This is a genomic window from Tahibacter soli (genome assembly GCF_025717065.2).
Lineage (GTDB): Bacteria > Pseudomonadota > Gammaproteobacteria > Xanthomonadales > Rhodanobacteraceae > Tahibacter > Tahibacter soli.
The window spans coordinates 1-56,585 of sequence record NZ_JAOVZO020000001.1; the positions used below are offsets into that span (position 1 = coordinate 1).

Annotated in this window: 55 protein-coding genes, 1 tRNA gene and 1 pseudogene; 34 read left to right on the forward strand and 23 right to left on the reverse strand. The window is 65.4% G+C overall.

Translation table 11 applies throughout. The annotated features are described in order from the left end of the window. Window positions 1–61: 61 nt before the first annotated feature. From nagA to OD750_RS00015, 3 genes are read right to left on the reverse strand one after another with little or no spacing between them, the layout of a single operon-like run. Window positions 62–1,201: an N-acetylglucosamine-6-phosphate deacetylase gene (nagA, locus tag OD750_RS00005; RefSeq protein WP_263544812.1), complete on the reverse strand. Its 1,140-nt coding sequence runs from the start codon at window positions 1,199–1,201 to the stop codon at window positions 62–64. Beyond that, a complete protein-coding gene (locus OD750_RS00010) occupies window positions 1,201–2,247 on the reverse strand; it encodes an SIS domain-containing protein (RefSeq protein ID WP_263544813.1) in 1,047 nt (348 codons plus the stop codon). Before OD750_RS00010 ends, nagA begins: the two co-directional genes overlap by 1 nt. A gap of 4 nt (window positions 2,248–2,251) precedes the next feature. After that, window positions 2,252–3,010 (reverse strand): GntR family transcriptional regulator, encoded by a 759-nt coding sequence (locus OD750_RS00015; protein WP_263544814.1) that lies wholly within the window; start codon window positions 3,008–3,010, stop codon window positions 2,252–2,254. Between the two features lie 151 nt (window positions 3,011–3,161). Here OD750_RS00015 and zwf point away from each other — a divergent pair, with 151 nt between their 5' ends. The 4 genes from zwf to eda are packed head-to-tail and all read left to right on the forward strand — an operon-like array spanning window position 3,162 to window position 7,866. Beyond that, window positions 3,162–4,640: a glucose-6-phosphate dehydrogenase gene (zwf, locus tag OD750_RS00020; protein WP_425508198.1), complete on the forward strand. Its 1,479-nt coding sequence runs from the start codon at window positions 3,162–3,164 to the stop codon at window positions 4,638–4,640. Continuing rightward, complete coding sequence (pgl, locus tag OD750_RS00025; protein ID WP_263544816.1) at window positions 4,624–5,367, forward strand: 6-phosphogluconolactonase; 744 nt, start codon at window positions 4,624–4,626, stop codon at window positions 5,365–5,367. Before zwf ends, pgl begins: the two co-directional genes overlap by 17 nt. Before the next feature lie 31 nt (window positions 5,368–5,398). Then, window positions 5,399–7,222 (forward strand): phosphogluconate dehydratase, encoded by a 1,824-nt coding sequence (edd, locus tag OD750_RS00030; RefSeq protein ID WP_263544817.1) that lies wholly within the window; start codon window positions 5,399–5,401, stop codon window positions 7,220–7,222. Then, window positions 7,219–7,866, forward strand: a complete 648-nt coding sequence (eda, locus tag OD750_RS00035) for a bifunctional 4-hydroxy-2-oxoglutarate aldolase/2-dehydro-3-deoxy-phosphogluconate aldolase (RefSeq protein ID WP_263544818.1) — start codon at window positions 7,219–7,221, stop codon at window positions 7,864–7,866. Before edd ends, eda begins: the two co-directional genes overlap by 4 nt. Here eda and OD750_RS00040 read toward each other — a convergent pair. Both OD750_RS00040 and OD750_RS00045 read right to left on the reverse strand, forming a co-directional pair. Beyond that, window positions 7,863–8,135 carry a BrnA antitoxin family protein gene (locus OD750_RS00040; RefSeq protein WP_263544819.1) on the reverse strand — a complete coding sequence of 91 codons (273 nt, stop codon included), beginning with the start codon at window positions 8,133–8,135 and terminating at the stop codon, window positions 7,863–7,865. The two genes, eda and OD750_RS00040, sit on opposite strands and share 4 nt — an antisense overlap. Continuing rightward, window positions 8,125–8,388 carry a BrnT family toxin gene (locus OD750_RS00045; protein ID WP_263544820.1) on the reverse strand — a complete coding sequence of 88 codons (264 nt, stop codon included), beginning with the start codon at window positions 8,386–8,388 and terminating at the stop codon, window positions 8,125–8,127. The genes OD750_RS00040 and OD750_RS00045 overlap by 11 nt, the downstream gene beginning before the upstream one ends. A gap of 173 nt (window positions 8,389–8,561) precedes the next feature. On the opposite strand from OD750_RS00045, the gene OD750_RS00050 reads away from it, so the two are divergent. Then, window positions 8,562–9,545 carry an OmpA family protein gene (locus OD750_RS00050; RefSeq protein WP_263544821.1) on the forward strand — a complete coding sequence of 328 codons (984 nt, stop codon included), beginning with the start codon at window positions 8,562–8,564 and terminating at the stop codon, window positions 9,543–9,545. 17 nt (window positions 9,546–9,562) lie between these two features. On the opposite strand, the gene OD750_RS00055 is transcribed toward OD750_RS00050, so the two are convergent. The 3 genes from OD750_RS00055 to OD750_RS00065 form a co-directional block, all read right to left on the reverse strand. Continuing rightward, on the reverse strand, window positions 9,563–10,225 hold the full coding sequence (locus OD750_RS00055) for a GNAT family N-acetyltransferase (RefSeq protein ID WP_263544822.1): 663 nt from the start codon (window positions 10,223–10,225) through the stop codon (window positions 9,563–9,565). Between the two features lie 202 nt (window positions 10,226–10,427). Beyond that, window positions 10,428–12,056, reverse strand: coding sequence for an ankyrin repeat domain-containing protein (locus OD750_RS00060; protein WP_263544823.1), 1,629 nt, complete (start codon window positions 12,054–12,056; stop codon window positions 10,428–10,430). 240 nt (window positions 12,057–12,296) lie between these two features. After that, window positions 12,297–12,455: a hypothetical protein gene (locus tag OD750_RS00065; protein WP_263544824.1), complete on the reverse strand. Its 159-nt coding sequence runs from the start codon at window positions 12,453–12,455 to the stop codon at window positions 12,297–12,299. A gap of 1 nt (window position 12,456) precedes the next feature. Between OD750_RS00065 and OD750_RS00070 the strand changes: the two genes are divergently transcribed. The 4 genes from OD750_RS00070 (at window position 12,457) to OD750_RS00085 (ending at window position 15,511) form a co-directional block, all read left to right on the forward strand. Continuing rightward, window positions 12,457–12,735: a hypothetical protein gene (locus tag OD750_RS00070; protein WP_263544825.1), complete on the forward strand. Its 279-nt coding sequence runs from the start codon at window positions 12,457–12,459 to the stop codon at window positions 12,733–12,735. A gap of 20 nt (window positions 12,736–12,755) precedes the next feature. Then, window positions 12,756–13,025 (forward strand): hypothetical protein, encoded by a 270-nt coding sequence (locus OD750_RS00075; RefSeq protein ID WP_263544826.1) that lies wholly within the window; start codon window positions 12,756–12,758, stop codon window positions 13,023–13,025. 132 nt (window positions 13,026–13,157) lie between these two features. Beyond that, window positions 13,158–13,736, forward strand: coding sequence for an anthranilate synthase component II (locus OD750_RS00080; RefSeq protein ID WP_263544827.1), 579 nt, complete (start codon window positions 13,158–13,160; stop codon window positions 13,734–13,736). After that, window positions 13,733–15,511, forward strand: coding sequence for a tetratricopeptide repeat protein (locus OD750_RS00085; RefSeq protein WP_263544828.1), 1,779 nt, complete (start codon window positions 13,733–13,735; stop codon window positions 15,509–15,511). The genes OD750_RS00080 and OD750_RS00085 overlap by 4 nt, the downstream gene beginning before the upstream one ends. A 4-nt stretch (window positions 15,512–15,515) precedes the next feature. Here OD750_RS00085 and OD750_RS00090 read toward each other — a convergent pair whose 3' ends face one another. Beyond that, complete coding sequence (locus OD750_RS00090) at window positions 15,516–16,028, reverse strand: hypothetical protein (protein ID WP_263544829.1); 513 nt, start codon at window positions 16,026–16,028, stop codon at window positions 15,516–15,518. Window positions 16,029–16,369: 341 nt separating this feature from the next. On the opposite strand from OD750_RS00090, the gene OD750_RS00095 reads away from it, so the two are divergent. The 4 genes and pseudogenes from OD750_RS00095 to OD750_RS00110 all read left to right on the forward strand — a co-directional run bounded on the left by OD750_RS00095 (window position 16,370) and on the right by OD750_RS00110 (window position 19,553). Next, complete coding sequence (locus tag OD750_RS00095) at window positions 16,370–16,792, forward strand: hypothetical protein (RefSeq protein ID WP_263544830.1); 423 nt, start codon at window positions 16,370–16,372, stop codon at window positions 16,790–16,792. 107 nt (window positions 16,793–16,899) lie between these two features. Continuing rightward, on the forward strand, window positions 16,900–17,949 hold the full coding sequence (gene trpD, locus OD750_RS00100) for an anthranilate phosphoribosyltransferase (protein WP_263544831.1): 1,050 nt from the start codon (window positions 16,900–16,902) through the stop codon (window positions 17,947–17,949). Beyond that, window positions 17,946–18,733, forward strand: a pseudogene (gene trpC / locus OD750_RS00105) (indole-3-glycerol phosphate synthase TrpC). The gene trpD and the pseudogene trpC overlap by 4 nt, the downstream one beginning before the upstream one ends. Window positions 18,734–18,899: 166 nt before the next feature. Beyond that, on the forward strand, window positions 18,900–19,553 hold the full coding sequence (locus tag OD750_RS00110; RefSeq protein WP_263544832.1) for a haloacid dehalogenase-like hydrolase: 654 nt from the start codon (window positions 18,900–18,902) through the stop codon (window positions 19,551–19,553). 54 nt (window positions 19,554–19,607) lie between these two features. Here OD750_RS00110 and crp read toward each other — a convergent pair whose 3' ends face one another. Next, complete coding sequence (crp, locus tag OD750_RS00115) at window positions 19,608–20,312, reverse strand: cAMP-activated global transcriptional regulator CRP (RefSeq protein ID WP_425508199.1); 705 nt, start codon at window positions 20,310–20,312, stop codon at window positions 19,608–19,610. Window positions 20,313–20,594: 282 nt separating this feature from the next. Between crp and speD the strand changes: the two genes are divergently transcribed. Both speD and OD750_RS00125 read left to right on the forward strand, forming a co-directional pair. After that, complete coding sequence (gene speD, locus OD750_RS00120) at window positions 20,595–21,386, forward strand: adenosylmethionine decarboxylase (RefSeq protein ID WP_263544833.1); 792 nt, start codon at window positions 20,595–20,597, stop codon at window positions 21,384–21,386. 165 nt (window positions 21,387–21,551) lie between these two features. Further along, window positions 21,552–24,062: a S8 family serine peptidase gene (locus OD750_RS00125; protein WP_263544834.1), complete on the forward strand. Its 2,511-nt coding sequence runs from the start codon at window positions 21,552–21,554 to the stop codon at window positions 24,060–24,062. 4 nt (window positions 24,063–24,066) lie between these two features. On the opposite strand, the gene coq7 is transcribed toward OD750_RS00125, so the two are convergent. After that, entirely contained in the window at window positions 24,067–24,717 is a 651-nt protein-coding gene (coq7, locus tag OD750_RS00130; protein WP_263544835.1) for a 2-polyprenyl-3-methyl-6-methoxy-1,4-benzoquinone monooxygenase, read from the reverse strand. A gap of 51 nt (window positions 24,718–24,768) precedes the next feature. Further along, window positions 24,769–25,956, reverse strand: coding sequence for a (Fe-S)-binding protein (locus tag OD750_RS00135; protein WP_263544836.1), 1,188 nt, complete (start codon window positions 25,954–25,956; stop codon window positions 24,769–24,771). Between the two features lie 140 nt (window positions 25,957–26,096). Between OD750_RS00135 and rplM the strand changes: the two genes are divergently transcribed. From rplM to OD750_RS00165, 6 genes are all read left to right on the forward strand, one after another. Beyond that, window positions 26,097–26,525, forward strand: a complete 429-nt coding sequence (gene rplM, locus OD750_RS00140; RefSeq protein WP_263544837.1) for a 50S ribosomal protein L13 — start codon at window positions 26,097–26,099, stop codon at window positions 26,523–26,525. 20 nt (window positions 26,526–26,545) lie between these two features. Next, on the forward strand, window positions 26,546–26,938 hold the full coding sequence (gene rpsI / locus OD750_RS00145) for a 30S ribosomal protein S9 (RefSeq protein ID WP_263544838.1): 393 nt from the start codon (window positions 26,546–26,548) through the stop codon (window positions 26,936–26,938). Window positions 26,939–26,992: 54 nt separating this feature from the next. Next, a tRNA-Gln gene (locus tag OD750_RS00150) sits at window positions 26,993–27,066 on the forward strand. 84 nt (window positions 27,067–27,150) lie between these two features. Beyond that, entirely contained in the window at window positions 27,151–28,623 is a 1,473-nt protein-coding gene (locus OD750_RS00155; RefSeq protein WP_263544839.1) for a site-specific integrase, read from the forward strand. 169 nt (window positions 28,624–28,792) lie between these two features. Continuing rightward, on the forward strand, window positions 28,793–29,497 hold the full coding sequence (locus tag OD750_RS00160; RefSeq protein ID WP_263544840.1) for an HNH endonuclease: 705 nt from the start codon (window positions 28,793–28,795) through the stop codon (window positions 29,495–29,497). A gap of 598 nt (window positions 29,498–30,095) precedes the next feature. Beyond that, the gene (locus tag OD750_RS00165; RefSeq protein WP_263544841.1) at window positions 30,096–31,271 is read left to right on the forward strand and encodes a hypothetical protein; all 1,176 of its coding nucleotides are present in this window, start codon (window positions 30,096–30,098) and stop codon (window positions 31,269–31,271) included. A 26-nt stretch (window positions 31,272–31,297) separates the two neighbouring features. Here the strand turns inward: OD750_RS00165 and traD are convergent, their stop codons facing one another. From traD to OD750_RS00190, 5 genes are all read right to left on the reverse strand, one after another. Beyond that, window positions 31,298–31,639 (reverse strand): conjugal transfer protein TraD, encoded by a 342-nt coding sequence (gene traD, locus OD750_RS00170; RefSeq protein ID WP_263544842.1) that lies wholly within the window; start codon window positions 31,637–31,639, stop codon window positions 31,298–31,300. After that, window positions 31,636–32,160 (reverse strand): hypothetical protein, encoded by a 525-nt coding sequence (locus OD750_RS00175; protein WP_263544843.1) that lies wholly within the window; start codon window positions 32,158–32,160, stop codon window positions 31,636–31,638. Before OD750_RS00175 ends, traD begins: the two co-directional genes overlap by 4 nt. Before the next feature lie 274 nt (window positions 32,161–32,434). Then, complete coding sequence (locus OD750_RS00180; protein WP_263544844.1) at window positions 32,435–33,550, reverse strand: beta family protein; 1,116 nt, start codon at window positions 33,548–33,550, stop codon at window positions 32,435–32,437. Continuing rightward, window positions 33,547–34,815 (reverse strand): ImmA/IrrE family metallo-endopeptidase, encoded by a 1,269-nt coding sequence (locus tag OD750_RS00185; protein WP_263544845.1) that lies wholly within the window; start codon window positions 34,813–34,815, stop codon window positions 33,547–33,549. Before OD750_RS00185 ends, OD750_RS00180 begins: the two co-directional genes overlap by 4 nt. 2 nt (window positions 34,816–34,817) lie before the next feature. Next, window positions 34,818–35,000, reverse strand: a complete 183-nt coding sequence (locus OD750_RS00190; RefSeq protein WP_263544846.1) for a hypothetical protein — start codon at window positions 34,998–35,000, stop codon at window positions 34,818–34,820. 256 nt (window positions 35,001–35,256) lie between these two features. On the opposite strand from OD750_RS00190, the gene mobQ reads away from it, so the two are divergent. The 4 genes from mobQ (at window position 35,257) to OD750_RS00210 (ending at window position 40,264) form a co-directional block, all read left to right on the forward strand. Then, window positions 35,257–36,861, forward strand: a complete 1,605-nt coding sequence (gene mobQ / locus OD750_RS00195; protein WP_263544847.1) for a MobQ family relaxase — start codon at window positions 35,257–35,259, stop codon at window positions 36,859–36,861. Window positions 36,862–37,452: 591 nt separating this feature from the next. Further along, on the forward strand, window positions 37,453–39,006 hold the full coding sequence (istA, locus tag OD750_RS00200) for an IS21 family transposase (protein ID WP_263544848.1): 1,554 nt from the start codon (window positions 37,453–37,455) through the stop codon (window positions 39,004–39,006). Window positions 39,007–39,068: 62 nt separating this feature from the next. Next, complete coding sequence (locus OD750_RS00205) at window positions 39,069–39,926, forward strand: ATP-binding protein (protein ID WP_263544849.1); 858 nt, start codon at window positions 39,069–39,071, stop codon at window positions 39,924–39,926. Next, a complete protein-coding gene (locus OD750_RS00210) occupies window positions 39,923–40,264 on the forward strand; it encodes a type II toxin-antitoxin system RelE/ParE family toxin (protein ID WP_263544850.1) in 342 nt (113 codons plus the stop codon). Before OD750_RS00205 ends, OD750_RS00210 begins: the two co-directional genes overlap by 4 nt. A 106-nt stretch (window positions 40,265–40,370) precedes the next feature. Here OD750_RS00210 and OD750_RS00215 read toward each other — a convergent pair whose 3' ends face one another. From OD750_RS00215 to OD750_RS00235, 5 genes are all read right to left on the reverse strand, one after another. Further along, on the reverse strand, window positions 40,371–40,625 hold the full coding sequence (locus OD750_RS00215) for a DUF1488 domain-containing protein (protein WP_263544851.1): 255 nt from the start codon (window positions 40,623–40,625) through the stop codon (window positions 40,371–40,373). A gap of 260 nt (window positions 40,626–40,885) precedes the next feature. After that, the gene (locus OD750_RS00220) at window positions 40,886–41,476 is read right to left on the reverse strand and encodes a primase 1D-like protein (protein WP_272841712.1); all 591 of its coding nucleotides are present in this window, start codon (window positions 41,474–41,476) and stop codon (window positions 40,886–40,888) included. Continuing rightward, on the reverse strand, window positions 41,473–42,882 hold the full coding sequence (gene dgt / locus OD750_RS00225; protein WP_263544853.1) for a dGTPase: 1,410 nt from the start codon (window positions 42,880–42,882) through the stop codon (window positions 41,473–41,475). Before dgt ends, OD750_RS00220 begins: the two co-directional genes overlap by 4 nt. A 211-nt stretch (window positions 42,883–43,093) precedes the next feature. Further along, window positions 43,094–43,735 carry an energy transducer TonB gene (locus OD750_RS00230; protein WP_263544854.1) on the reverse strand — a complete coding sequence of 214 codons (642 nt, stop codon included), beginning with the start codon at window positions 43,733–43,735 and terminating at the stop codon, window positions 43,094–43,096. Window positions 43,736–43,908: 173 nt separating this feature from the next. Further along, window positions 43,909–44,985, reverse strand: a complete 1,077-nt coding sequence (locus tag OD750_RS00235) for a helix-turn-helix transcriptional regulator (RefSeq protein ID WP_263544855.1) — start codon at window positions 44,983–44,985, stop codon at window positions 43,909–43,911. Between the two features lie 116 nt (window positions 44,986–45,101). Between OD750_RS00235 and OD750_RS00240 the strand changes: the two genes are divergently transcribed. The 9 genes from OD750_RS00240 (at window position 45,102) to OD750_RS00280 (ending at window position 55,459) form a co-directional block, all read left to right on the forward strand. Next, the gene (locus OD750_RS00240; protein ID WP_263544856.1) at window positions 45,102–45,428 is read left to right on the forward strand and encodes a BON domain-containing protein; all 327 of its coding nucleotides are present in this window, start codon (window positions 45,102–45,104) and stop codon (window positions 45,426–45,428) included. A gap of 460 nt (window positions 45,429–45,888) precedes the next feature. Then, window positions 45,889–46,191 (forward strand): helix-turn-helix domain-containing protein, encoded by a 303-nt coding sequence (locus OD750_RS00245; RefSeq protein ID WP_263544857.1) that lies wholly within the window; start codon window positions 45,889–45,891, stop codon window positions 46,189–46,191. A 202-nt stretch (window positions 46,192–46,393) separates the two neighbouring features. Then, entirely contained in the window at window positions 46,394–48,181 is a 1,788-nt protein-coding gene (locus OD750_RS00250) for an RHS repeat domain-containing protein (protein ID WP_263544858.1), read from the forward strand. Beyond that, a complete protein-coding gene (locus tag OD750_RS00255) occupies window positions 48,178–48,621 on the forward strand; it encodes a hypothetical protein (protein WP_263544859.1) in 444 nt (147 codons plus the stop codon). The genes OD750_RS00250 and OD750_RS00255 overlap by 4 nt, the downstream gene beginning before the upstream one ends. A 133-nt stretch (window positions 48,622–48,754) precedes the next feature. Next, window positions 48,755–50,803, forward strand: a complete 2,049-nt coding sequence (locus tag OD750_RS00260) for an ATP-dependent nuclease (RefSeq protein ID WP_272841713.1) — start codon at window positions 48,755–48,757, stop codon at window positions 50,801–50,803. Beyond that, the gene (locus OD750_RS00265) at window positions 50,800–52,599 is read left to right on the forward strand and encodes a UvrD-helicase domain-containing protein (protein WP_272841714.1); all 1,800 of its coding nucleotides are present in this window, start codon (window positions 50,800–50,802) and stop codon (window positions 52,597–52,599) included. Before OD750_RS00260 ends, OD750_RS00265 begins: the two co-directional genes overlap by 4 nt. Before the next feature lie 169 nt (window positions 52,600–52,768). After that, window positions 52,769–52,996 carry a hypothetical protein gene (locus OD750_RS00270; protein WP_263544395.1) on the forward strand — a complete coding sequence of 76 codons (228 nt, stop codon included), beginning with the start codon at window positions 52,769–52,771 and terminating at the stop codon, window positions 52,994–52,996. A 110-nt stretch (window positions 52,997–53,106) separates the two neighbouring features. Next, window positions 53,107–53,382, forward strand: coding sequence for a hypothetical protein (locus OD750_RS00275; protein ID WP_263544396.1), 276 nt, complete (start codon window positions 53,107–53,109; stop codon window positions 53,380–53,382). 511 nt (window positions 53,383–53,893) lie between these two features. Continuing rightward, window positions 53,894–55,459 (forward strand): hypothetical protein, encoded by a 1,566-nt coding sequence (locus tag OD750_RS00280; RefSeq protein ID WP_263544397.1) that lies wholly within the window; start codon window positions 53,894–53,896, stop codon window positions 55,457–55,459. 261 nt (window positions 55,460–55,720) lie between these two features. On the opposite strand, the gene OD750_RS00285 is transcribed toward OD750_RS00280, so the two are convergent. Continuing rightward, window positions 55,721–56,242, reverse strand: a complete 522-nt coding sequence (locus tag OD750_RS00285) for a hypothetical protein (RefSeq protein ID WP_263544398.1) — start codon at window positions 56,240–56,242, stop codon at window positions 55,721–55,723. Window positions 56,243–56,585 lie beyond the last annotated feature (343 nt).

Genomic DNA, 56,585 nt, shown 5'->3' on the forward strand with positions numbered 1-56,585 from the left:
AGCTTGCGCTGGGATGACGAGCAACGGAGACGAGCAAAGAACGAGGAACCGCAGCGGACCGCTAGTTGCCCTGCCCGCCAATCCACGTTGCACGAATCGTCAATTCGTCATCGAGCGCGACGAAATCGGCCGCGTAGCCGGCCGCGATGCGCCCGTGGCTGGCGCCAAGACCCAGGAATTGCGCGGGATACGTCGACGCCATGCGCGCGGCTTCCGCGAGCGGCAGCCCGACGTGCCGCACCGTGTTGCGGACCGCCGCGAGCATGTCGAGCGCCGAACCGGCAAGTACGCCGTCGGGATTGAGCAGCGCGCCGTCGACGAGCTCGACGCGGCGGCCGTCGAGTTCGAACCAGGGCCGGTCCGAGCCGACCGGCGGCATCGCATCGGTGACGAGAAACATCCGGCCGCGCGGTTTCGCCGCGATCGCGATGCGCAGCGTCGCCCAGTGCACATGGTGACCGTCGACGATCAGGCCGCACCAGCTGTCGGCGTGATCGAGCGCCGCGCCGACGACGCCGGGCTCGCGGCTCGTCAGCGGCGTCATCGCGTTGAAAAGATGCGTCACGCCGCGCACGCCGGCGTCGAGCGCGCGCCGCGCGGTTGCGTAGTCGGCGGCGGTGTGGCCGGCCGCGACGATCACGCCGCGCGCGATCAACGACGCGAGCTCTGCATCGCCCACGCGTTCGGGCGCGAGCGTCACGAGCGTCACGCCGCGCCGGCCCGAGGCGACCAGCGCCACGTCCTCGTCATCGGGACGCAGAAACTTCGTCGCGTCGTGCGTGCCCTTGCGCTCCGGCGCGAGATAGGGGCCTTCCAGATGCACGCCGAGCACGCCCGGCACGCCGGCGTCGATCGCGGCGTCGGTCGCGTCGATGGCCGCGCGCATCACGTCGCGGTCGTCCGAGATCAGCGTCGGCAGAAAACCCGTGGTGCCGTAGCGCCGATGCGCCGCGCCGATCGCGCGGATGCCTTCGACGGTCGGCTCGTCGTTGAACAGCACGCCGCCGCCGCCGTTGACCTGGCAGTCGATGAAACCCGGCACGAGATACGCGCCTTCAAGATCGACGACGCTCGCCGCGGCCGCGCGCGGATCGTCGCGCGATACGACGGCGGCGATGCGCGCGCCGTCGACGAGTACGGCGAGCCCGGTCGCGAAGCCGTCGTCGGTCAGCACGCGGGCGTTGAGCAGCGCCTGTGTCATCAGACGGTTTCCGTCACTTTGTTCAGATGCGGCGGCACGTCGGGATTGTGCCCGCGCCGCACTGCGAGCGCATTCACGGCGCGATAGAACTGGCGCACCGCGACGAGCGGCGCGCAGACCGGGTGCATGGGCGCGCCGAGCGGCAGGTTCGCGCCGACCGGATCGCCGGGCGCCGCGACCCACACGTGCGCGCCGCGCTTGCGGAATTCGTCGGCCACCGCGAGCGTGCCGGCGAGCGTGCCGTCGTCCTGGCCGAACGCGAGCACCGGAAAATCCGGGCCGACGAGTGCCATCGGACCGTGCTTCACCTCGGCCGAGCTGAAGCCTTCGGCGTGCAGGCCGCTCGTTTCCTTGAACTTGAGCGCGGCCTCCTGCGCGGCGCCCAGGCCCAGGCCGCGGCCGAGTACGAACAAGTTGCGCGCGTTCGCGAGACCGTCGACGAGCGACGCCCAGTCGTGGCGCCACGCGGCGCGCATCGCGTCGGGTACGCCCGCGAGCGCCGCGCGCAGCGTCGCGTCGCCTTTCCACTCTGCCGCAATGTGCACGATGGCCGACAGCGAACACAGATAGCTCTTCGTCGCGGCCACCGACAGCTCGGGGCCGGCATGCAGCGCGATCACGTCGTGCGCGGCCGCCGCGAGCGGCGAGTCGGCGACGTTGACGAGCGCGACGACGTGCGCGCCGGCGTCGCGCGCGCGTTCGGCGTTGCGCACGAGATCGGGGCTCTTGCCCGATTGCGAGATCGCGACGAACAGCGCGCCTTCCAGGCGCAGCGGCGAGGCGTAGACCGAACTGACCGACGGCGACGCCGACGCGGTGGGGAAGCCCAGTTCGGTCTCGAACACGTATTTGGCGAACGTCGCGGCGTGATCGGAACTGCCGCGCGCGCAGGTCACGACGAAGCGCGGCGGCGTCTCGCGCAGGCGGCGCGCGAGCGCGCCGACGGCTTGCGCGTTCGCCGCGAGCTGCGCGGCGATGCGGTCGGCGGCCTCTTCGGCTTCGCGGTACATGTGCGTGGATTGCGGATCGAGGGTCATGAGAGACATCCGGTCAGGTCGCGTCGCCCGTCAGTTCGGCGACGAAGTCGTAGGCGTCGCCGCGATACCACGAGCATGTGAACTCGACGGCGCGGCCGTCGTCGAGAAAACTGCGGCGTTCGATCAGGAGGCCCGCGGCGCCCGCGGGCACGTTGAGCTGTGCGGCCTGGTCCGCGTCGAAATTCACCGCGCGCAGGCGCTGCAGCGCGCGTTGCGGACGGCAGCCGTATTTGTCGAGGGTTTCGTACAGCGAACTCGTCACGAGCTGCGGATCGGGCAGAAACGACTGCGGCACCGCGGTGCGTTCGATCGCCAGCGGCTGCTCGCCGGCATAGCGCAGGCGAAAGATGCGCGCGACGCGCGTACCCGGCGACAGCGACAGCGCCATCGCCTCGTCCGGCGTCACCTCGCCGAGGCTGCGCTCGAGAAACACCGAGCGCGGCTTCATGCCGCGCGCGCGCAGGTCGTCGGAAAAACTCGTCAGACGCGAAAACGACTTGACGATGCGCCCGGCCACGAACGTGCCGGCGCCGTGACGCTGAATCAGCACGCCGTCGTCGACGAGCCCGGCGATGGCCTTGCGCACCGTGACGCGCGACAGGTCGAGCAGGGTCGCCAGGTCGCGCTCGCTCGGCAGCGCCGAACCCGGCACGAGATCGCCGTCGCCGATCGCGCGCTCGATCAGGCGGCGCACGCGCAGCCACGCCAGATCGCGCTCGCCGGCCGTTTCGCGGCCGATGCGGTGCCAGGTTTCGAGGAGGGCGGTCGACATGTCCAGAACAATACCAGTACATAACCAGTGCCGTAAAGCCGACCGATAGCAACGCTACCGTCTGTCGATAGGTATCGGTGTCAACGACGGGGTAGCGAGGCGTGGTATTTCAGTGGTATGTTCGTCGGCAATGCGGCGGCGAGGCGTATCCGTGACTACCCAGGCACCACCGGTCGAGGCGTTCGACCTCGTGATCTTCGGCGGCACCGGCGATCTCGCCGTGCGCAAGCTGCTGCCGGGGCTGTTTCATCGCTATACCGACGGGCAGATCCGGCCCGGCAGCCGCATCATCGGCGTGGCGCGCGACGCGCTCGGCGAATCGGAGTACCGCGAACGCGTGCGCGCCGCCGTCGAGAAGGGCGCCGGCGACGAGGCGAAGAATGGCGACGCCGTCGCGACCTTTCTCGAACTCGTCGACTATGTGGCGCTCGACGCGCGTAAGGACGCCGGCTGGGCGCAGTTCGCGCAGAAGCTCGCGCTGACGCCCGAGCGGGTCTGCGTGTTTTATCTCGCGACCAGCCCCGAAATCTTCGTCGAGATCTGCGAGCGCCTGCGCGAGCACGGCCTCAACACGGGGCAGGTGCGCGTGGTCGTGGAAAAGCCGATCGGGCGCGATCTCGCCTCCGCCGCGGCGATCAACGACGCGGTCGGCCGCAGCTTCGGCGAGCACCAGACGTTTCGCATTGACCACTACCTCGGCAAGGAAACGGTGCAGAACCTCATCGCGCTGCGCTTCGGCAACGCGCTGTTCGAGCCGTTGTGGAACGCCGAACATATCGACAACGTGCAGATCACCGTCGCCGAATCGATCGGCGTGGAGATACGCGGCGCGTTCTACGACGGCGCCGGCGCGCTGCGCGACATGGTGCAGAACCATCTCCTGCAGCTGTTGTGCATGGTCGCGATGGAGCCGCCCGCATCGCTCGCGCCCGATGCGATCCGCGACGAAAAGCTCAAGGTGCTGCGCGCGTTGAAGCCGATCGACGAATCGAACGCGGCGCAGCTCTCGGTGCGCGGGCAGTATCGCGCCGGCGCGTCGAACGGCGGTGCGGTACCGGGCTATCTCGAGGAAATCGGCAAGCGCGAATCGCGCACCGAAACGTTCGTCGCGCTCAAGGCCGAAGTGCGCAACTGGCGCTGGGCCGGCGTGCCGTTCTACCTGCGCACCGGCAAGCGCATGCCCGAGCGCGTGTCGGAAATCGTCATCACGTTCCGCGCGATCCCGCATTCGATCTTCACCGAGCAGGCCGGGCCGATCTTCGCGAACAAGCTCGTCATCCGCCTGCAGCCCGACGAGGGCGTCAAGCTCATGGTGATGAACAAGTATCCGGGCCCCGGCGGCCTGCGTCTGCGCGAGGTGGCGCTCGACATGAGCTTCGCCGAGACGTTCGGCGTGCGCTATCCGGAAGCGTACGAGCGCCTGCTGATGGACGTCGTGCGCGGCAACCCCACGCTGTTCATGCGCCGCGACGAAGTGGAGGCGGCATGGGCGTGGGCCGATCCGATTCTCAAGGCGTGGGAAGGCATGCAGGACGGACCGAAGCCGTACACCGCGGGCACCTGGGGACCGAGCGCGGCGGTCGCCCTGATCGAACGCGACGGACGCAACTGGCATGAAGACGGCTACTGACGGCGACTGCGCGCGCGATCTCGCCGCGAACATTCGCGAAGTGCGGCACGGCGGCCGCGAACCGCTCGCGCAGGCGCTCGCCGCGGCCGTCGCGGACGATCTGCGCGCCGGCATCGCGCAGCGTGGCGTCGCGTCGCTCGCGGTATCGGGCGGCAGCACGCCGCGGCTGTTCTTCGATCATCTGGCACAGGAAGATCTCGACTGGTCGCGCGTCGTCGTGACGCTCGTCGACGAGCGCTGGGTGCCCGAAACCGACGCGCGCTCGAACGCCGCGATGGCGCGCAAGGCGCTGTTGTCGAACGGGTCGGGCCGCGCGCGCTTCGTACCGCTGTACGACGACGCGCCCGATCCCGAAAGTGCGCTCGACGTCGTCGACGCGCGCCTCGACGACGTGCCGCTGCCGTTCGACGCGGTCGTGCTCGGCATGGGGCTCGACGGCCACACCGCCTCGTTCTTTCCGCACGGCGACCGTCTGGCCGCGGCGCTCGATCCGCGCGGCGAAGCGCGCGTGATCTCGATGCGCGCCGAAGCCGCGGGCGAGCCGCGCATCACGCTGACGCTGCCGACCCTGCTTGCGACGCAGGCGCTGTATCTCCACATCGAAGGCGACACGAAGGCGCAAGTGCTGGCGCAGGCGCTGGCCGCCGATGCGACGGCCGAAGAGTTTCCGATCCGCGCCGTCGTGCGCTACGCCGGAGAGCCCGTGCGGCTCTACTGGTGTCCGTAACCCCCTTGCGCGCCACCCGCCGGAGAGCGCCATGCCGCTGAATGCCATTGTAGAAAAAGTCACCAACGACATCGACGCGCGCAGCCGCGACACGCGCGAGCGGTATCTGTCGCGCATCGACGCGGCGCGCATCGACGGCTCGCGCCGCAATCGCCTGTCGTGCGGCAACCTCGCGCACGGATTCGCCGGCTGCGCGCCCGCCGACAAGGCGCGGCTGCGCGACGGGGTCGCGCCGAATCTCGGCATCGTCACCGCATACAACGACATGCTCTCGGCGCACCAGCCGTACGAGCGCTTTCCGGCGCTGATGCGCGAACACGCGTACGCGATCGGCGCGACGGCCGAAGTCGCCGGCGGCGTGCCGGCGATGTGCGACGGCGTGACGCAGGGCCGCATCGGCATGGAACTGTCGCTGTTCTCGCGCGACGTGATCGCGCTGGCGACCGGCATCGCGCTGTCGCACGACATGTTCGACGCGGCGCTGTACCTCGGCATCTGCGACAAGATCGTGCCGGGCCTGCTCGTCGGCGCGCTGCGCTTCGGCCATCTGCCGGCGGTGTTCGTGCCCTCGGGTCCGATGCCGAGCGGCGCGTCGAACGACGAGAAGGCGAAGGTGCGCCAGCGCTACGCCGAGGGCAAGGCCGACCGCGCCGAACTGCTCGACGTCGAGGCGCGCTCGTACCACGCGCCGGGCACGTGCACGTTCTACGGCACGGCCAATTCCAACCAGATGCTGATGGAGATCATGGGCCTGCAGCTGCCCGGATCGAGCTTCGTGCCGCCGAACAACGAACTGCGCGACGCGCTGACGCGCGCGGCGGTCGAACGCGCGGCGGCGCTGACGTCGCTCGGCGACGACTATCGGCCGGTCGGCCGCCAGATCGACGCGCGCGCGCTCGTCAACGGCGTGGTCGGCCTGCACGCCACCGGCGGATCGACGAATCACCTGCTGCATCTCGTCGCGATCGCGCGGGCCGCGGCGTTCGACCTGCGCCTCGAAGACTTCGACGCGCTCGCGTCGGTCGTGCCGCTGCTCGCGCGCATCTACCCGAACGGCAGCGCCGACGTGAACCATTTCCACGTCGCGGGCGGCATGGGTTTCCTGATCGCGCAGCTGCTCGACGTGGGCCTGCTGCACGACATCCCGACCGTCGCCGGCGGCAGCCTCGATGCGTACCGGCAGACGCCGTTTCTGGACAAGGATAAAAAGCTCGGCTGGGGCATCACGACGCCGGCGACGCTCGATGCGTCCGTGCTGCGGCCGGTCGCCGAACCGTTCCGCGCCGACGGCGGGCTGCGCCTGCTCGAAGGCAACCTCGGCCGCGCGGTGATCAAGGTGTCGTCGGTACCGGAAGACCGCTACGTGATCGAAGCGCCGGCGCGCGTGTTCGAAGAACAGGAAGACGTCGAGCGCGCGTTCAAGGCCGGCGAGCTCGATCGCGACGTCGTCGCGGTCGTGCGCCATCAGGGGCCGCGCGCGAACGGCATGCCGGAGCTGCACAAGCTGACGCCGGCGCTCGGCGTGCTGCAGGCGCGCGGGCATCGCGTCGCGCTCGTGACCGACGGGCGTATGTCCGGCGCGTCCGGCAAGATTCCCGCGGCGATTCATCTCACGCCCGAAGCGTCGACCGGCGGCCCGATCGGCAAGCTGCGCGACGGCGACGTGATCCGTCTCGACGCGCGCGCCGGCACGCTCGAGGTGAAGGTCGATCCGGCCGAATGGGCCGCGCGCGTGCCGCACGGCCGCGACCTGTCGTCGCATCACCACGGGCTCGGCCGCGAGATGTTCGCGATCTTCCGCCAGGCGGTCGGTCCGGCCGACCGCGGCGCCAGCATTTTTGGAGAAATGGAATGAGCGACGCGATCGCGGGCAAGCAGGCATCCGTCGAGCGCGTGCTGCGGCTCGGTCCGGTCGTAGCGGTCGTCGTCGTGCGCGAGCTGGCGCACGCCGTGCCGCTCGCGCGCGCGCTCGTCGCCGGCGGCGTGAAGGCGGTCGAAGTGACGCTGCGCACGCCGGTCGCGCTCGACGCGATCCGCGCGATCGCGGCCGAAGTCGAAGGCGTCGCGCTCGGCGCCGGCACCTTGCTCGCGCCGCGCGATTTCGACGCGGCGCTCGCGGCCGGCGCGACGTTCGCGGTGTCGCCGGGATCGTCGCCGCTGCTGCTCGACGCGGCCGACGACAGCGCGCTGCCGTATCTGCCGGGCGCGGCGACCGCGACCGAGGCGATGACGCTCGCCGAGCGCGGCTACCGCTGGCAGAAATTCTTTCCGGCGGTGCCGGCCGGCGGCGTCGAATACCTCAAATCGCTCGCGAGCCCGCTGCCGGGCATCGGCTTCTGCGCGACGGGCGGCGTCAGCGCGAGCGCGACGCCGGCGTGGCTCGCGCTGCCGAACGTCGTCGCGGTCGGCGGCTCGTGGCTGACGCCGCACGATCTCGTCGCCGCCGGCAACTGGCCGGCGATCGCGGCGCTGGCGCGCGAGGCCGCCGCATTGCGCTAAACCGCCTGCAGTTCCTCGCGCAACACCTGGCGCAGCCGCTCTTCGGTCAGCGGCACCTCGTGCGGCTTGAGGTACTCGCGCAGCGCACGGTTGATCTCGGTCTGGTAGCCGGTACCCGCGGCGGCCGCGCGTCGGCGGTATTCCTCGATCACGTCGCTGTCGAGCATGATCGTGATGCGGGTTTTCGGCCCGGCCTGTTCGCGCAGCTTGGTCAGATGCGGAACGTTCTTGGCGCGTTTGGCTTTGGAAAAGTCGTTGTCAGTTTTCATAGGCCCCGGTCTCATTCTTCGTTGCCTTGCGGGCGGAGATCAGTCGTACGGTTTCCTCGCGTAGCGTGTAAACCACGACCAACAATCGCCCTCGGGCGCTCATGCCGAGCACGATCCAGCGGTGCTCGCCCTCACAGTCGTCCTCCATCGCCAGCGCGTTTTCGTCGAGCAACGAGGATGCTGCCTCCTCGAAACTGACGCCGTGCTTGTGTTCGTTCGCGGCGGCTTTGAAAGGGACGAATGCGATCTGCATGAGCAAACTATGCATATAAAATATGTATTGCGCAAGCGGCCACCAACGGTTCGTTCAGCCACCGTCTTGCAACGCGCGTCATGGAAACGCGCGCCGCGAACGGTCGAGAATCGGCGGATGTTCGCGGCGTCGCCGATGCTGCGGTTCGTACAAATCCGGAAGGGAACTCTGCCATGAGCAAGAATTTTTACCGTTTGTCGGCGCTGGCCGTTCTTGTCGCGGGCACCACGCACGCGCAGACCATGCCGCCCGACGCGCCCGGCGCGCAGGACCACGCCGCGATCAGCCGCTACGCCGGCTCGTGGCTCGTCGCGCAGGAAACGCGTCCGTTCGACCAGGTGAAGCTGCCGTCGGGCAACGACGTCGCGACGGTCGAAGGCCGCGTGACGCGACTGTTCTACGTCGGTCCTGCCGGCAAGTCGGTGCTCGAAGTGCAGCGCAACTACGAGCAGGCGCTCGAAGCCGCCGGCGGCACGCGCCGCGACGGCTGCGCCGACGACGCGTGCGGACGCCGGCCGTTCAAGCCGCTGCGCGATCTGTTCGCCGATCCCAAGCTGCCGAAGGCGCAGCTCGAAGGCTGGAGTCCGATCACGCTGCTGCAGCAGTGGCAGGAGGCCGGCACCGAGCGCTACTGGTACGGCACGGTGAACACGCCGAACGGCGCGCTGCACGTCGCGGTGCTGACGGCAAAGCCCGGCACGATCGCGCTGTCGAGCAAGTACGCCGCGACCGTCATCGAAATCGTCGAGCCGAAGGCGATGGACGCGGGGAAAGTGACGGTCGATGCCGGTGCGCTGACGAAGGGGCTCGAAGCCGAGGGCAAGGTCGCGCTGTACGGCCTGACGTTCGACACCGGCAAGGCGACGATCAAGCCCGAGTCGGCCGCGCAGCTCGAACAGATGGCGCGCGTGCTGCAGGGCAACGCGTCGCTCAAGGTGCACATCGTCGGACACACCGACAACCAGGGCGCGCTCGACACGAACCTCGCGCTGTCGAAGGCGCGCGCGCAGGCCGTGGTCGACGCATTGGCGACGACGTACAAGGTCGACGCGCGGCGTCTTTCGGCCGCGGGCCTCGCGAGCTACGCGCCGGTCGCGAGCAACGCGAACGATGCGGGCCGCGCGCGCAATCGCCGCGTCGAAATGGTGGTGCAGTAACCGGTCGCGGCGGCCGGTTACGCCGGCCGCTGCGTGCGCCAGAACGGCAGCGTCGCGTCGACGACGAAGCCGAGTCGGCGATACAACGCCACCGCGCGCGTATTCGACGCACTGACGTGCAGAAACGCGCGGTCGCCGCGCGCCTGCGCGCCGGCCGCGACGTGCAGTGTCAATCGCGCCGCGTAGCCGCGGCCGAGATGATCCGGATGCGTGCAGATCGCGCTGATCTCCTGCGCGTCGTGCGTCGCCATGCGTTCGCCGGCCATCGCGACGAGGCGTCCGTCGACGCGGATGCCGACGTAGCGGCCGAGCAGCCGCGTGCGCGGACGGAAGAAAAACGGATACGCGATGCCGGTGAGTTCGAGCATGTCGGGCACGTCGACGTCGCGCAGTTCGAGCACGGGTTCGTCCGGCGCCGCGACGGGCGTCGGCAGCCGCATCTGCAGGATGTCGCCGACGGGTTCGGCGACGAGGCCGTCGGGCAGCACGTCGACGACGAAGCCGGCTTCGCCGGGCGCCATCAGTGCGACGACGTCGGCCGCCGCGACCGAGGCGTCGGCCACCGCGAAAAACGGCGCGACATCGCCGGGATAGCGCCGCGCACGCGCGTCGCCGATCGCGAGCGGCGCATGGCGCGTGGTCAGCGCCTGCCAGACGGGGTTGCGGATGATGGCGCTCATGTCTCGAATCCGGTCGATATCAGTGCCTGTACTGTCGGGATCGGCCAACGCGGAGACAAGACCCGACGCGGAACTTCGCTCGATTCATCCGCTCGACTCGCCACCGGCGTACCTCGAGCCCGCGGCAGCAGGGCTGCGAGAACGCCAGTCGGCGCGCGTCGAGCGGCGCAATCCGGTTCGCGAGCAACGACGATTGAGCGAGTCACTGCTTGTGTTCGTCGAGCCATGCCACGACACGCGACCAATGCCTGGAAGTGGCGTACTCGCGAAAACTCGATTCGTGGTCGGAGAGCTTGGACAAATCCGATCCCGCGTCCAGCAGCAGCATCGCGACGTCTTCGTTTGCTGCGCCGCCGAGCGCGGGCAAACCGTATTTGCCGGGCGTCGATGCGTCCGCGCCTTCTTCAAGCAGGTAACGCACGAACGCGACGTCGCCGGCGCCGGCTGCTCGATGCAACAGCGTGTCGCCGTTCGCCGCGGCCGCGTGCAGGTCGCATCCCTGCGCCGCCAACCACTGCGCGATCTTCAGACCCTCCCATTTCGCCGCGCCGTAGGGCTTTTCCAACAGCAGCGTTACCGGGACGCGTTTCGCGGTTTGTTTCCCGCTCTCGTCTTCGTCGTCGAATTCGAGCGACGGCGTTGCGGCGTTTGCGGCAGACCAGACGCGCTGAACCGATGCCAGCCTTGCGCCTTTTATGGCGGCGCGAAATGCGGCGTCGACTTTCGCGCGATCTATCTGGCCGCGGGTTTCAAGCGCGCCGTTCGCGATCAGAGCATCGGCAGTCTCGGCTTTGCCGTTTTCCAGCGCGATATCCAGCAGAGTGCCGGTACGCTGGCGCCATGCACCTTGCGACGGCTTGCCATCGTCACGCGCGCCGCGTTGCAGCAGGCGCAGCACGGCCTTGTCGCTGTCGCCCTCGCGTTCCGCCACCGATCGCCAGAGCAGGGCGGTGCCTTCGGGCGATGCGAAGTCGAATCCTTCCTGATCGAGCAGGTCGACGGTTTCCACGGAGAGGCGTATCCAGCGATCGGTCTTTGCCGCCGCATCGATCTCGCGCTCGAATTCGCTGATCGCCACCGGCATGCCGACCATTTCGCCGACATAATCATGGATGCGATGCGAACGTTCGCCCGCCTTGATCGTGACGGTTTGGCTCGGATTGTCGGTGATCGGCGCGATGTATTCGGTTTTCGACGACCAGATGTTCTTCGTGTGCATGCTTTCGACCAGTCGCGCGACCTCGGCGGTCGGGATTCGATAGCGGTGTTCGCCTTCGACGTCCACGAACGCCCTGCCTTTGTACGTCACACTGCCGTCGCCGCGAATTTCGACCGTATAGCTCGGGCACGAGCCGAAACAGGCGGTGCGTTCGAGCCCGATCACGAACTGGTCGAGCGGCACGTCCACCGGCGACGCGGTCGATTCGACGCGTTCGACCTCGCGGACGTTCTCGGTAACGATCGCCGCCGCCGATCGACCGTCGGCGAACGGTCGATAGCGCACGTCGGCGAGCTTTTCCAGCCAATTGCGCCGCTGCCTGTTCAGTGGCGCCTTCTTGCCGAAGTCGTTGACCAGTCGATAGCAATCCACGTTGCCGTTCGCGTTGATCCGCAAGGCCATCTCGAATCCCCAGAGATGCCCCGGACCGTCGCCACGGTCATATTCGACCGGCGGGATCGATCCCTCGCGATGTGACGCGACCTCGTCGTCGGACGGCACGTATCCGAGCAACTGGTCGGGCCGGCATTCCGGGATCGGCGGAGTCTCGGGCGCTGCAGTGATCGCGACGGCCCAAAGCATCGTGGTGGTGATTTCAAGAATCGATAGCATGGATGCGTGGCCCCGGTCGTCTGCCGCGTTGTCGATGCACGTCGTCGTAGCGCGAGTGCGCGAAATGCGCAAGTCGGACAGCTGAGCGCGCGTGTTCGTTCACGAGAGGCATCGAGGATCGGCTCGGGCGTTCGTGCCGGAATACGAAAATGCGCGTAGTGCCAAGGTATACCGCGATCGGCGCGACGCCGTCGGCGCCCGGAGTCTGCGCGTTGCGATGCTGCTGAAGTTTTTGGTGCGCTACTCTTTCACTTGGCCGGCGATGCGATCCAGATTCGCGTTCACGCGCGACAGCAGCGCGAACAGCTGATCACGTTCCTTCTCGCTGAAACCCGCCAGCGCCTTGAGGCTGGTCGACCGTTCGCATCCGACGCTGTCGCGACTGGTCGGGCGCGGCAAGATGAGCGCGGAGGGCGACGGCAAGGCGCTCATTGCGCAGCGCAACGGCAACGCCCACATTCACGGCTACGCCATCTTCCGCGTGCCGGCCGACTGGATCGGCAAACGGTTCGACTTCGCGTCGCCGACGGCAATGCGGCAGGCGCTCCTGCAAGAGTTCCACGGCTACGCCGACGAGATACGCGATCTGTTCCGCGCGGCGAACGACTCGTTCGCGGAGCGGCCGATCTACGCGCTGCCGAGGGTCACTGCTGGACGAACCGGCGCGGCCTCACCTTGATCGGCAATGCGGCGCACGTCATGTCGCCATTCGGCGGCGACGGCGTCAACAATGCGATGCTCGATGCCGCAGAGCTTGCGCGCCTGTTGAGCGAAAGGGCGGATTGGCTCGAAGCCGTCGCCGAATACGAACGCCTGATGTTCGTGCGCGTCGCGGAATCGGCAGAAGGCGCTGCCGACGCGGCGGCGACGTTGTTGTCGCAAGACGGGCAGGCGCTGACGCTCGCGACGTACCGCAGCCATGCCGCAACCGGGCAGCCGACCGCGTGCAGGGCGGTTCGCCGCGCATGATCGCTTCGCATCCGTACCGGCGCGGGCGCTTTCGCATATCCATTGCGACCCGCCCCGCGCTCATGCGACGCTGAACCCTTCGCCGTGCCGCGACGTCCGCGGCGCGGCGCCCTCTGCGACGCGGTGAATCCCTTGCTTTTGATGATCGACAACTACGACAGCTTCACCTGGAACCTCGTGCAGTACTTCGGCGAGCTGGGGCAGGACGTCACCGTCGTGCGCAACGACGAGTGGACCGTCGACGCGATCGCCGCGTCCGGCGCGAGCCGCGTCGTCATTTCGCCCGGGCCGTGCACGCCGAACGAGGCCGGCGTGTCGCTCGAACTCCTCGCGCGGCTGTCCGGCACGCTGCCGATCTTCGGCGTGTGCCTGGGCCATCAGGCCATCGGTCAGGCGTTCGGCGGCAAGGTCGTGCGCGCGCGGCAGATCATGCACGGCAAGACCTCGATGATTCATCACGCCGGCCGCGGCGTGTTCCGCGACCTGCCGAACCCGTTCGAGGCCACGCGGTACCATTCTCTCGTCGTGGAAAAAGAATCCTTGCCCGACTGCCTGGAAGTCACCGCGTGGACGCAGCGCGACGACGGCGCTATCGACGAGATCATGGGCCTCAAGCACAAGACGCTCGCCGTCGAAGGCGTGCAGTTCCACCCCGAATCGATCCTGACGCAGCACGGCCGCGAACTGCTCGGCAACTTTCTCGCCGCATGATTGCCGCCGCCGCGTGGTGGCTGGGCCTCGCGCTCGCCGCGTCCGACCCCGCGCCCGTCGAGCGCTGCCGCGCGCTGCAGCAGCGCGAACCGCGCGAGGCGATTGCCGCATGCGACGCGGCGTTCGCGTCGCTCGACGTGAAAACCAACGCCGAGCTCGCCGAGGAAATGCTGTTTCGCCGCAGCGACGCGCAGGCCGCGACCGGCGACTTTGCCGCGGCATCGGCGACGCTCGATCGCGCCGCCGCGATGCCGCCGGACCCCGCGCGCTGGATGCACGATTTCCGGCTCGAGCGCCGCCGCGGCATTCTCGAATACCGGCAGGGCCGCTACGCCGCCGCGCTGCCGCTGTTTCGCGCCGCGCGCGAGCGCGCCGCGGCGCACGACGACGCCACCGCGCTCGGCCAGAGCGACAACGATATCGGCAACGCGCTGCGCCGCATCGGCAGCTATCGCGAAGCGCTCGCGGCGTATCTGTCGAGCCTCGAGAACAAACGCCGCGCCGGCGACAAGCACCTCGGCGCGCTGCTGACGAACCTCGGCGATCTCTACCGCGACCTCGGCGACATTCCGGCGTCGCGCACGCGCTACGAAGAAGCGCTCGTCGACTACGAACGCGACGGCCGCACGCTCGATCGCGCGCATACGCTCGACGCGCTCGGCACGCTGATGCTCGACGCGAAGGACCACGACGCCGCCGCGCGGTATCTCGGCGACGCGCAGGCCGCGTTCGCGCAGCTCGGCGCGCGTTCGGACGAGATGCGCATCTGCGCGCGGCTCGCGCGCCTCGCGCTCGATCGCGGCGATGCGCGTGCGGCCGACGCGGCGCTCGCGCGCGGCACGGCGCTCGCGACGGAACTGAACCTGCCGCCGTCGCCCGACCTGTCGCTGCAGGCCGCGCGCGCGAAACGCGCCGCCGGCGACATGCGGGGTGCCGAAACGCTGCTCGCGGCGGCCCTCGGCCGGCTCGCGGCCGACGCGCCCGAGCGCGTCGCGCTGCTCCAGGCGCGCGCGGAAACCGCCGCGGCGGCCGGCGATACGGCCGGTGCCTATCGCACCTACGTCGAGTTTCATGCGGCCGACGCCGCGCACCGCGATGCCGAACACGATCGCGAACTGACCGAACTGCGCGTGCGCTTCGACGTCGCCGAAAAGGAGCGCGCGCTGCAGCGCCTCGCCGACGAGAACGCGCTCGCGGCGCTGTCGCTGCGCTATCGCACGAGCCAGCTCGCGCTGGTCGGCGCGCTCGCGCTCGCGGGTTTCGCGGTGTTCGCCGCGCTGTTCTACCGCGTGCGGCAGCGCGCGCGGGCGCAGGCCGCGGCGCTCGAAGCCGAACGCGACGGCTATCGCCGCGCGCTCGAAGCGCTCGGCGGCGACGAACCGGCGGCGGCCGGCGACGCGGACAGCGAACCCGAAGCCGTCGCGGACGCCGCGCCCGTACCGTCCGGCGACGACGACACGTTCCGCCGCGATCTCGTCGAGCTCATGCTCGCGACGGTCGAGGCGTGGGAGCGCGCGACCGGCACGACGCGCATCGAACTCGCCGAAAAGAGCCGCGTCTGGCGCGTGACGATCGACGAGGGCCGGCTGCGCGTGCGCGCGATGGAGCGCTATCTGTCGCTGGCCAAGCTGCCGCGCCAGCCGCGCTGGCGCGAGGTGCTGCGGTCGGCGTATTTCGTCTTGTCCGAATGCGCGCTCGAGGCCGATGCGCGCGCCGATCTGCGCCGGCGCGCCGACGCCGTGCAGGCCGTCGTGCGCCGGCGCGCGTTGCGCTGAGCCGTCAGCTTTCCGGCGAGTTCCCCACCGGTATCGCCGGCGAGCATTTCGCGCAGACGCCCTGCACGCCGGCCGACTTTTTGTAGCGCGCGTGGTGAAGGGTCGACAGGAAAAACTGCGGACCGTAGACGATCGGTGCGACGCTGCCGAATTCTTGGCCGGGGCTGGACGTCGCAGGGCGTCCGGCGACGGACGTCGTACCCGGAACCGGTTCGGCGTACTGGTCGCAATGCGCGACGACCATCAGCGCCGCCTTGCCGTAGTCGTCGTCGAAATTGCCGCACGATTTGAGGCTGTTGCAGGTCGGTGTCGGCGTCGTCTGCGCGTGCGGGCGCGGGTCGGGACAGTTGCCGGCCTCGACGCACGCGACCCAGGCGTTGATATCGGCCTCGGCGAACGCGAAAGACGCGACGTTCGTCGCCAGGCCGTTCTGGCACCAGTTCGCGCTCGGCAACGGATCGTGCGCCCAGGCCGACGTCGCGAACAGCGCGACCAGGCCGCTTGCCAGGTACTTCATCGTTTCTCCCCTTGGAATGGTGCCCCGCGCCGCCCGCCGCGGCGCGAGGTGGCGCAAGCGTCCGGCGTGTCGCGCCGGACACGCAAGCGCCGGAGCGGGTCAACGCGGGAACGAACTCGCGCAAGCCGTTGTTTTTGTGGGAAGTCGGCGGGCGCGAGTCGCGAGAGACGTTAGCGCATGGAATCCCAGCGCGAAACAGCCGCTTGCGCGGCGAAACCGCCGCCGGCGTCCCGGCGCGTCCCGCTTCGACCCGGTTTTTCGCTCGCGGCGTGCCGCGCAGCCGGTCGAGCATGGATCACCGCGGCGCGGTCGCGTCGCCGGCTACCCACAGGAGATCGTTCATGCGTTCCATGCTTCGCCTCGCCGCCGCCGCGGCGCTCGTGCTGTCGATCGGTACCGCCCACGCCGACCAGGCGCCGAATTCGCCGTGGTACTACGCCGGCGGCGCCGACCTGATCGAGCCGGGCCATACGGTTTGGACCAACGCCGGCATCACCGTTCAGAGCAACACGTACGCCGGTTGCGTCGCGCAGCTCAACTACGATCTCGACTACCGCCTCGACAACGGCTGGACGCTGCACCAGCTCCATCCGTGCCACATCGTGCGTCCGGGCTTCGGGGTCGGCGTGCCGGCCGACCGCGTGCTCACGCGCGACGACCTCGCGGACATCGTCGAGGGCACGACGGTGCTGCGCGAGCGCTATCGCATCGACCAGTTCGAAACCGAGATCAACAAGCTGCTGGGCCTGCAGCCGCAGCGCTGATCCGCGGCGCGCCCGGCGGATGCCCGCCGGGCGCTTATGCCGTCGCCGCCGCTGACCTTTGCGGCGGGACTCCTTATCATGCCGCTTCGTTCCGACGGAGCCGGCCGGTGCCGATCACCCCGCAACAGGCGCTGCAGCGCACTATCGAACACCGCGAGATCTTCCATGACGAGATGGTCGATCTGATGCGCCAGATCATGCGCGGCGAGGTGTCGCCGACGATGGTCGCGGCGATCACGACCGGGCTGCGCGTCAAGAAGGAAACCGTCGGCGAAATCGCCGCGGCGGCGCAGGTGATGCGCGAAATGTCGCTCAAGGTCGACGCGCCCGCGTATCCGTATTTCGTCGACATCGTCGGCACCGGCGGCGACAGCGCCAATACGTTCAATATCTCGACGTGCTCGATGTTCGTCGTGGCCGCGGCCGGCGTGAACGTCGCCAAGCACGGCAATCGCAGCGTGTCGTCGAAATCCGGCAGCGCCGACGTGCTCGAAGCGCTCGGCGCGCGCATCGACCTCGACCCCGCGGCCGTCGCCGCGTGCCTCGCCGACACGCGCATCGGCTTCATGTTCGCGCCGAACCATCATCCCGCGATGAAGGTGGTCGCGCCGGTGCGCAAGGAAATGGGCGTGCGCACGCTGTTCAACATCCTGGGCCCGCTGACGAATCCGGCGGGCGCGCCGAACATGCTGATGGGCGTGTTCCATCCCGATCTCGTCGGCATCCAGGTGCGGGTGCTGCAGAAGCTCGGCGTGCGTCATGCGCTGGTGGTGCACGGCAAGGACGGCCTCGACGAAATCTCGCTCGGCGCGTCGACGCTCGTCGGCGAGCTGCGCGACGGGCAGGTGAGCGAATACGAAATCCATCCCGAAGAACTCGGCTTCGCGATGGCGTCGTCGCGCCAGCTCGCGGTGGCCGACGCCGACGAATCGCGCCGGCGCGTGATCGAAGTGCTCGACAACCAGCCCGGCGTCGCACGCGACATCGTCGCGCTGAACGCCGGCGCCGCGCTGTACGCGGCCGATCTCGCGGCGTCCATCGCCGAAGGCGTCGCGCTTGCCGACGAGGCCATCGCGACCGGCGAGGCGCGCGCGAAACTCGACCAGTTCGTCGTCGCCACGCGACGGCTGGCACCGGCAATCAAGGACGATCGATGAGCGACATTCTGAAGAAGATCCTCGCGCGCAAGGCCGAGGAAATCCGGGCGCGCAGCGAAAAGTCTCGCTGCGCGAGCTGTCGGCACGCGCGGCCGACGCGCCGCCGGTACGCGGTTTCGTCGACGCGCTGCAGGCGAAAGTGGCGGCCGGGCAGGCCGCGGTGATCGCCGAGGTCAAGAAGGCGAGCCCGAGCAAGGGCGTGATCCGGCCCGACTTCGATCCGGCCGCGATCGCGAAGAGCTACGAAGCGGGCGGCGCGGCGTGCCTGTCGGTGCTGACCGACGTCGACTTTTTTCAGGGCAGCGACGCGTACCTGCAATCGGCGCGCGCGGCGTGCGCGCTGCCGGCACTGCGCAAGGATTTCACGATCGACGCGTACCAGGTGTACGAGGCGCGCGTGCTCGGCGCCGACTGCATCCTCTTGATCGTGGCCGCGCTCGGCGACGCGGCGCTGGCGGAGCTGTCGACGCTCGCGCTGGAACTCGGCATGGACGTGCTGGTGGAAGTGCACGACGCCGAAGAACTCGACCGCGCGCTCGCGGTGCCGGCGCCGCTCGTGGGCATCAACAACCGCAACCTGCGCACGTTCGACGTGACGTTGGAGACGACGCTGGCGCTGCGCGACCGCGTACCGGCGGATCGGCTGCTGGTGACGGAGAGCGGCATCGTTACGCCGGACGACGTGGCGTTGATGCGGGCGAACGACGTGCAGGCGTTTCTGGTGGGCGAGGCCTTCATGCGGGCGGCGGAGCCGGGTGAGGAATTGCGGCGGTTGTTTGCATGACTCGTGCGCCGACGGTGCGGCGCGAATACTCCCTCTCCCCCGACGCCGTCGGGGGAGAGGGGCGGGGTGAGGGGGCGGCGCCGGAGTCTGCGTCGATCTCGACGAAGTGCGAAGCGTCGCCCCCTCTCCCAGCCTCTCCCCCAAGCGAGCTTGGGGGAGAGGGGTCGTGACTCCCCGCACCATCCTCTTCGACTTCGACGGCGTCCTCGTCCGCAAGGACAGCTTCGGCAGCTGGCTGCGCGACCGTCTGCGCCGCGAGCGCTGGCGCATCCTGCCGCTGCTGCCGATCGTGCCTTTCATGCCGCTGTTCTTCGCCACCGTGCGCGGCACCGGGTGGATGGCGCGCGTCGCCGTGCGGCTCGCCACCGCCGGACTGACCGAGGCCGAATTCCTCGCCGACATCCGTACCTTCGGCCGCCGCTTCGTCGCGCGGCCCGGCATGCGCGTCGACGGTGCCGTCGCGCGCGTGCGCGAGCACGTCGCGGCCGGCGACCGCGTGCTCGTCGTCAGCGCCTGCGCGCAGCCGCTGCTCGATACGATCCTCGCCGAACTGGGTCTGGCCGACGTCGAGGCGATCGGCTCGGACGTCGCGATCGGGCGCTTCGGCGTGCGCGCCGCGTTTCACAACTACGGCGCGAACAAGCTCGTGGCGCTCGCGAAACGCGGCGTCGCCGCCCCGTGGGACGTCGCCTACAGCGATTCGCGCGCCGATCTGCCGATGCTGCGGCACGCGCAACAGGCGGTGCTGGTGAACCCGTCGGCGCGCGACGAGCGCGCGGTGCGCGCCGTGCTCGGCGGCGTCGCCGTCGAGCGTCTGTAGGCCTTGCGGGGGACGGAAAGCGGCGTGCGCCGCTTTCCGGCGTAAAGCGATGCCTCAGCGCGTACCGAGCACCACGATCGTCTTGCCGGAGACCGTGATCATGCCGCTCTCCTCGAGCTGCTTGAGCACGCGGCCGACCATTTCGCGCGAGCAGCCGACGATGCGGCTGATTTCCTGGCGCGAGATGCGGATCTGGCTGCCTTTCGGGTGCGTCATCGCGTCGGGTTCTTCCGTCAGGTCGATCAGCGTCTTGGCGACGCGGCTCGTGACGTCCATGAACGCGAGGCGGCTGACCTTGCGCGAGGTGTGCAGGAGACGGTTGGACAGCTGCGAACCGATCGCGAACAGGATCTTCGGGCACTCGGCGGCGAGCGTGGTCTCGAACAGCTGGAACAGGCGTTCGTAGCTGATTTCGGCGAGCTCCACCGGCGTGCGCGAGCGCACCATCACCTCGCGGCGCGGGGTTTCGACGAACAGGCCCATCTCGCCGATGAACTCGCCGCGGTTGATGTAGGCGAGGATCAGCTCGCGGCCTTCCTCGTCTTCGGTGAGGACGGTGAGCGAACCGTCGATGATGTAATAGAGGATGTTGGCCGAGTCGCCCGGCCGGATGATGGCCGTCTTGCTCGGATAGCGCCGGCGGTGGCATTGGCCGAGAAAGCGCTCCATCGCCGGGCGATCGGGCACCAGCATCGGCGGCGCCTGAACCTTGTTGACGGCTTGCTGCAGGTTGTAGCGGAAATCGGCCACTTTCAACATCCCCAAAGTTCCCCGGGTCGGCATCGTGCGAACGCGGCCTGCGGCCGCGAGTGGCGGGGGCCGGCGGCCGCCCGCGCGACGGACCGCCCCCCGGCAGGGTCCGACGCAAGCTGGCATCTTATTCGATAGCGAGCCGGCGCACGAGGCGCAGATTGCGTGCCGTATGGGCTACCTTGGTCGCTGTATGAACGGGCTTGACGACAAAGCATGTAAACCGTAACCCAATTGGTCCATAATCCGCGCCCTTTCCTGCCACCCCCGGCCTGAGCGAGGAAATCCGCCGTGGTCAAACCGCTTCCGCGACTGAAGCTTCAGGGTTTCAACAACCTGACGAAAGCGCTCAGTTTCAACATCTACGATATCTGCTATGCGGTGACGCCGGAGCAGCGCGACCGCTACATCGAGTACATCGACGAGCAGTACGACGCGGACCGCCTGACGCAGATCCTGACGGACGTCGCCGAGATCATCGGCGCGAACATCCTGAACATCGCGCGCCAGGACTACGACCCGCAGGGCGCGTCGGTCACGATCCTGATTTCCGAGCAGCCGGTCATCGACAAGAAGGCCGCCGGCAAGGACGTCATTTCCGACGCCGTGGTCGCGCACCTGGACAAGAGCCACATCACCGTCCACACGTATCCGGAAACGCATCCGCACAACGGCATCGCGACCTTCCGCGCGGACATCGACGTGGCCACCTGCGGCGTCATCTCGCCGCTCAAGGCGCTCAACTACCTGATCGAAAGCTTCGAGTCCGACATCGTCACGATGGACTACCGCGTGCGCGGCTTCACGCGCGACGTGAAGGGCCGCAAGCACTACATCGACCACAAGATCAATTCGATCCAGGACTATCTGGCCAAGGGCATTCGCCAGAAGTACGAAATGTTCGATGTGAACGTGTATCAGGAAAACATTTTCCACACGAAGATGCACGTCAAGGAGTTCGACCTCGACACGTACCTGTTCGAAGCCAACGCGTCGGACCTGTCGTTCAAGGAGCGCCTGCGCATCGAGCAGCGCCTGAAACTCGAGATCGAAGAACTGTTTCACGGCCGCAACCTGACGTGATCTGAACGATCCTCGCAAGAACCGAAACGAACCCCGCGCATCGCCGCGGGGTTCGTCGTTTCGGCAACCGGCGATACGCATTCGTGTCGAGTTTCATCGACGATTCGACATTCGCGCAACGCGAACGGACTAAGATTTCGCGTCAGCCCCGCACCGGACCGCGCCATGCAAAACCCGCTCGTTCGCGCCGCGCTCGCGGCCGTGCTCTTCGTCGCCGCGCACGCCGCATCCGCCGTCGACGCGCCGCTCATGCCGACGCCGGACAAATCCGGCGTCGACGCCGTCGCCGCCAAGATCCACGCGCAGCTGCGCGACGCGGCGTCGCCGCGCGGCGTGTCGCTGCCGCGCGCGATCGCCGGCGACGGCGCGCTGCTCGTCGAAGTGCGGTTCGCCGACGCCAAACGCGCGCGCGACGTGCTCGCCGCGAGCGGCGCCGACGTGCGCAACGCACTCGGCGCGGCGACGTTCGAAGCGTCGATCGCGCCCGACCGCCTGCGCGACCTCGCCGGCGACGCCGACGTCGTGACGATCGCGCCGGCGCGCCTCGTGCGGCACCTCACCGGTTCGCGCAACAGCGAAGGCGTTGCGGCGTCGCGCGGCGACCGCTGGATTACCGGCGGCTACGACGGCGCGGGCGTGGGTATCGCCGTGATCGACGGCTTCAACGGCAACGGCGCGATTTCGCTGCAGAACGCGAACGACTGGCCGCCGAGCAATCGCATCACCAAACTCGACTACAAGACCTTCGGCGGCACGCCGCCAGCGGGCTGCAACCCGACGTCGTTCGGCTGCCTCGGCGTGCCGCACGGCAACGCCGTGCTCGAAATCGTCTACGACCTCGCGCCCGCCGCGACGTACCGCGCGTACGACACGGTCACCGTCGGCGACTGGCGCCGCGCGATCCTCGACGCGGCCAATCTGTCCAACACCGGCGGCTCGCTCGGCGCGGTGCGCGCGAACATCATCACCGCGTCGCTCGGCGCGCCGCTCGACGGCAAGGGCGACGGCAGCGCGCTGCCGGGCTCGATCGCCGAAGCCGCCGGCTGGGCGCGCAATCGCGGCGTGTTCGTGATCAACGCGGCCGGCAACGAACGCGAAAACCACTGGGGCGGCGAGTTCCGCCTCGCGTCGGGCGGCGGCAACTTCCATACGTGGAACGGGTCGACCACACAGGTCAACGACTTCGTGTTCGGCAACGGCAACGACAACCTGCCGTGCCTGCCGGCCGGCGAAACGATCAGCGTCGATCTGTACTGGTCGAGCTGGCAGACGCCCGGCAGCACGCACGACTACGACCTGTTCCTGTATCGCCGGGTCAACAGTTCGACCTGGGAAGGCACGCCGGTCGCGCAGTCGACGTTCACGCAGAACGGCGGTTCGGGCCAGACGCCGCAGGAACAGGTGCAGTACGTCACGACGAGCAGCGGTACCACGGCCGGCTGCCCGGCCGGCCAGGCGCGCTACGGCATCGCCGTGACGCGCGTGAACTCGACGTTCAATCAGGACAATTTGCAGGTTTTCTCCAATTTCCCTTTGCGCTATCGCGTCGCCGAACGCAGCCTCGGGTTTCCGGCCGACTCGCCGGAAGTGTTCACCGTGGCCGCGATCGACGTGACCAACGGCACCACGACGCCGCAGGAGTGGTTCAGCTCGCAAGGCCCCGTGCTCGGCGCCGGCGGCGTGCTGCCGTCGAACCCGAATCCGCAGAGCGACACGAACCTCAAGCCCGACGTCGCGAGCTACGACAACGTCACCACCGTCAGCTACGGCAACGGCGGCACGAGTCCGCCGCAGCCGACGGCGTTTCTCGGCACGTCGGCCGCGACGCCGCACGTCGCCGGCATGGCCGCGGCGTACATGCAGCGCGTGGGCATACCGGCGACGGAATCGGCGCTCGACACGACGATCGTCACGCCGCTGCGCACGCTCGCCGCGCTCGGCACGAACGACCTCGGCACGTTCGGCAAGGACTACCAGTACGGCTACGGGCGCCTGCGCTTCCAGCGCGAAACGTCGCTCGCCTGGCAGCAGCAGCCGGGCAACGTCAGCGTCAACGCGGCGATTTCGCCGGCCGTGCAACTGCGCGTGCTCGACGACGAAAGCCAGCTCGTGCCCGTGGGCATACTCGGCAATGCGACCCTCGTGCTTGGCAACGATCCGACCGGCGTCGCCGTGCTGACCGGCGGCGGCAGCAAGCCGCTCGTGCAGGGCGTGGCGACGTGGAACGCGCTGTCGATCAACGTCGCCGGGAGCGGCTTCACGCTGCGCGCGAACGCGACCGGATTGCCGCAGACGACGAGTTCGGCGTTCAACGTGCTCGGCGGCAGCGCCGCGCGCCTGCGTTTCGTCGCCAGCCCCGGATCGGCGCTCGCCGGCGCCGCGATCGCGCCGGCGCTGCAGGTGCGCGTGGAAGACAACGGCGGCAACCTCGTGACCGGCGACAACACCACGACGATCAACCTCTACAGCGCGCTGTGCAACGGCACGCCGGTGAAGGGCGGCACGGCGACGGCCGTCGGCGGTATCGCGACGTTTCCGAACGTGCGGCTGTACCGCACCGGCGTCGCGCAACTGCAGGCGACGTCCGGCGCGCTCAATCCCGCCACCACGCAGACGTTCGCGGTGACGACGAATCCCGAGCTGATCTTCGCCGACGTGTTCGAATGCCTGCCCTGAAGCACTAGATGCGGTAAGCGACCTTCTTCATCGCCGTCGCCGCGAACCGCATCAGCGCGGGGATCGGCGACGGCAGCAACTTGGCGCCGGCCGCGAGCGCGTTGTCGGCGTGGCGCGCTTCGTCGTCCTTCATCACCGCGACGATCGCGCGGCTGCGGCGATCGTCGGTAGGCAGGCCGTCGTCGGCGAGATGCTCGTCGAGATGCGCTTCGACCTGACGCTCGGTCTCGACGACGAACCCGAGATTCCAGCCGTCGCCGCGCAGACCGGCGACGAGGCCGATCGCGTACGAACCGGCGTACCACAGCGGGTTCAGCAGGCTCGGACGGCTGTCGAGCTCGTCCAGGCGCTCGTGGCACCACGCGAGGTGATCGGTTTCTTCCTGCGCCGCGTGCAGCAGCTGCTCGCGCGTATCCGCGTCGCGCGCGACGGCCGCCTGGCCCTGGTACAGCGCCTGTGCGCACACCTCGCCGGTGTGGTTGATGCGCATGAGGCCGGCGGCGTGGCGGCGCTGCGTGTCGTCGAGCGCGGCCTGCGGCAAGTCGGCGGCCGGGTTCGCGCGCTCGGCATGCGGACGCGCGCCGAGCGCGGTGGCGAGCGCGTGGTCGATTTCGGCGAAAACGCGATCGAGCGTCGAGTAGTGGCGGCTGAACATGGGGGTTCCGGCGAGGCGTATGGGTTCGAATTCGGGGCTGGGTCGCGCGATTCAATCGTCGAGCTGTTCGGCGAGCACCGTCGCCGCGTGCACGACGCGAATCGTGCGCGGGCCGCGGCGCAGCGCATTGTCGAGAAACGCGCGGCAGCCGATATTGGCCGTGATCAAGAGATCGGGCGCAAGCGCTTCGACCTCGGTCACACGCTCGGCGCGCAACACGTCGGCGACGCGCGGGTGTTCCAGAAAGTAACTGCCGGCAGCGCCGCAGCAGCGCGGCTGATCGGCGAGCGGCGCGAGCGCCAGAGAAGGAATGCGGCGCAGCAGCGCGGTCATGGCCTTTGCCGACTTCGACACGTTCGCGACGCTGCACGGCACGTGTACCGCCGCGCGGCGCGTCAGCGGCCGAAAGCGCAAGGTATCGAGCGCCGCGTCGGCCGCGAGGAATTCGCCGATCTCGCGCACGCGCGACCCCGCGAGCGCGTGATCGCGCAGGCTGCCGAAACAGCCCGAAGCGGTGACGACGACGGTATCGACACCCGCGAACGCCGCGCGCGTGGGCGCCGAATCGCACAGCGCCTGCGCAAGGTCACCCGCGTGACGCGAAAGCGCCCCGCAGCAATGCGGCGCATCGGGCACGACGACGTCGTAGCCGAGCGCGACGAGCAGGCGCCGCGCCGCCGCGTGCGTATCGCGATCGAACGCCGAGGCGATGCAGCCGAGAAACAGGCCGATGCGGCCGCGCGACGCGGCGGGCTTCGTCGCGGCATTGAAGCGTGGCACCGCCGGCACGCGAGGCAACTCCGCCGCGAGCCGGCCGAGCGACGAATCGCGCCCGACCACGCGCGGCAGCCAGCGCGGCGCTCCGATCGCGGCGCCGAGGCGCGCCAGCGAGCGCAACAGCCGCGGCCGGCGCGACAGCCAGGCGACGGCCGGCAGGCGGCGCGCCGGCGGATGGGCGGCGCGGGCGGCCACGATGATCTCGCCGTATTGCACTTTGGAAGGACACACCGCCTCGCAGCTCAGGCACGATAGGCACTGGTCCAGATGCGCCTGGGCGGCCGGCGAGGGCGCCAGGGTGCCGGTGGCGAGCGCCTTGGCCAGCGCGATGCGGCCGCGCGGCGACTCGGCCTCGACCGCTTCGACGCGGTAGGTAGGGCAATGAGGCAGGCAAAGGCCGCACATCACGCATTGATCGGCCAGCGCGGCGAGGTCGGGCGGGGCGGGGGAGTGGACAGGCATCCGGATCATGCTAGCATTCGCGCCCCCGGCCGCTCGGCCTGGGCGAATGTGTGGGATCAGCGCCCCGGGGCTTGCACGCACCGGTATCAGCCGCTATCATCCCGCGCCTTTCCCTGCCCCTTTTGGCACAAGGTTTTGTCATGAAAACGATCAGCGCGAAGCCTGAGAGCGTTAAGCGCGACTGGTACGTCGTCGACGCCAGCAACAAGACTCTCGGCCGTCTGTGTACTGAAATTGCGCTGCGTCTTCGTGGCAAGCACAAGACGATCTTCACCCCGCACGTGGACACCGGCGACTACATCGTCGTGGTCAACGCGGAAAAGATCCATGTCACCGGCGCGAAGCTGGACGACAAGAACTACCACCGCTTCACCGGCTACATCGGCAACCTCAAGACGACGTCGCTACGTGACATGCTGGCGACGCATCCGGAGCGCGTGATCGAAATCGGCGTGAAGGGCATGCTGCCGAAGAATCCGCTGGGCCGCGCGATGTTCAAGAAGCTCAAGGTTTACGCCGGCACCGAGCACCCGCACACCGCCCAGCAGCCGAAGGCGCTGGACATCTGATTCCCGCAGGAATAGATCACATGGCACTGCAACAGAACTACGGCACCGGCCGCCGCAAGACTTCCGCGGCTCGCGTTTTCCTGCGCCCGGGCACCGGCAACATCGTGGTGAACGGCAAGACGCTGGACACCTTCTTCGGCCGCGAAACGGCGCGCATGATCGTGCGTCAGCCGCTCGAGCTCACGAACTTCACCGAGAAGTTCGACGTGCTGGTGACGGTGGAAGGCGGCGGCACGACCGGCCAGGCCGGTGCGATCCGCCTCGGCATTTCGCGCGCGCTGGTCGAATACGACGAGTCGCTGAAGTCGCCGCTGCGCAAAGCCGGTTTCATGACGCGTGATGCGCGCGAAGTGGAACGCAAGAAGGTCGGCCTGCACAAAGCCCGCCGCGCGACGCAGTTCTCGAAGCGCTAATCGCGCTTCGGGTTTCAGTGCACGAAGGTCAGAGCGCACTGAAGCTCCCGGTTTTGGGAGATCGTCTAACGGTAGGACAACGGACTCTGACTCCGTTTATCTAGGTTCGAATCCTAGTCTCCCAGCCATAAAAAAGCCCTTGAGAAATCAAGGGCTTTTTCGTTTCTAGCCTTTGAGGTGGTCGCACAACCGGCTCGCACAAATGGAGCCCCATGCGCCTCGCTCACCATCTCATCCGCGTCCCCAGCGGCGTCTACTACTTCCGCCAGTGGATCCCACTGGATTTGCAGCCCGTCATGGGCCGGCGGTTCGTCCAAACCAGCCTGCGGACCCGAGACACGCGCGCGGCCAAGGTCTACGCCCAGACGCTGTCGCTGCGCTACGCTCAAGTCTTCGCGGAGCTGAGGGGGACTGCGATGCCAAAGCCGCCCCGAGTGGACGACATCGTGGCTGGAGCCCAGCAAGGTGCGTTGCGCCCGTACGAGATGGACGTGGACCCCACCACGCTTATCCCCACCCGAATCCGCACCGACGGCACGCCGCAGGACAACCAGGCCGTGCTCGACGCATTGCAGGCGCTTGGAAACCTTCGGGTCGTGCTGGCGCAGCCGTTGCCCGACTTGCCCTCAGTATTGCCAGCGGCGGCGAGCAAGCCGGCGTCCGGCCTGACGCTCGCCGGCGCGATCAAGCTCTACGAAGAAGCCGAAGCCGCCACCCTGAAGCCCAACACCTGGTCGCAGAGGAAGCGCGCTTTCGAATCGCTGAAGGCGGTCATCGGTGGCACAACGCCCGTCGCCCACATCACGCGCGAAAAAGCTGGCGATTGGGCGCACGGGTTGATGACCCAGCCGTCCAGCAAGCTCAAAGACGCGCCGATGACCAAGCGATCGGCCGGCAACGCGGTGTCCCACGCCGCCCAGCTCTTCGTCTTCCTGGCCCAACGTGGCAAGTGGGCGGGGCCGAACCCGGTCAAGGGCGTGGTCGTCATGACCAAGAAGGAGAAAGCTCGGCGGAAGGCCGATGGCTTCCAGTGGGAAGCCCTGGACGTCCCGGCGCTCAAGCGCGCCTTCGACCCTTCCAACCTCGCCGGCATCCGCACCCTGCACACGAAGTGGGCGGCGTGCATTGGCCTGTTCACCGGCGCGCGGGTCGGTGAAGTTGCACAGCTCTACCTCTCAGACTTCGTCGAGGAAGACGGTATCCCCTGCATCCGAATTGCCACGGATTCCGATGGCCAGTCGCTCAAGACCGAAGCGTCGCGGCGCCTCGTTCCCATCCATCCGGCACTGGTCGAACTAGGCCTGCTGGAGCGCGTGAAGGAACTGCGCCAGCGGGGTGAGGAGCGCCTGTTCCACGACATGCGCATCGATGGGCGCGCGGGAGCCGGAAACGCCATTTCGAAAGGCTTTGGCTACTACCTCGACAAGCTCGGCATCAAACCGCGCCGGGCCAACGGCATCGTCGGTTTCCATAGCTTAAGGAAGACGGTGATCCAGGAGTTGCAAGGCAGCCGGCTGCCTGCCGAACGGCGGCGGGCGTTCGTGGGGCACGAGCCGGGGGACGATGTGCACGAGTCGGTCTACATGCGGCCGTGGACCGCGGCCGAACTCGCAGAGTTGTTCCCTGGGTTGGGCTGGGGGAACTGGTTGGAATTCGACCGTCTGAAGACGTTGTTGCGAGGTTGAGCGCATGGACCAACAACAAGCCAAGAGGTTAGCAGTGTGGCTGAACCGGCTCCCTCGAAGCGGCAAACCTTACTCGGTTGCCGAGCACCTACCGGCGGGAAGACTCCAGGGCTTCCACCATTGGGCTCAGGGACCCTGTGAAGGAGCGTGGTTGGTTTCCGGACCAAACGTGTCGCTCTGGTTGTTGGTGATTCTGTGGGGGAACGAAGATCGACAGCGGTACTACCTGGTTGCGTTTCCAGAGAATCGGAGCGGACCCAAGGCCGAAATCCACGAAGTGCACCCTTCGACGTCAGGGCTGTTGCTCGGCTGGCGGTATGCGCCACGCAAGGGAGACGGCCGAAATCCTGAGCGCGTCGCCCTGTTCGAAAAGACAATGGGCTCTGCAGTTGCCTATTTCGATGCGACCCTCAAAAGGAAGGATCTCACGGCGTTTCTGGACGACGTGTTCTTTGCAATTCGGTCCCGGTTGCTTGCGGACGACCTGCAGGCCGGCCGTCCGAAGCGCCGCGGCCAGCCTGGAAAAAGCGAGGGCTTTCCGGAAGGGCGCGTGATTGAGCGCTGGCACCATGCCCGGGAACGCGCGTCGAAAGCTGTTGCTCAAGCCAAGCGGCGGGCGCTGGCCGAGCACGGGCGCCTCGCGTGTGCGTGTTGTGCGTTCGATTTCCAAGAAACCTATGGCGAGGTCGGGGTGGGCTTCATTGAAGCCCACCATGCTGTTCCTCTGAGCACACTCGGGCCAGAAGGTGCTACGACCAGACCCGAGGACTTAGTGCTGGTGTGTTCGAACTGCCACCGCATGCTGCACCGGCGAAGGCCGTGGCTTACGGCGGGCACCATCCAAAAGCTGGTACGTAGGAAAAAACATCTGTAGCTGTTCGGTTGCCACTATTGCGGTGATGAAACGGCCGGCATCGAGTCCTTTGAGTAGTCATTCATCAAAAAAAATGTAGTATAATTACATTATTACTAAATAGTAATAGTCAAGGAAAATTTATATGAAATTAAAAGACATAGTTGAGGTAGGGGGCTTGGTTAAGGGGAGTGTTCTGCAGGGTTATATGGCATACAGCGTTGGCCGTTCTCTAAAGTCGAATGAATTGCATCTCTTTGAAGGCCGGTTCAGCGACGGCGGCTGCAGCACGAGCGACACCTCCGTATGCGGGAAAGTCGACAAGACGGACTGCAGCATGCAACCGGGGTGCCTGACTCTCGAAGAGGCGAGAGTACTCTGGGCAAAACTGGGAGAGCCGGCTTGTGGAGGCGGGTGCGCCGGGCACCAGTACGCTACGAAGGGGAATTAGATCTAAGTCAGGTATTTGTGTTGTCAGAGCAGTAGCCGGGTGGGGGATGCCCCCCACGGCTGCTTTTTCTCGCTGTTTTAGGGACATGCGACGATGATGCCCGGTAAGGAAATACAGCGGGAGCAACCCCCTGCGTTGACGCTGCGAGAGCACGACATTGAACGATGCATGAGCGGTTTCCGCACGTTCCTCGGGCAAGCAAATCTCGATGATGCGCGGCAGAAACTGACCACTCAGGACGCAGACGGCAACCTGTTTCGCCAATTGCTTCGCGGCGAGCAGATGCCATGGGTCAACGCCTTCGATGAGGTGGACCGCCTTACGCTGCGTGGCACACGCCGTCTATCTTGGCGGCGCTTGTCGGCAGAGGGCTGGAATGCGGCGTTGGCTGGGCGTGCTCTTCAGGAGGTGTTGCCCACACTGCCGGTTGCACTTCAGGAACGAATGCGCAACAACTTACTCGACACCACCGGCCGCGTGTGGCCCGTGCTCATGGAATGGGACGTCGCCCTATTCTACCTCCGCCGAGGGTTTCGGCTGAATTGGTTGGACGCCCAGCAACGCGGTTCTGAATTTCAATGCGAGCGGGACGGGCTAGTTTTCCGGGTTGAGTGCAAACGGATTACCGAGGCTGCGAAAGAAAAACTCAGCAGGCGTCATGCGGCCATGTTGGGGCACGGTGTCATTCGGGCGCTGGCCGCAGCGGGGCTTTGCGGTGATGTAGTTCTGGACACCCCACACGAGAATGCACCCGAAGAAGACGAGGTGGTCCGCCTGGTCTCTGCGGCGCTGCCGGAGGTTCTTGCAAGTGGGGGAGTACTGGATGTTCAGGTCGCTGGAGTCGGGCACCTGACGGGAGCGGTGCAGCGCATCCCTGCGCAGCCGTCAGCGGGCATTCGTGAACACATTCTGCGAAGAATCAAGGCGAAGCCGCACGACCACCGTGGGTTTGGAGCCGGCGTGCCGCTGAGAAGCAATGCCCCCGCGGGTGCCATTGTTCTATGGGTGCGTGGTCCGCGCTATTCCCCCGAGCAGCATGCTTCCCTCATCTACAGGCGTGTTATTGAAGCCGCCGACCAACTGGCGGCTGATGTCCCCGGAGTAATCTTTGTAGACATTGAGGGAATTAGAGACGTAAGTCTCTTTGCGGAGACCTCGTTCTTCGGCGACGCAGGCACCAACGCTTTCGGGGCTCATCCGTCGTTAGCCGCAATAGTATGGCGGACGGAGCAATCCGTCGCTCTGGAAGCGACGGGCTTCAGCATCGGCCGTGAGGCTTTCGGTGATCGAAACACGGCGTGCGCTTTTCCCGCAACGAACGAAATACCGCTGATGGACGGATAGATGACCCAGCGGTTCGTACCGCGGCGCTACGATTCACCGGTCGGTTGTATACGCTTCTGCCGCTGGCTGGTTCGACGTGAGAGGTGCAGTTCCCCGCGTTGTTTCATGCCCAGTCTTTGGGTTGGCGAATCACCGATGCGCTCGACCCCATCGAGCAGCAATCCAACGATTTCCGGCACGAGCCAATCGCCGCATCCGGCGGCGACGACCGCGCCCCCGAGTTCGAACCGCCGACGCAGTTCGAGCCGGCGGGCTTTTGTTTTTGCGCGTGCGCCGCGCGTCAGGTCCTTGAACAACCGCCGTGCTTCGAGTTGGCCGAGGTCCCGCGCGGCGCTTGCAATGCGTTCCTCCAGCGTGCGTCTGGTCATGGCCGCCGTTTCCTGACCGAGTGCCGTTCCACAACGATGGGGTTTTCGGCGTGCGGCCAGGCCATCGCGCGGCGCGCACGGATGCGTTCGCCCAATCCATCCGATGCCTTAGGGGCTACTTCATCGAAGCGGCCACCGTCGTCGGTCAGCAATTCTTGCTGTGGTCCGGCCTCTTCCTTTTCGGTCGAATCCGGCGAGTCTTCGAACGGGCTGGGTCCGTCGAACGGGTCGGAAGCATCCGCCGGTGGTGGGGCGGAAGCCGCCGCGCGGTTCGACGCGGGTTGAGGCCGCGGACGAGGTGCATGCGGCTTGCCGGTGCCGCGGAAATCGGGCAGCAGGATGGCCTTGCCTTCTTCGGCGGCCCATTCGCAGAAGGTGGCGAATTCGACGAGGGTGGCTTGGTGCGGACTCGGCTGCATATGCGGGAGCGAGCAACGGTAAACGTGCACGAGGTGTTCGACGAGTCCGAGCGCTTCGAGGAGGACGGGTTGAGGGTAGAACGCGACGTGTTGCGGCTTCATGCGGCGGTGCTCCGTGGGAGGTTCACTCCAGAGGTAGCAGAGCCGAGGGCGCGCACAAGTTGGCAAGAACATCAGATTTGATGCGGGTTCGCAGGCATCGCCGAAGCGGCGCCGTCGAGGCAAAACACGTTGGGGCGAGGGGCGTCGGAGTGGAGCAAGAGCGCACTTACCCAAACCGTGTCCGGTTTGGGGCCGGCCGTTTGGCCGGCGAGCGCTGGGGCGTTGCCCCAGGCCCCGCCGCTGACGCGGCGCAAAAGAGCCAGCGTGGAGCCGCTTAGAAGCGTTCGGCGAAGGCGTCCACCAACTCGTCCGACGCGCGTTCGCGCTCGCCGAGTGCAAGGACGGCCTCGACTTGCTGCGCCACGTAGGTCAGGTGGTGGTTCATGTCGAGCCGAACCCACCGGCCGGTACTGCCCGTGTTGTCGCGCCCTTGAGCCACGGACCAGAAGAAATCGTCGGCGTTGCTGTACCCGGGCTTCTTGTAGACGTCCGATGCCACCAAGCGCCGGACGATATCGGGGTACTGGTCTTTCAGGGAAATGTGGTCTTTTCGGCAGCCGCGGAAGTAGTGAATGCTTCCGCCGGCCGTGTACCGAACTTTTCCGTTGGTGTATTTGCTGCGGACGTTGTCCATGTGTTCCGGGCGGACGATGCCGTAGTCCGAGAACTGCAACCGACGGCCCCAACCGTAAGCGCGGATGAGGCGGGTCCAGATGGAAAACTCATCCCGACGCACAGACCCTGTCGTGTGCTCTTCCGCTGCGGCCTCGCTGACGAAATCCACCACGGTGGAACCCGCGAAGATGACGTTGCGGAAGGAAAGACCGTAGCCATCGACGAGACCCAGAAAGCGCAAGACGGCGATGACCGCCGGGTCTCGCAGGTACCGGAGTTTCGCAAAGTCGATGAGCAGGTCCGCGTCGCGAGCAAGGATTCCGATTTGGCCCACACGAGCGGAAAGGTCTTTGATCGCTTTTTCGGGGGCGAGGGCAACGTCCTCTCCGTCCAATCGAAGGCAAATGCCTTGGCGGTGTTTCTCGGCGGCGCCCACCAGAACGTCCAGCGATGAGGCGTCCGCATGCATCGAAAGAACGGGAATGACGCGTTTTTGCTTGCTGAAAATCGAGTCATAACCCCAATCGGCGGGGTGCCTTTCGAAGACAGTTGTTTTTGGCAGAAAACGGTCCAAATCTACGATGGGCGTCGCCCCATCTCCATACAGGTCGAAGGCGCCGAGCGTCTTGGCCAGATGTTTTTCGGCGTCTCCGTCGTCCGGCATCCGCAGCATTTCGAAGATGGGGGACACCGTCCGGCGCAGCGGGGCCTTCAACAAGTTGAACGCCTGCACGTCGTTCTGTTTGAGTTTTGCTATGGGTCGGTACGCGCTCATGAAAACTTGCCTTTGGCAGCCTCTGGAAACAACGTCCTCACACGTCCTTGTCCCAACAATTCTCCGAAGCGGTCGTACCGCTTGCTTTCGAAGCGAACTCTTCCCGCAACTATAGCGGGGTGGATGTTAAGGTTTTTGGCGAACGCCAAGATTCCGGTTTTCGTGGGATTGCTGGAAACACTGCTCGCCCGCCAGTAGGCCCGGGGAATCAAGGTGTCCCGGGCAATCAGGTCCGCTTCGCTTTCAACGGGGTCGTGGCCGTCTTCGTCGTCGGTTCGGTCGATGAAGGCTTCTTCCGATTCACTCAAATGGTGCTCGACGTGGGCCAATTCGTGGAAAAGCGTGAACCAGAAACTGTCGACGCGATCAAAACGCAGCGTCAATCCAATTACGGGGTGCCCGGCCTTGGACAGTAAGGCCGCACCGTCCACCAGTGTGCCAGGCAGGCCCGGCTCGACCAGCAGAACAATGCCGAGGTCCTTCAAAAATCCTTGCGCCAACCACGGGCCGTTGTCCTTCGTACTCAGTTCCGCCAAGTTTCGGAGCGCGGACGCGCTCAGCGCAGTCCGGTCGAAGGCCGGATAGGTCCGTTCCAGCGTTTTGGCCCGGATGAGCAAGCGGCTCGTCCACGCAATCAGCGAATACCGGGACGCACCCGTCGAACCGGGGCCGCGGAATGTGCGGCGGAACAGGGCGGGATGCAGGTTCGATTTTTCGCCCACCTGTTCTAAGAATTTCCGAACCAGGGTTTGCGGGTTGTCTTGGTCTGCAGAGGCGATGCCCTCAAACCAGCCGCGGCGCCGCATTTCGGAAACCGGAAATTCATTCCATTCGAACTGGTCGTCCGCTTCCGTCTTCTCATCCGCGGACGTACGTTCCCGCATCGGCGCAACGAGGGATTGCAGAGGGATGTGGAGGGCTTCGTGCAGCGCCCGAATCATGTCCAGGGTCAGGGAACGCTTTCGGGCGAGAATCTCAGAAGCCCGATTTTTCCCGCCCAGGTACGGAGCCAAGTCTTTTTGCCGAAGGCGTTGCTCCGACATTCGGTATTCGATGGCGTCCACCGGGTCGGTGGGTTCGAACTTGAACGTCCGCGATTCGTACTCCCGGACCAGAACCGTCAGCAACTCCAACCGGTCCACTTCCGGGCTCTCCGGAGAGGGGTCAAGAACAATCAGGCTTTCCAGTTCGTTCAACGCCCCCTCATATTGCTCATTGGTCTTGAGCACTTTCAGCGGGAGCGTGGAGGTGTGGCGACCGAGCACAGTCAGGACGCCGCAGAAGGAGCGTGGGGGAATTGCACGCGGGCATGGCGAATCAGAACGGTGTCGGCCTTGAACGAAAACAGCGCCTCCACCACCACGCCGTCAACCAGCGCGAAATCCGCGCAGTTGGGCCCCGTCGGCCGAGCCGAAGCGAATCGTTCCGTGATTTCGTCCATGTCGGACATGTGCGCGTCCCCCAGTTCGGCAAGCCACGACACCAACCGGGGCTGAAACCGAGGGTTGGCGCAGAGGTTTGCCAGTCTTCCCAAGCCCACAATCTTCATTGTTTGCCGCGTGAGTTCCCGACGTGGGAACCGCGATAGGTTCCATATTTGGGAACTCCGAGTCAAGGCCCACGCCTGCGGCGATGATGCTCTTGCCGTCTTGCGCTGAATCCAGGCCACCGTAGGCTGAAAATTTCCCCCGGGGCACCGAAGCGCCGTGGCCATTTTCCACGCCTCTCTCAGGAGTTTTTCCCGCTCCCGCGGCGAATCCGCCACGGCGGCCGTGGCCTACCGCGGCGGCCTGCGCGTGGCCGACGACCGCACGGGGTTGGTCCACGACTACCGCGCCCGGCTGGGTGTGGAAGCCGTTTTCACCTGCGCACCGAAATCGGCGCCGGCGTGGGCGACTACTCCGGAAACCCTGTGGAACGCGGTCGAGAAGTACGAGCGCCGGGTGAATTCGGTCCTGGCCCGCGAACTCGTCGTTGCGTTGCCGGCGGAACTCTCACCCGACCAGCGGCAGGGGCTGGCCCGACGGCTGACGGACATGGTGGTGGAGCGGTACGGCGTTGCCGCCACCGCCGCGGTCCATGATCCCAGCCGCAGCGGGGACGACCGCAACTTTCACACCCACATCCTCATGACGACCCGAGTCGTTGGGGCCAGCGGCTTTGGTGAAAAAATCCGCGTTCTGAATGACCCGCGCACGGGGCCGACGGAACTAAAAAATCTTCGCGCGCTGGTCGCGGAGCACACCAATTCCGCCTTAGCCATCGCCGGTCGTGCCGAGCGGGTAGACCACCGCACGCTGCGCGCCCAGGCGGCCGACGCCGCACGGCGCGGCGACTTGGACGCTGTGGTACGTCTGGCCCGCGAGCCGACCCAGCACGAAGGCAAAGCAGCGACCGCCGCCCAGCGCCGGGGGGAACCTTCACCAAGGGCGGCCGCCAACATCACGACTCGCCGGGCCAACGACATCACCGTTGCGGCCGGCCGCAGCCGCGTACGGGCGTTCCGTGCGGCCCATGCTTCCCTCCCCATCACGCCCGCTCGCTCCCGTTCGGCAGTCCGCGAGCCATTCTTGGGAAGCATCGAGTTCCACGCCCGTGCAACGGGGCCGGGAGCGCGACTCCAGAACCAGGAAGCAACCCAACGTCAGCGCGCGCTGCGCATCGAGCGCAACAACCTGCGGGCCTACATCGAGGGGCTGCGGCGAACCGTTGAATTAGCGGAGGCTTCCTTCAACGCATACGTCCGGGCGTTGCGTCTGTCCTCAGCTGAGTTCGAGAGGTTGGCGGCCCTCATCCAAGTGAACGGCGAACGGGCTCGGGCCTTCCGCGAAGCGGCCGAGTGCTACAGCCTCTACGAACTGGCCGTGCAGACGCACGCCCAACGGCGAGCCGGGGTGGCCCGCGCCCAGGTGGCAGCCGACCGGGCACGGCATGCGGTCGAGCACACCGAACAGGCCAGGCCGCCGGTTTTCAAACCGCTGAGCCGGCGGGCTTGGGCGGAGAAACGGCGCGCCGAGCGCCGCGCCTTGGTTGAGGCGGAAGGTCGCGAGTTGGCTGCGGCTCGCGGTGCCTCGTCGGACGACGTCGAGGCGGCCGAAGCCCGGTGGCGCGCTGCGGAAGCCCGGCGCCGTTCGGTCCTGCAATTGCCTGGAGACGGGCGGCGGGCGGCGGCGGATGGAATTCCGGCAGCGGCCACGTCGCCCGCGGTTCCCGAAGCGGGGCCGCCTGGCGGCGCCCCCGTCGAGCCGCGCCCGCCGCAACAGCGTCCGCCTGCGCCCCGGCCTCGGCCGGCGCGACGGCCCCGAATCTGAAAGCGGTCGGCGACTTTTGGTCCTCCCACCTCCGTTCTCACAAGAATGTGTGATGTCCATCACGTTTTGAGAAGTGCGTGAAGGCCGCATCGATGCCGTAACAAGCCCGTTATCCCTACTTCATCGGAAGAAAACGGATTCCAAGCAAGGCCTTACCGTCGGCGTGAGGGACCGCTGATCATTCCAACCCCTTGATTCGGTGGGGGTCTTGACGGGTCGCGGCGGTCCACTAGGGTGGGGAACGCAATTTCGGAACGGGAGTGGGGGCGTCGCCGCCGGCGACGCGCGCCGCTGTCTCCGTTTCCCAAATCCCGAACCCCAGCCGCGCGAAGGCGCAGGAGGACCACCCATGACTTAGCCCCGACAACTGGTTTCGCTGTTTTTACGGCGGCCAGAAAGGACAACGCCCCGAAACGACTTCGCAGGTCGCCGGGGCGTCTGGCAGAGGTGAGACCCGTCTGCTGTGCCCCGCACATTACTTCCTTTCAAAGCCGAGTCAAGCTGCCCGCACCGGGCAGACGGATTCGTGCGGCCCGCCGTTTTCCTCCCCGCCCAGGGGCTTGCCCCTGGGTTCATTCGAGAGAAAACGCCATGAACAAACTGCCCGACCTCATCCGCTTGCTCTTCACCAGGCCGCGCCTCACCCACCGCGCCATCGCTGCGTCCTTGCAGAAGTCCCGCCGCACCGTGGACCGCTACCACCGCGAGATCCGCCTGCGGGGCTACCGCTGGGAGCAATTGAAAGGCCTCACCGCGAAGCAGCTCCACAGCAAGTTCAACCGGCAGTGGGCGATCTCCAAAGTCCGCCCCGATTTCCCGGCCATCGACGCGGTGCTGCAGAAGCGCGGCATGACGTTGTACGCGGTGTGGTCCGACTACCGCTCCCGCCATAAATCCAAAGCCCTCGGCTACGCCCAGTACGCCGCGCTGTACCGCGGGCACCGAAAAACGCAGGGCCTCGCGATGCGGCGAGTCCACGTGCCGGGACAGGAAGTCTTGGTGGACTTCTCCGGCAAGCGGCCGTTCTACACCGACCGCGGGACCGGTCGGGAGGTGCCCGTCGAGCTGTTCGTGGCGGTGCTCGGCGCGAGCAACTACGTCTTCGCTACCTGCGTGCCCTCGCAGTCGGTGCCGGACTGGATCGACGCGCACACGCGCATGGCCGAGTTCTTCGGGGGGATGCCCGCGTGCGTCGTGCCCGACAACCTCCGGTCGGCCGTGTCGAAAAGCGGCCGAGAGCCCGTGCTGCAGCGGACGTACGAGGATTGGTGCCGGTTCTACCACACCGCGCCTTTGCCCGCCCGGGCAGGACGGCCGCGCGACAAAGGGGCGGTGGAGGGCGCGGTGCTGCTCGTGCAGCGAGCCATGCTGCCGACGCTGGACAGGCAGACCTTCTTCTCCCTGGACGACCTCAACGCCGAAGTGGCGAGGTTGCTGCACGAACTGAACGAGCGGCCCTTCCAAAAGCGCCCGGGTTGCCGCCGCGAACTCTTCGAGCGCATCGAGAAGACTGCGCTGCAACCGCTGCCGCCAACGCGGTTCACCTACGGGCAATGGATGGCCCGCCAGGTGGTACCGAAGGACTACCACGTCGCCGTGCTCGGCCACCACTACTCCGTCCCGCACGAACTGGTGGGGAGGCGAGTTGAGGCCCGCGTGTCGCCGGCTACCGTGGAAATCCACTGCGAGGGCGAGTGCGTCGCCGAGCACGCGCGCTCCCAGGTGCGCGGCGGGGCCACCACGCTGCCGGCGCACCAACCTGAGGCCCACCGGGCCGAAGCGGAGCGTACGCCCGAGGGTTTGCTGGCGTGGGCGGCCGAAGTCGGACCGAACCTGAAACGGTACATGGAGTACCAGTTCAGCCGTCCAAACAAGTTCGAAGGGCTGCCAGCAGGCACGGTCATCCGCGACCTCGCAAAGCACTACACGGCGGAACAACTGGAGGCGGGCGCCAAGCACGCCCTGGCGCTGCACCTGCGCTCCGCCACGGACCTCCGCCACCAGTTGAAAGCCCTCAACGAATCGCCCGCGGCGCCGGCAGGCACGCACCCGAAGCGGGGCGGCAAGCGGCGGAAGCACGCGGAGCCGATGGCGTTGCCGGCCAAGGGGCGGCGTTCGGTCCGCGGCGACGGGGGTGCGGCTTGAGCCGGCGGGGCGTATACAGGGGGCGGCCGGCTTCGGCCGCCCCTCCCGCGAGTCAGGACGGCGTGGGTGCGTGGCGGGACGAACTGGTCCGGGCGCTGCGGGGCCTGCGGCTGAAGGCCACCGCGGACGCCGTCGAAGCGCTGCGTGCCGACGGCGGTGGGCCGCTCGCGGACGGACTGGGCGAGTTGGTCGCGGCGCTCCAGCACGGCAGCGTCACCCGCGCGCTGGAGCGGCGGTTCCGCGACGCGCGTCTGCCGTTGCCCAACGCGGCTCTGGAGGACGCCTGGACCGGCTTGGTCCGCGGTCTGCCGCCGGCCGTCGTCGCACAGTTGGCCGACGGGGCGTGGGCCACGCGGCACGAGAACGTATTGATCACCTCCGAGTGCGGCGGAGGAAAAACGTGGCTGGCGTGCGCGCTGGCCGCCGCGGTGCTCCGCGCGGGCGGCACGGTGGTCTGGTTCCACCAGGCCGACTTCTTGGCGGCGTGGGCATCGGCAGACGCGGCCGGCTCGCTCGCGGCGTTGCGGCGGCGGTTGGCCTCGGCCACCGTCGTGGTGCTCGAAGAGTTGGGTGTGGAACCGCTGGAAGACGGCGACCTGGCGGTGTTGCGGCGACTGGTGGAGTCGCGGCCCGGCGGCTTCATCCTGACGTCGCCTTTCTCGCCCGCGCTCTGGCCAGGACATTGGTGCGGCAAAACCACGTCTTCGGCGGACGCCTACACCACGGAGGCGATATTGCGGCGGCTGGTGAACCCGGCCCACTGCATCGAACTGCGCGGCAAGGCGACCGAATTCAAACCGGGGAACGAGGCGCCGCCACCGGTGCCCCGGTCGTCGCTCTCGCCACCGAAGGCGAAGCGCTTGCCCCCGTCCAAGCGGAAGGCTCAGGCGGCCGGCAAGGCCGGGAGGGCGCGCGCATGAAGGCATTCGCGTTCGTCAGCGAGGCAGCCCGGGCGGACTACCTCGCGCTGCCGCGGCCGGTGCAGCGGCGGTTCGGCCGTTGCCTGCGCGCCGTGCAGGAGGGCAAGCCCGCCCCTGCCGTGAAATGCGTCGCGCCGCTGGTCGGGCGCGGCGCCGCCGAACTCGTGCAGAACGGTTCGCCTGCATACCGGGTCATTTTCTCTTCAAAAGACCCCGAAACCGTGTGCGTGCTGCATGCGTTCACCAAGACCGCCCAAGGGGCGGACCGGCCCAACCTGGAGACCGCGCGAAAGCGGTACCGGGAAAGGCAGCGGTGGGCCAGCTCACGCAAAGCGTGAAGCGAGAAAGAAGCGGGCTGCTAGTCAGCCCTTACCCCCATGGGAGTCGGCGAACCGCTAACCCGCGAGCCGACTATTTCTCGTACACCGAGCAGCCGAAACCAAACTACCTTAGATCTGCCGAGACAATTTGTACTGGCAGCAACCCATCAACAATTTTCCGACGCGCAATTGACTCAAAAACGCTCCGGTTGGCAACGAACTGTTCTTCGGTTCCGCTGTTCCTAAGCGAAGGATCTGCGTCCTCCAGCGCCTCCGTGGATACTGAGCAAGATAACGACTTTCCGTCCACTATTGCTTCAAAGTTAATGCCGAAGGTCTGGGAATTTGCGGCATATTTTCCACTAAATCGAATGTCCACCTGTTACTCCTTGAAATCTACTGATGCACCGAGAATGGCGCATGCTCTTCGTGGCGATTCTGCTTCACATTATCCTGAGAAATTTCCCTGCCGTGTAGGAGGTTGCTGCCTGCAGGGCAATGAAATTCAGAACTGGTGGGCAAGTCAGGCAGAATAGGCACGTGGGGAATACACAGGAACTGCCCGGGCATTCCAATTGCGGCGCCCCCTCATAGTGATAGCCGCTCCTGACTAGGTGGCCAATAGCGGAGTCTGCACACTTAAGAGCGTCGGTGATGTCGAGTCCGCACTAAATACGGCATGCGCTGATGATGCGAGCTATTTGCGCTCCATCTTAGAGCGCTGTAGCCACCCACGAGACGATGCCCCACCCATCTTGTATCCACAACCTGGGGAAGGTTCGGCATGTTCAAAAGCAGCAGTCTCCCCATAAAAGCAATCCAATCACCTTTGCCGAGTAGCGTAGTGCTGTATGCATGAAAACTTCGACCGCTGTTGAACAAAGTAAGCTCGTTAGCAATTTCTCTGCCGACAATTTCATTGAAAGCAATAGAGTCGGTATCGGGATGATCGGCTGAAAAAAAGTCAATCATCGGTATGTGTGATATCCGGTTGCGAGGGTCGATGATTTTTGAGTTCAGCGCGAGCTCCCAGCCCGGCTTGAGACTACGGATTTTTTCGGCCACCCAATCTGGAGTTATCTCGACGATGGGAACGAAATATGTTGTTCTTTCATCAAGTGCGGCCTGAGGTCGATAGAAATATTCGGAGAAACTCAACTTGAGTTCCAGACCATATCTGTCGGCCAAGTCATAGGCCACCTGTACGGGGTGCGCCGACAAGTCGATCACAGGCTTATGCCGGCCAGGGTTTGATACGTGCGAAGGGCAAAGATGTCCGTCATGCCTGCAACAAAGTCCACGATTAGGTGAACGCGCAATGCATGCTCTTGTTCGTCGTCAACGTCTTCGGTTGCTTTCCTGTAGGCCGCAACGTGCTTGCCAGCCAGCAGTGAGAACAGCCGCATTTCCTCTTCAAGATTCTTGCTGCATCGTCCTCCACCGGAAATTGAGCCCATATTGTCTCGGTCTAATTTCAAGACGCATTCGAACTTGCTCAAGATTCCTTTGATCGCCGCATGACCAACGAGCTCCCTTTCGTGGGAACTTCGCTTTCCGTACAGCAAATGGCCGACTGATTTCTTGATGGCGCTGAGGATGTTGCCAGAATCAGAGCCCCGTTCCACCAAGCCCTTGTGGGTACCGGCCAAAACCTGGTCATGTTGCTGCACATATACGCTTGCGGCGTTTTGAACCAGAAAGCGGACGAGTTCCGACCTGAATACGACGGCCGCCTCAACGGTCTTGCCATATTTCGCGGAATTGTCTGTGGCTGTCTTTACGATTGATTGTGCGGAAGGATGCTTATCCAATCGAGAGACAAGGTCTGATGTGAAGAGCTCGTGGGTCAGTAGGCCTTTTTCGATGCCATCTTCAATGTCGCTTAGGCAATAAGAAATATCATCAGCTGCTTCCATCAAGTACGCCAACGGAAAGCGGGAGCCGTCCGACATTTGCAGCTCTTGTTTTACACACTCCCAAACCGCTGCCTCTGTTGTAAATATTCCAGCTTTTTTTGTCAGTGGCGATGCGTCGCTAATGCCAGATGGCGTGCAGGGGTATTTGACGGTGCTCGCGATTTGAGAAACGGTCAGATTCATTCCGGTTGATCCGTCGGCTCCGGCGAGTTTTGTTATCACTCGAAAGCCCTGCGGGTTTCCGTCGAAACTCTTGATGTTCTGGCTGTGTGCCTCTGAAGTCGCCCTGTATTCCGAGGCGCGACGAACATAGTCGGTGTACCAATTTGAGATGGCCGCTTCGCCGAAATGACCAAAAGGCGGATTGCCTATGTCATGTAGGAGGCATGCCGTCTCAACGATGTTCGTCATCGCGAGCTTGGAGTCGTCGGTTAAACCGAGGCTTTCCGCCTTGTCGCGTCCAAACTGAGAAAAAACGGAAGTGGTGAGGTATCTGCCAACGTGAGCAACTTCGAGGGAATGAGTGAGGCGCGACCTGACTGCTGCATTTTCTTCGAGGGGGAATACTTGGGTTTTTCGCTGTAAGCGACGGAAAGCGGCTGAGTAAATGACCCTCGACCGGTCGCTTTCGGTTTCTTTCAACAGCTCTTCTTCCGGCCGCGTGCTGGGCCTCAACCGCTTCCGCGAAAGTAGTTTTTCATACGGTTTTGTCATGGCCATCCACTCTGCTGCGGTGAATTGTGATACGGCGATTGGGGTCGAAGACGATTCAGGTAGAACGGGAACTTTCCTGGCATGCTTCGGTGCTGCTTGCTCCGGTTGCGGTACGGAGGGGCCTAAGTCGAAGTTCCTAGGGGCGAACTAAGCGGCTACACAGATACGATCGAGCACTAGACGAAGATTTCTCACGACGGCAACACGCCCGCCTGCCTCATGGGAATGAAAATTCCATTCCGCTGAACGCCGCTCCGACGTCTGGCGGAATGGGATAGGGCTCAATTTGCTTGAACGCTTTCAGGATGGATTTGTCCACACGGGCGTCTCCGGACCGCGAAATCCACTGAAGGTTGAGCAGGCGGCCGCGCTCGTCGAGTTTGACCCTCATGACGGTTCGTTGCCCGTTGCTGTACTCGGGAGGCTTCACCCACGCCTGTTGCAAGCGCCCCATCACTTGCTCTTTCCATGCCTCCATTTCTTTGGCCGCTTCTTCGCGATGATCTTCTACCTCAGCATCGGTTATGCCCGCCGTCTGCGAGCACGAAATGGGGTCCGGGTATTTGTACGTACAGAAATACTCTCGCCCTTTGCAGTGGGCGGTGAAAGTATGAATCCCTCGGTGTGCCTCTTCGTTGGAGATGCCGATTTCGTTGGCCGGGCATCCGACCGACCCGGATGCGAGGCGCCTGGAGATTTCGGGATTCGTGCCGCCAAACAGACCAGCAACCACGATGCCGCGCTCACTGAGGATGCGCGTGGCGGGTTTGAGCTCGTCGCGCTCGGGCGGTACCGGAGTGCCCCGCGCCAAAGCCACCTGAGAAAGAACGAACAGCGCGAACACGGCGATGAGGCGCATGGGTGGCTTCCTTGTTGTGGCCCGCTGCTGCGCTTCGCGGCGTTTCTCGGGGACTGACGCTCTGCAAAACCGCGCTGGCTGCCGGTGTTTCGGACGAACCAAGCATATCCCCGGCACTTGGCCTAGGTGAACCCTGCGCCGGCCTGGGCCGCCATTTCCGCGCCCGGACCGCCTCAGTCGGTCGTGCCGATCACCGCCCCCAGGCTCTTCACCAACGAGACCAGCGCGCTCTGGTTTCGCACCCCGGTTTTCCCATAGACCACTTTTAGACGGGTGCGAACCCCTTCGGTCGACACCCCCATGGTCGCCGCCACTTGCGACAGGTCCAGGCCATCGGCCAGCCGCACCGCCAGTTCTGCCTCCCGTGGGGTCAGTCCATAGGCGGCCAGCAGAGCGCGTCGCAGCCTCTCGGGTGCCTTGGAGTGTGTGGTTTCGATGAAGACGGCGGTACGGGCGGGGCCCAGCGCTCCATGCCCTGGCAGAGCGTGCGCGGTCGCGTGTCCCGCCACGGCGCCGTCCGGGCGGCGCAGGGCCGTCGGGCGCGTACCGGCTGCAAACACATCCCCGCTCCCGGGAGAGCGCGCAATGAGGCGGCCGCCGCGCAGACGAACCAGGCCGCCGTCCCGCAGCAGGTCGTCCGCCGCTGAATTCCAGCCGATGCACCGGTCGTGCTCGTCCAGGAAAAACGTCGCGGTGCCCAAACAGTCGAGGGCCTGTCTCGAAGCCCGGCCCAAGCCGTCGTCCGGAGCCAATCTGGCCCTCAGTGCGCATGCGTTGACCCAATGCGGGGCCAGACGGGCCAACCAGTCGCGCTCCCGCGCGTCGTACGGGCCGCGGCGGCTTGAGCGGAGTAGGGTCAGGCTGATGACTTGATGCGCGTCCCGCAGGCCAATCACGCCGCCGCCGTGGTCCACATTCATGGGCCGCAAAAAGTCGGCCCAGAAGGCTGTCTTGCGCAAACGCGCGAGGGGCAAATCGTCATCGGGGACGACCACCGCGCCGGCAGGTGGACCCTTGCTTTCGTCGGGCGGACGCCAGGGGTTGCCGGCAGCATGGGTCAGTTCAAAGGCGGCGGCCATGTCCGAGCCCTGGCCGTAGTAGGCCGGCAGCGTCTGCCGCCTGGTCCCCACGTCCACCTGCAGAATCGCGGCGGCGTGGCTGCGGGTCTCGGCACATACCTCAGCCAGAAAGCCGGAAGCCCAATCCGGTTCCGCAAGGGTTTCGAACAAGGTGCCGATCATCCTTTCCATGGCTGCTGCCTCGCATCGTTGCCGATGTCCATTCCCATATGGGAATGCCGCGGACGACCCCGGATGCAGACGATCTCTCGTGCGCCAACGCCGGCGTTTCTTGGAGATTTCCCGTCATGCAGACCACCCACTCCTCGCCGCTGCGCTGGCTGGTTGCGTTGCTGTTGACCCTCAGCCTGTTCCCGGCCTTTGCCGCCAAACCCCTCGACGAAACCGAAAGCCTCGACGCCGACGCCCAGACCGCGGCGCTGGTCGTCCGCCGGCTGGCTCGCGACGACCTGGAGGCCTACCACCGCATCGACGTGAAGGTCGTCGATGGCCGTGCCGTCCTGACCGGCACCGCGCGCACGCGACAGGGGCTCGACGCCATCGTTCGGGAGGTCGGCAAAGTGCCGGGCGTTCGGTCGGTCGAGGAACACGTCAAGGTCGAGCCGACCCCGTAGCGGAGGCGGCGGGTGTACTTCGAAATCCAGCGCATCGCGGCGTTGGTACAAGAGGCGGCCACTCCGCGACGGGCCGGCTTCGACCCCCGAACCCGGCTTGCCCAGGAACTTCGGCGCATCGCGGCCTCCCTCCCCCGAGGCCATCCCGGAAGCGCTGCGGACCGTCCTTCTGACTGGTGAAGCCGTGGGACCCGAAGCCGGCCGATGGCTGCCGATCGTGCAGACCTGGCTTGCCGACGAGTGCGCCCGCACGGGCGTTTGATTCGCGCGCTTCCCATTGCGTGCCTCGGCCGCTGACGTCCGTCGCGGCCGTTCCTTTTTCTGTGCTGGTTGCCATGGCGCCTGCCTCCGTGGGACGTTGGAGTCAAGCATGACGTACTCGTTTATCAGGTACAAAGGGGCTTTTCGCGTACATCGGGAACGACTTCTAACCTGCTCGCCTCGCAAATGGGCAGGCGGCATGAAGCGGACCTCGTTGCACACCCCCGAGTACGGAGCCGTCGTCGCGCTGCTCCGCGACCTCAGGCTGGAAGCAGGGCTGTCGCAGGCCGAGGTGGCCGAGCGCGTGGACCGGCCGCAAACGTGGCTGTCCGCAGTGGAGGTGGGCGGTCGGGGGCTGGACCTGCTGCAGATTCGTGAGCTGGTGGCCGTCTACGGCGTCGATTTTCCGAACTTCGCGCGCCGGCTTGAGGAGCGCTTGAAGGAGCAACCGTACCGGCCGCCGCGGCGTCGGCGGGTCGATGCGGGGACCAGCAAGTCCTGACACAACCAGGTCCTAACGCTCTTGGCGACTGCAATTACCCGATTATCGTGTTACAACGCGATGACGACTCGGTGTGAGAGAACGGCCGCTGCTGCGGCAGTAGGGTGAGCTGGCTACAGCCGTTCTTGCACGGCGAGGCGTTCGTGGCCGGCCCCCGGCGATTGCCGGCTGCCCCTTACGCCGTTCTTTTGGAGCGCACCGGATGCGGCTCGCCTTTCTTCTGTTTTTAGCCTGGCTGCTGGCAATCCCTGCGTCGGCCGCCGAACGAAGCCGTTCGTTCGTCTACAACGCCCGCAACCAGCTGACCGACGTCGTGGACGCCAGCGACCCGTCGCGGTCCATCAGCTTCACCTACGACGCCAACGGCAACCGCGAAACCAAAACGCAGGGGGGTACCACCACGACCTACCGGTGGGACGCACGGGACCGCTTGGTTGAGGTTCTGCGCGACGGCGTGTGGGTCGCCCGATACGACTACAACGCCGGCGGGCAGCGCACCTTCAAAGAGGTCAACGGTCCGAGCCCGATGGCCGTCCGCTACGTGTACGACGGCCCGCTCCTGATCGCGGAAACCAACGTGATCGGGAACACCCTGGCCAAGTATCACTACTCGGCAAGCGGCCGGCTGCTGTCGATGGAGCGCGCCGGCCAGCACTACTTCTACCTGCTGGATGGCTTGGGCACCCCCATCGCCATGACGAGCGCCGAAGGCCTCATCGTCGTCCGCTACCGGGTCGATGCCTGGGGCAACCCCGTCGCCACGGTGGGCGATTCCGCCAACATCTTCGGCTTCACGGGCTACCCCGTCGATGACGAAACCGGGCTGCACTACGCCAATGCGCGGTACTACGACAGCGAACTCGGCGCCTTCCTCAGCGAGGACCCGGCGCAGGGCGACCCCACGCGCCCCGTAACGCTGCACCCCTACCTCTACGGCAACGGCAACCCGCTGATCTACCTCGACCGCAGCGGGCGCACGGCCGAGTTGGTCGAAGTCCTCGACGGCCACGAGCGCAACCAGGCCGACATCGTCGCCCTTGCCGAACAAATAAAAGGGATGCGCGCCAGCGCCACTTGGTACGAGCGGCCGGTGGTGGAGGTCGGGATGCTGGGCACCGTCCTGCTGACGGCCGGCAACCGCCTGGGGGAAGGCGTGGTTACCATGGCGAACGCCGGCGCCAACGTGGTGCTGAACGCGGCGGACACCTACATCGTGGACTTGGGCGAGGGCGCTGACCCGGCGAACGCCGAAGTCGCCGCGTTCGCCGAGGACGGCTTTGCGGCGGCCGAAGCTGCCTACCACGACCCGCGGGCCGCCGCGTATGGCGCGATGGCCGCGGCCGCCGAGCCGTACGAGAAGGCCTACGACGGCGACACGGGCGCCCAACTCGACCTGGCGGCCAGCCTCGACCCCCGCAGCCTCAGCAAACGGGTATTGCGCGGGATGGCGCCCGCGCGCGGACCGCCTCACGTCGGCGGTTCGCAGGCGCACTACATCACCGAGGGCGCCGGCGGACGCCCGGAACTCACCGCCTCGCCCGGCGGCCCGTCCGTCAGCCTGGAGGAGGCCCTGGCGCCCCCGGGAAGCCAGTTCGGCGGCAGCCGGCAAAACTCGACCCCATACACGGGCGGCCCGCACAGCAGCACGAAGCTGCCGCCGGGCGACGGCCTCGACTCCCACCACATGCCGGCGAAGGCCATCAGCGGTCTGGGCGTGGACCCCGGTCCGGCCATCAAGATGGACCCGGCCGACCACCACGAAACCACGAGCAACGGCCGCCAAGGGTTGCGGGGCGAACGCTACCGGATGGGGCTCAAGGCGATGATCGACCAGGGCCGGATGCGCGACGCCATGGCGATGGAGGTGCGCGACGTGCGCCGCGCCGCCCAGGTTGTTTCCAACAACATGAAAAAGTATAACCAGGCCATGCAGGAAATGCTGGACTACGCCAAAGGCAAGGGCTGGCTGGACAAGGGGAAAAAGGAATGATTTTCGACGTGCGGCCTTATGAGGGCGCGGGACCGTTGGTGCTGGGCATGTCGCCGGAGGACGCGCGCGCCACTGTTGGCGAACCCTTGCGGTCGGCCATCAAAGAGGGCGAGCGGGTCGAGACCTACCGCGATTTCACCTTGGCGTATTCGGCGGACAACCGGCTCATCGAGGCCTCGTTCTCGGCGCCGGCGGATGTGCGGTTTCAGGGCGCAAACCTGTTCACGACTCCGGACGCTCTGGCGAGGCTGGTCGCGGCCGACGGTGCGCCGCTGGAAGGCTTCGGCAGCATCGTGTTTCCCGCCCTGGGGCTGGTCGTCGTGGACTTCGACAGCGACCAGGAAAGCGACCGGGCGGTGCAGGTTTTCGAGCGGGGGCGCTGGGATTCGATGACGCATTTGAGGCCCTACGAAGCAGGGGGTTCGGGAGTGGCACCTTAAATGCCCTCAGGCTCGCCTCTACTACCTCTCGACTGGGGCCCGCCTGTGAGAGTTCGGCGTACGTCGCGACAGTCAAAGGGTGCGAAAGCGCCTACGTGAAAGCGGACCGCGCCCGACCACCATGGGGAGTGGAATGCGCATCGAAAGAGTGGAAGTCAAGAATTTCCGCCTGCTCAAGCAGGCAGCTGTTCTGCTCGAAGAGCAAACCACCGTCGTGGTGGGCCGAAACAACAGCGGCAAGACCTCGCTGACGGAGCTATTCCGGCGTCTGCTGAAAGACACCACACCGCAGTTCCGCCTGGAAGACTTCGCGCTCCCCGTGCATGCGGATTTCTGGACCGCCGCCCAAAAGCTGTCCGATGGGGAAAAATTGGACGACGTCCGGAAAACGCTGCCGTGCATCGAGGTGCGGATGACGTTCCGGTATTCAGCCGCCGAAGAACTCGGGCCGCTGACCCCGTTCGTGGTCGATTTGGACGAAGCCTGTTCCGAGGCGCTGGTGGTCGTCCGGTTTGAGCCGCGCGACGGCACCCTGACCGACCTCCTCGCGAAGGAGGGGGCGACGGACGCTCCGATTGAGGTCCAGCAGGACCGATTCTACCGAGCGCTCCAAGACCGCATCGGCAAATCGTATGGTTGCTCCGTACACGCCGAAGACCCGAACGACCCCACGAACCGAAAGGAACTCGACCTGGGTCATCTGCGGGCCATCGTTCGGGGAGACATCATCACCGCGCAGCGCGGGTTGGACGACATCACTGCCCGGGACCGGGACGTGCTGGGAAAGATTCTGCAAGACCTCTTCGACTCAGCCTCTGCGGACGGAGCAGACAAGGCCGGTAAGGACCTCATCGACGGGCTGACGAAAGCGGTCGATGGCATCCAGGAAACCCTTCGATCCCAGGTGAAGACCCACCTGCAGGGACTGCTGCCGCACTTTGAGGTGTTCAACTACCCGGGGTTTCACAACCCCAACCTCACGACGGAGACGGGCTTCGACGTGGCGCGGTTGCTTCAGAACCACACGAAGGTCCGCTACCCGGGTGCGCATGGCCTGACGTTGCCAGAAACCTACAACGGTCTCGGTGCGCGGAACCTCATCTACATCCTGCTGCACCTCTACAGCTTCTTCAAGCAATTCCAGGTGGCGCCGGCCGCTCCGGCCGTCCACCTCGTCTTCATTGAGGAACCGGAAGCGCACCTGCACCCACAAATGCAGGAAGTGTTCGTTCGGCAACTCGGGGTCATCGCGAAGAAGTTCGCGGAACTCAACGGCGGCGGGCCCTGGCCGGTGCAGTTTCTCATCTCCACGCATTCGTCCCACATCGCAAACTCTGCCCCCATCAACGCGCTACGGTATTTCTTAGCTGGTGCGGAGGCTCCCGCATCTCCCTGGCGGGCGGCGCGGATCAAAGACCTGCGTGCAGGCCTCTCGGGCAAGGCCGCCGACGACCTGAAATTCCTTCAGCAGTATCTGACGCTCACCCGCTGCGATCTGTTTTTTGCCGACAAGGCCATCCTCATCGAGGGCACCTGCGAGCGGCTGTTGCTGCCCGTCATGATGCGGTTGGTCGATGCCGAAGACGCGACCGCCCCGCAATTGGCCAGCCAATACTTCACGGTCCTGGAAGTGGGCGGGGCCTACGCGCACCTTTTCGACGACTTGCTTGCGTTTCTCGAACTGCCGGCGCTCGTCATCACCGACATCGATGCCGTTGATGGCAACGGGGAGGCTTGCCCTGTCGCTGGCGGTGAGAAATCGAGCAACGCCTGCATCAAGGCATGGTTTGACGGAAAGTCTTCGAAACCAAGCGACTTGGTTGCGTACGCGGAAGCTGATCGCGTGAAAGGCATCAAGCGCCTCGCTTACCAGATTCCGGAAGGCGACGGCGAGCCGTGCGCCCGGAGTTTGGAAGACGCCGTGATGCTCGCCAACAAAACCGCGTACGGCCTTCAGAACGTGCCAGTGGCAGACCTCGGCCAGCGGGCCGCGGATCTCGCCAAAAAGCAAAAGAAAACGGAGTTCGCCCTGAAGTTGGCGCTGGGTGGCCCAAAGTGGAACGTGCCGCGGTACATCGCTGAAGGCCTGCGCTGGCTGGCCCGAACGAATGCACCCGAATCGCCTGCACCGCCGGCAGCTGCAGCCGCCGCGATGCCGGCAGCAGCGGGAGCAGGGGCGTGAACCAGCCGGCCCCTCTTAATCCCGCGAAAGCAGAGGCCGAAAAAGCCATGGCACAACTGTTCGAGTGCATCCGCACCGGGCAGAGCTTTGTGTTCGAGGCCGGCGCGGGCGCCGGTAAAACCTATTCGCTCATCGAAGCATTGGAACGGTTGCTGGCCGAGCGCGGGCGCTCTCTGGTCCGCCAACACCAGCAGATTGCCTGCATCACGTTCACCAACGTGGCGAAGAACGAAATCGACACGCGCACGGACCGCCACCCCGCGGTGTACTCGGACACCATCCACGGCTTCTGCTGGTCGCTTCTGAAAGACCAACAGGGCGAATTACGCCGGCTGATTCCCGAGTTGAAGAAGTGGCCGGAGCGCCTGGCGGAAGCCGGCGAAATCGGAACCCGGCAAATCAATTACGAACTTGGCTTTCCGCGTGTCGAAGACGACGTCCTCTCCTTGAGCCACGACGACGTGCTCGACCTGATGACTGCATGCTTGAGCAAGCCCAAGTTCCGACGCATGATGACGGCCCGCTACCCCATCCTGTTCATCGACGAGTACCAGGACACCGACGCGGACTTTGTGAATGCGTTGATGACCCACTTCCTGGGCCAGCCGGGGGCGCCGCTCATCGGGCTATTCGGTGATGGCTGGCAGAAAATTTACGGCGACGGATGCGGCACGGTTTCTTACGAGGGCCTGGCATCCATTGGCAAGGGCGCCAATTTCCGCTCGGTCCCCGCCGTGGTGAGCGTCCTCAACAAGATGCGGCCCGAACTTCCCCAGGCAGTGGAAGACGAAGACGCCCCCGGCAGCGCCGTCGTCTACCACACGAACGGGTGGACCGGGGCGCGGCGAACGGAGGCCCATTGGAAGGGCGATGTCAGCCCGGACGCGGCCAAGGCCTACATGGACCGCGTCAAAGCGCTTCTAACCGAAGACGGGTGGCGCTTCGAATCCGGTGAGACCAAGGTACTGATGCTCACGCACAACTTGCTGGCCCAGGAGCAGGGATACGCCGGGATCGCAGCGGTCTTTGCGGGACGCACGGACGCCTTCGTGAAAAAAGAAGACGCCCACATCGCGTTCCTGGTGGACGTCGTGGAACCCGCGTGCGCTGCCTTCGCCGCCAAACGCTACGGTGAAATGGTCGCAATATTGGGCGGGGCGATGCCCCGGATCACCAGTCCCCAGCGGAAGGCGGCTATCCGCGCTTCCATGGAGCGCCTTGTGGCGTTGCGGACAGCCGGCACCATCGGTGAGGTCATCGACTACCTCCGTGCCGAGGATGGCTTTCATCTGCCGGAGAAAGTCGAAGGGAAGGAAACGGGCTTGCTGCTTGATGCAGCAAAGAATGCGGATGGCACGGCTCTACCCGAAACCGGGACCGCCGAAGAGAACGAGGGCGGCGAGCAACAGGCCGCGGCCTGGATGGAACGGCTTCGGCAGCTGCGGCAGGTTCCTTATGCCGAGGTCGTGGTGCTCGAACGGTTCATCAACGGTATGACGCCCTTTGCAACCAAGCACGGCGTTAAGGGAGCGCAATTCAACAACGTTTTGGTGGTCGTCGGCCGAGGCTGGAATCAGTACAACTTTGACCAGATGCTGGCCTGGGTGAGTAAGGGGGTTCCCAAGGGTAAGGCCGAGACCTTTGAGCGAAGCCGCAATCTGTTTTACGTGGCTTGCTCTCGGCCGCGGAAAAGACTCGCGGTGCTGTTCACTCAGGAGGTTTCTCCGCCCGCGATGGAAACACTGAAATCGTGGTTTGGTGCGGGCAGCGTGCATGAGATGACCGACGTAGGCTGACTCCGATTGGTCGTTTGGGCGAAGCGTGCCTCTCCTTCTGGTTCAAGTGTGTGGATCTTGAGTGCGCTCGGCCCTGGTTTGGGCTTGTTCGTCTGAATTCCGATAGGTTTTGATTGGTGTACTATAATTCGTTGTGGACTATAAAAATTCGTCCACGGGAGCGTAAAATATGGCCACAACCATGTTTTTTGAAGGTGAGCTAGTCGACAAGGGCGGTAAGCAGAAAAATCGCATCCACCTGGAGTTTGGGCGGTCATCCTACTATGACGGCGAGAGCCTGATTTACATTGCTATCAACGGCGAATGGGTGATCCTTGACGAAGCGCAGGGGCGGGAGGTTTATGAGGCTATGGACAACCTTGGGGGGTACTTAGGCTACGACAGAAAGCCGCGCTAAAGTCGCGCTGCGAACGAAAAGTGCTGGGCACAATAAAAAACCCCACCAAAGATCTTGGCGGGATTGAATTATCTCGTAGTCAATAAAAAATGATTCTTAAGGAGCTGGAGATGAGCAGCCTTTACAGTAATTTTGATCCAAATTTCGTTTGCACTACCAGGATTACGCGAAAGAGTGCGAAAGGAACGGAAAACGAAGTGGTTGAGGTTCAGACGGTAACCGGGCAATTGTCGAAAGTTTCACGCATTAATGAAAAAATCGAGCCGACAATATGGGAGGTTCATCATAAGAGAATAAATATTCGCGGCAAAGTTGAAACTATCTCTGTCGAAACCTTTGATAGCGTAATTGCTGCAAATGCGAGATTCGCAGAGATCGAGCGATAGTGCTTTCTGTGTTTGCGAGTACTGCATACCCATTCTTCAATCTGCAGTTGATCTGCAAAGGCTCTTTGGGATGGGCTCGCCCTGATAATCGATGTAGTTCAGCGAATCAGTCGCGAAATTCGTAACCAACAGGGCAGTCGTGCAGGTAGACGCTTGCTGTTCCTTTTTCTGCCCCTCTCCATCGCAAATCGCAAACAGAGAGCGCCGCGTCGGCCAGATCACGAGCTTCGTCTGGCGAGGCGCGCGCGAGCAAAGAAACGTAGCAGGCGAGCCACAAACCTTTTCGGCTCGTGTCACCATTCAGGTTCGGCGTCGCAACTGGCAGGGTAGATGGGGTAGGCATAGTTACGCTCTCGCGGGACCATGAACGTAGCAGGTTTTCGAGGGCGCGCAAGCCGCTCCTTCCGACTTCGGCCATGCCAAATTCGATATTGCTTTCCACAGGGGCGAGTGGTGTTCCCGCACTGCCTGCACTATCAGTTGGAATTCCGTTCAGGACTATGGGCAAGGCATGGACGAACGCGTCGCACGTCTAAAGACATCCCAGGACGCCTGCAAATTTGCGGTGAACGCCCGACAGAAGGGACGTCCGGACCTGGAAGCAGAAGCCCTGCAGCGCGCCAGCGAACTGAAGGCCGCAGAGGAGGGCTACACAAGCCCGGCGCAGCAGGCGATCGCGCTCGCCTTGTATGCCTACGAGGACGAGCAAAGCCGCAGGAAGGGTCGCACCTCTCGTGCGCACCGAACCCGCCGAATGCTGAAGGAATACGGCGTGCTTGCTGCTGCCGAACGCATGGTGCTCACCCGGAAGCCGTCCACGGGCTACGAAGTGCTCGAAGAAGCGGGGCTGCAGGAACTGAGTTTCGAGTCCATCATCGACCGGTTCCCGACCGAGTTCTCGCCCATTGCGGTGGAGGCCGCGCGGGCTCGGCTGGAAGGCCGTCCTCCGCCGCCAGGGGCGCGAGCGGCTGCCTTGCTGTCCGAGCCGTCGGCCGCAGCGGCTGAAGAAGAACTTCCCAACCCTGACCCTGTGTTCGACGACGAAGCACGGATGTTCCTGGAGGGGTTCATGGACCCCGGTGCATGGTCCCTGGCGGGTTGGCTGCCGCTCTATCGGGCGACCGTCCAGGCCATTGACCGAGCACTGTCCGAAGGCCGTCCTCAAGACACGTTCGAAACCCTGTGGCGCAACCAGGACAACGCCATCAGCCACGCAGGGCAGGGGCTGTTGAAGTACGAGACCGTGGATGCGATGCGCGACGAGTTCGTCCAGGTCATTCGCGACATCCACGAGGACGGCAGCCCGGCGAACTTCGAGCGCATCGTGGAACGGTTCGAGGGCTGGAGGGCCGAAGGTCGCATCGGCATGGTGCCGCGCCTGCTCATCGCCCGTGCCTTCGCTGGGATACACCCCGAGCGCTACCACACGACGGTCGATGCGACCCGGCAGAACCAGGCGCTGGACTGGTTCGCGACGCACACCGGCTTCGTCGTTCCTCGCTCGACCAGTTGGGCGGTGCGGGCCCAGGCACTGACCGCACATTTGGACCGAGCCGGCGTCTTTGAGGACGTCTTGGCCCGCAACATCTTCCCGTGGTTCGTGGTGGATCAGTTGCGCGCCCGCACCATGCCCCCTGGCATCCCGCCAGGGCATACGCCGCGGCCGGAGTTGGCGCTTGTCGACCTGCCGCCGGCGCGCCGCGTGATCGTGTTGCGGCACAACGCCGTGCAGACGGCTTTGTTTGCTTGGTTGGCGGCCGAATTCGGGAATCAAAACGTGTGGACCGAATACCCGACGGGGACGGGCGGTTATGCCGATGCGGTCGCGCGGCGTCCCGATGGCCGCTGGCAGGTCTACGAAATCAAGATTGCCGACACCGCCGGCGAGGTGGTCCGACAGGCTATGGGCCAACTGCTCGAATACAGTTTCCGGACGGGTGGCCTGGAGCCGTTGAAGCTGGTGGTCGTTGGCGAGCCCGTGTTGGACGGCATCACTGGCCGCTTCTTGGCGCGCCTCCGCACGGACTTCCATCTGGACATCGACTACCTGCGGATCGAAGTGCCGGCCCTCACATAATCAGTCGCCACTCTAAACAAACTTGCCGCGAATCGACCAATCGCCAAAACCAGCCCTCACGCTCGGCTTTTACGGTCCGCACCACGCGCAGGCCCGCGTACTCGGCGCTGTATTCTTGTGTGCTGCGCCAACTGCGAGTGTGCGGTCAGCGCATGCCGATGACCGCGCGATGTTCACCGCACCTGTGGCGTACTTGCCGATATCGGTTGCCTGGGCGGCGAGGTCGGCTTCCGCATTTACGCGACGGATACCGACGAATTGTCATGTTGCGCTCATATGCAAATCGCTCTGCTGCTCAAAAGGTGGAACTCCATCCCGCATGCAGATAATCAGATAGATTGCCGCCACGCCATTGAGGAATCGCTCGCGCGGATTGATTGGTGCAGGACCATTGACCTGAAATCGCTCATAGATTTTCAGTCGCGAGAGATGGTCAATCACATCAGCGTGGTCAAACGCCAATGACTCCATTGCCTTATGAGCGAACCAATTCCTGATCTTGATGAGTACTTTTAAATCATCTCTCTCCGCCGGAGAAAGCAACCCTAGCATGGTAGCCGCATCTGCCAAGACACTCCATCGGCCCGGAGGCGCAAGTACTTTGACCATCTCCGGCGAATGAGTTCCAACAATATTGCTTATGCGTTCGTTTAGCAGTTCCTCTATTACACACATCGAGAGAACTGCTACCCCACGATCCGATTCAGTCCTGAATGCATCTTCGAATTGTGCAAAATGGGCATATGCATCGGGATGGCCTGGATAAACCTGCTGTCCTCGCATAGTTTCCTCCTGTCGATTTCAGTAGCGCATTACAAACCGCGCATGCAATGCGGTAAATCCCGCTTTTCGGCTGAGTGAAAACGGCGAAAGCCTTCATCGGAAGCCGCGGAGCGCGCTCTACAGCATCAGCATTGCAAATATGTTCGACGCGAAGGGCCATGGTGTCCGGGTAGGCAACCGATGCCGGGCCACGGGCGCCTGGGTTCCGCGCAGAAGCGTTGTTATCACATCCGGCGTTAAGGTGAGAATGAGGCTTTACACGCGCGGTCATTCACGTCTGCGCCGCGAGTACGGGGGCTAAAGCCAGCTACGAAGGTAGAGCACCCCTCACGCTCGGCTTCCC

Coding starts and splice junctions, on each gene's coding strand:
- nagA (WP_263544812.1), bottom strand. CDS start 1,201: ATGACACAGGCGCTGCTCAACGCCCGCGTGCTGACCGACGACGGCTTC.
- OD750_RS00010 (WP_263544813.1), bottom strand. CDS start 2,247: ATGTCTCTCATGACCCTCGATCCGCAATCCACGCACATGTACCGCGAA.
- OD750_RS00015 (WP_263544814.1), bottom strand. CDS start 3,010: ATGTCGACCGCCCTCCTCGAAACCTGGCACCGCATCGGCCGCGAAACG.
- pgl (WP_263544816.1), top strand. CDS start 4,624: ATGAAGACGGCTACTGACGGCGACTGCGCGCGCGATCTCGCCGCGAAC.
- edd (WP_263544817.1), top strand. CDS start 5,399: ATGCCGCTGAATGCCATTGTAGAAAAAGTCACCAACGACATCGACGCG.
- eda (WP_263544818.1), top strand. CDS start 7,219: ATGAGCGACGCGATCGCGGGCAAGCAGGCATCCGTCGAGCGCGTGCTG.
- OD750_RS00040 (WP_263544819.1), bottom strand. CDS start 8,135: ATGAAAACTGACAACGACTTTTCCAAAGCCAAACGCGCCAAGAACGTT.
- OD750_RS00045 (WP_263544820.1), bottom strand. CDS start 8,388: ATGCAGATCGCATTCGTCCCTTTCAAAGCCGCCGCGAACGAACACAAG.
- OD750_RS00050 (WP_263544821.1), top strand. CDS start 8,562: ATGAGCAAGAATTTTTACCGTTTGTCGGCGCTGGCCGTTCTTGTCGCG.
- OD750_RS00055 (WP_263544822.1), bottom strand. CDS start 10,225: ATGAGCGCCATCATCCGCAACCCCGTCTGGCAGGCGCTGACCACGCGC.
- OD750_RS00060 (WP_263544823.1), bottom strand. CDS start 12,056: ATGCTATCGATTCTTGAAATCACCACCACGATGCTTTGGGCCGTCGCG.
- OD750_RS00070 (WP_263544825.1), top strand. CDS start 12,457: ATGAGCGCGGAGGGCGACGGCAAGGCGCTCATTGCGCAGCGCAACGGC.
- OD750_RS00075 (WP_263544826.1), top strand. CDS start 12,756: ATGTCGCCATTCGGCGGCGACGGCGTCAACAATGCGATGCTCGATGCC.
- OD750_RS00085 (WP_263544828.1), top strand. CDS start 13,733: ATGATTGCCGCCGCCGCGTGGTGGCTGGGCCTCGCGCTCGCCGCGTCC.
- OD750_RS00090 (WP_263544829.1), bottom strand. CDS start 16,028: ATGAAGTACCTGGCAAGCGGCCTGGTCGCGCTGTTCGCGACGTCGGCC.
- OD750_RS00095 (WP_263544830.1), top strand. CDS start 16,370: ATGCGTTCCATGCTTCGCCTCGCCGCCGCCGCGGCGCTCGTGCTGTCG.
- crp (WP_425508199.1), bottom strand. CDS start 20,312: ATGTTGAAAGTGGCCGATTTCCGCTACAACCTGCAGCAAGCCGTCAAC.
- OD750_RS00125 (WP_263544834.1), top strand. CDS start 21,552: ATGCAAAACCCGCTCGTTCGCGCCGCGCTCGCGGCCGTGCTCTTCGTC.
- coq7 (WP_263544835.1), bottom strand. CDS start 24,717: ATGTTCAGCCGCCACTACTCGACGCTCGATCGCGTTTTCGCCGAAATC.
- OD750_RS00135 (WP_263544836.1), bottom strand. CDS start 25,956: ATGCCTGTCCACTCCCCCGCCCCGCCCGACCTCGCCGCGCTGGCCGAT.
- rplM (WP_263544837.1), top strand. CDS start 26,097: ATGAAAACGATCAGCGCGAAGCCTGAGAGCGTTAAGCGCGACTGGTAC.
- rpsI (WP_263544838.1), top strand. CDS start 26,546: ATGGCACTGCAACAGAACTACGGCACCGGCCGCCGCAAGACTTCCGCG.
- OD750_RS00155 (WP_263544839.1), top strand. CDS start 27,151: ATGCGCCTCGCTCACCATCTCATCCGCGTCCCCAGCGGCGTCTACTAC.
- OD750_RS00165 (WP_263544841.1), top strand. CDS start 30,096: ATGAGCGGTTTCCGCACGTTCCTCGGGCAAGCAAATCTCGATGATGCG.
- traD (WP_263544842.1), bottom strand. CDS start 31,639: ATGACCAGACGCACGCTGGAGGAACGCATTGCAAGCGCCGCGCGGGAC.
- OD750_RS00175 (WP_263544843.1), bottom strand. CDS start 32,160: ATGAAGCCGCAACACGTCGCGTTCTACCCTCAACCCGTCCTCCTCGAA.
- OD750_RS00180 (WP_263544844.1), bottom strand. CDS start 33,550: ATGAGCGCGTACCGACCCATAGCAAAACTCAAACAGAACGACGTGCAG.
- OD750_RS00190 (WP_263544846.1), bottom strand. CDS start 35,000: ATGTCCGACATGGACGAAATCACGGAACGATTCGCTTCGGCTCGGCCG.
- istA (WP_263544848.1), top strand. CDS start 37,453: ATGAACAAACTGCCCGACCTCATCCGCTTGCTCTTCACCAGGCCGCGC.
- OD750_RS00210 (WP_263544850.1), top strand. CDS start 39,923: ATGAAGGCATTCGCGTTCGTCAGCGAGGCAGCCCGGGCGGACTACCTC.
- dgt (WP_263544853.1), bottom strand. CDS start 42,882: ATGGCCATGACAAAACCGTATGAAAAACTACTTTCGCGGAAGCGGTTG.
- OD750_RS00230 (WP_263544854.1), bottom strand. CDS start 43,735: ATGCGCCTCATCGCCGTGTTCGCGCTGTTCGTTCTTTCTCAGGTGGCT.
- OD750_RS00235 (WP_263544855.1), bottom strand. CDS start 44,985: ATGGAAAGGATGATCGGCACCTTGTTCGAAACCCTTGCGGAACCGGAT.
- OD750_RS00240 (WP_263544856.1), top strand. CDS start 45,102: ATGCAGACCACCCACTCCTCGCCGCTGCGCTGGCTGGTTGCGTTGCTG.
- OD750_RS00245 (WP_263544857.1), top strand. CDS start 45,889: ATGAAGCGGACCTCGTTGCACACCCCCGAGTACGGAGCCGTCGTCGCG.
- OD750_RS00250 (WP_263544858.1), top strand. CDS start 46,394: ATGCGGCTCGCCTTTCTTCTGTTTTTAGCCTGGCTGCTGGCAATCCCT.
- OD750_RS00255 (WP_263544859.1), top strand. CDS start 48,178: ATGATTTTCGACGTGCGGCCTTATGAGGGCGCGGGACCGTTGGTGCTG.
- OD750_RS00260 (WP_272841713.1), top strand. CDS start 48,755: ATGCGCATCGAAAGAGTGGAAGTCAAGAATTTCCGCCTGCTCAAGCAG.
- OD750_RS00270 (WP_263544395.1), top strand. CDS start 52,769: ATGGCCACAACCATGTTTTTTGAAGGTGAGCTAGTCGACAAGGGCGGT.
- OD750_RS00275 (WP_263544396.1), top strand. CDS start 53,107: ATGAGCAGCCTTTACAGTAATTTTGATCCAAATTTCGTTTGCACTACC.
- OD750_RS00280 (WP_263544397.1), top strand. CDS start 53,894: ATGGACGAACGCGTCGCACGTCTAAAGACATCCCAGGACGCCTGCAAA.
- OD750_RS00285 (WP_263544398.1), bottom strand. CDS start 56,242: ATGCGAGGACAGCAGGTTTATCCAGGCCATCCCGATGCATATGCCCAT.